The organism is Sphingomonas sanguinis NBRC 13937 (assembly GCF_001591005.1).
GTDB classification, from domain to species: Bacteria; Pseudomonadota; Alphaproteobacteria; order Sphingomonadales; family Sphingomonadaceae; genus Sphingomonas; species Sphingomonas sanguinis.
Window position 1 is genome coordinate 1 of record NZ_BCTY01000029.1, and the last position, 47,982, is coordinate 47,982.

Below are 47,982 nucleotides of genomic sequence, written 5' to 3' on the forward strand. Positions count from 1 at the left end.
CATGGCACCTTCGCGCTCGAAGCGGGTCGTATCGTAGAAGATTTCGGCGGCCTTGGCCCCCTTAAGGCAGTTGGTCTTTTTCAGCAGGAAACGGGATTCAAAAGCGTTTGCGCCTAGGCGCTGGCACTGCCTGGAGATGAACCGATAGGGATCGGCGAGGAGAGAAAGGGTTTCGTCCGGGCCTTTCGTGTGTGGTGTCTTAGGCATGACCGGTCCGGTGATTGTTGGGTCTCCTTTGATTAACTCGGAGGAATATCACGGGTTGCAGGCTCACGACAGGTGACGAACGAGGACGATCAGGGCGGAGCAGGCGCGGCCGAGGCGTTCGAGGCCATGCGCGGCGAGCTGGCGCTGCGCCGTGGAGGGCTTGGCGGCCGAGCGCGGCGATCGACATACCCGACCATACCGAGACGCTTGGCGTGCTCCAGCAGAACGTGAACACGGCAGGCGAGAACGTCGCGCGCATCGGCCAATTCCTGAAAGCGGCCCCGGCGCTGGCGATGACGCCGGAACAGATGGCGCAGCGCATCGCCGCGGCGGGCAGCGCCGCCCGGCGCGAGGATCAGGCGGCGCTCGCCAAGGCGGGCGAGGACAAGGCCCGCATCATGGCCGATCTTCGCGCCATCGCCGGGTCCGCATGGACACGCGCCGACCAGAAGAATCGGCAGCTATGGTTTGCCCTGGGTGGGGTGGCGGCCGGCATCCTCGCATGGGCGATCGTGCCGGGCCTGGTCGCGCGCGAGATCGCACCGGCGAGCTGGCAATGGCCCGAGCGCATGGCGGCGCGGACGCTCGACTTGCCCCGCTGGGAAGCCGGGCAGCGTATGATCCAGAGCGCCAGTCCCACCGCGTTCCGCGCCATCGTCGGGGCCGACAGGATCGTGACGGCCAACCGCGCGGCGATCGAGGGGTGCGGCAAAGCCGCAGCGCGAAACGCGTGAAACGGTGCGACGCACGATCACGCTCAAGTGGAGTAAAAGTTAGCCGCGCAAGTTATTCAGCCAAGCGTTCGATGATCGGACAATCAGGCCGATCATCGCCATGACAGGCTTGGGCGAGCCCGGTAAGCGAGCGGCGCATGGCGTCCAAGACGCGGACCTTGCGGCCCAGTTCGGCAGCGCGGGCTTCCGCCAGCGTCTTCACTTCCGCGCTCGACCGATCGCGATCCGACCACAGCCCCAGCAGCGTGCGGATTTCCTCGATCGGGAACCCCAGGTCGCGCGCGTTGGCGATAAATCGCAGCCGATGAACGTCAGCGTCGGCGTAGTCCCGGTAGTTCCCGCGCCGTGGCGGCGCGGGCACCAAACCAATCTTTTCATAGTGGCGGATCATGCGTTGGGAGACGCCGCTGGCGTCCGACGCCGCTCCGATGTTCACAGCTTTACCGCGTTGAGCCGCAGTGCGTTCAGGACCACGGTGAAGGACGAGAGCGCCATCGCTGCACCGGCCAGCATCGGCGACAGCAGGATACCGGCAACCGGGTAAAGCACGCCGGCCGCAACCGGCACGCCGATTCCGTTGAACAAGAACGAGAAGAACAGGTTTTGGCGGATATTTCGCATCGTCGCGCGAGCGAGCTTGCGGGCGCGCACGATCGCCGAGAGATCGCCGCGCGTGAGCGTCATGCCGGCGCTTTCGATCGCCACGTCTGTTCCCGTTCCCATCGCCAAGCCGACATCCGCGGCGGCGAGCGCCGGGGCGTCGTTGATCCCATCGCCCGCCATTGCGACCCTTGCGCCGCTCGCTTTCAGCTCGCCGATGATACGCGCCTTGTCTTCCGGCAGCAGATCGGCGCGCACGTCATCAAGACCGCCCACGGCGCGCGCGACAGCATCGGCCGTCCCACGATTGTCGCCGGTGAGCATGACGACCCGCAGGCCCTCCTTGCGAAGCGCGGCAATAGCGTCGCGCGCCGATGCGCGCACCGGATCGGCGACTGCGAGCAGACCGGCGAGCGCCCCGTCGATCGCGACGAGGATGATGCCCGCGCCTTCGCCACGGTGACGATCGGCCGCGGCGTCGACCGGCTTGAGATCAGCGCCGATCCGGCTCATTTGCACCGCATTGCCAATCACGACCGAGCGGCCGCCCACCGTGGCGCTGACACCCAGCCCGGTTTGCGAGGCAAAGTCCGCGACTGTGCCGAGCTGCAATCCTCGTTCTTTGGCGGCAACGACGATTGCGTGCGCGAGCGGATGTTCGGATTGGCCTTCGACGGCCGCGGCAAGCGCGAGCATGTCGTTCTCTCCGACCGCGCTGACCGTCTCGACCGCGATCAGCTTGGGCTTGCCTTCCGTGAGCGTACCCGTCTTGTCGATGACAAGGGTATCGACCTTTTCCAGCCCCTGTAAGGCTTCCGCGTTCTTCACCAGCACGCCGGCCTGAGCGCCGCGTCCCGTGCCGACCATGATCGACATGGGCGTGGCGAGCCCGAGCGCGCACGGGCAGGCGATCACCAGCACTGCGATGGCGTTAAGCAGGGCATGGCCCATGCGCGGCTCAGGGCCGACCAGCGACCAAGTGATGAAGGTCGCAATCGAGATCAGCACGACGAGCGGCACGAACCATCCTGAAACCCGATCGGCGACCGCCTGTATCGGGGCGCGGCTTCGCTGCGCTTCCGCGACCATGCGGACGATACGCGCGAGCATCGTGTCCGAACCAACCGCGCGGGCTTCCATCACCAGGCTGCCCGTCCCGTTGACGGTGCCCCCGGTAACGATCGCCTCGACTTCCTTGAGGACCGGCGCGGGTTCGCCGGTGAGCATGGCTTCGTCGACCGACGAACGACCCTCGACCACGACGCCATCGACCGGGATGGCTTCACCGGGGCGGACCCGCAGCCGGTCACCGGTTGCCACGTCGGCAAGCCCGACTTCTTCTTCAGAACCGTCAGGCTGCAAGCGTCGCGCCGTCTTGGGGGCGAGATCCATGAGAGCGCGGATCGCGCGCCCTGTCGCCGCCCTAGCGCGCAGTTCGAGCACTTGCCCGAGCAGCACCAGTGTCACCACGACGCCGGCCGCCTCGTAATAGACGGGAACCATGCTCCCATGCGTGCGGAAGGTCGCTGGCAAGATGCCCGGCGCGAGCGTCGCGACCACGCTATAGAGGAAGGCGGCACCTACGCCGATCGCGATCAGTGTGAACATATTGAGATGGCGGGTACGAAGCGATGTCCACCCCCGCTCGAAAAACGGCCAGCCCGCCCACAGCACGATCGGCGCGGTGAGTGCGAGCTGGACCCAAGGCGAGGCCGCAGGGCTAACCACATGCAGGCCTAACATTTCCGCGAACATCGAGACGACGAGCAGCGGGATCGTGAGCGCGCCCGCCACCCACAGTCGGCGCGTGAAGTCGACCAGCTCAGGGTTGGGAGTATCGTCGAGCGACGGTTCTTCGGGTTCGAGCGCCATGCCGCAGATTGGGCAAGTTCCCGGCCCTTCCTGGCGAATTTGCGGGTGCATCGGGCACGTCCACATCGCCCCCGGCGTCGCCATCGGCTCCGGTTTCGGCTTATCGCTCAGATAGGCGTCAGGATTGGCGACAAACTTGCTCCGGCACCCTGCGCTACAGAAATGATAGGCATGACCAGCGTGCTCGGCATGGTGTGTCGTTTTTGCGGGATCGACCGTCATGCCGCACACCGCGTCGATCACTGCTGCTGCGGCATCGTTGTCCTTACTGCCCGAGCAGCAGCCGCCCGCTTCGGTGTGATGATGTTCGTGCTCGATCTTTGCGGGAGCGGCCGAGCCGCCCCCGCAACAGGATGAGGGCGTGGAGACCGATTCAGGCGCAGGCTTCGAACAGCCGCAACCCCCGGCTTGGGAATGGGAATGAGGGTCGTTCATGGCAAGACTCCTTCGACCCGAGAGCATGTAGGGTATGACACCGTGTTAGGGTCAAGGCCCTGTCGGCACCGCTGGCGTGTATGTTGAATCTACGCGCGGGAGCGGCGTTGCCCTCATATTGCGGGGGCCAGCTCTACACCCTCGACGCCATAAGGGCCGCAGCTTAGGTCTATTACTAGCTCGCCAAACGCGGGCCGGGGGCAATCGGGGACATATGGCAGCGCAGATCGACAGTCTTTCTACTGGCACCGACCATGACGGCCTGGTGCGCCGCTTAATTGCCCGCTGGCGTGACGATCAGGGCGCGACCTATCGGAGCTGGTTTCTTTGGGACGAGCGGTTGAAGAACTTCCGATCAATCCGGCGCGGCATCACCCAGGTTGTCGGCGAGATCGAGCGCGGCACGTTCGGCGTCGCCTACCGCGGATCGTCGCTCGAAACCGTCGTCCATTCCGTCGCCGAGCAGCGGCAAATCTTCAAGGGCGCGGACCATGCGTTCCTCTGGAAGCCGAAGCTCCGCATCCCCGACATTTACGAGAGCCCCGACAATCAGCGCGCGTTCGGCCGCTTGCTCGACGCCTGTTCCTGTTGCGACACGGCCGAGGAGATCATCAGCCATATCCACGCGATCGACCGTTTGAAGATCAAGGGGCTGGGTCCGGCGGTCGCCAACCTCCTCTACTTCCTTCACCCGACGCTGGTGCCGCCCTTCAACACCGCAATCGTTAAGGGCTACAACGCGCTGACGGGGGCGAATGTGAAGCTCGGGAGCTGGGAGCATTTTCTGGCGATGCGGACCGGCATCCTCGATCTCAACGACCGCTTCCGCGAGCTGCTATCGAATGATTTAGGCGCGATCGGCGGTCTGTTGTTCGACATCGGCTCCGATCGCTATCCGGCTCCGCCCCTCGACGTGAGCGGCGCGACGCTGGCGAGCTGGGGGCAGCGGCTTGAGGCGGCGCGCGAGGAAGCGCGCACGCTCAGCAAGGCCGCTCAGCGCGAGGGCGAGAACGAGCGCACCCATACCGAAATCCAGGCATGGCTTCGCGATCTAGGGTTGGCGCTCGGCTATGACGTATGGATCGCCGCGAACGACCGCAGCCGCGCCTTCGACGGATCACCCTTGGGCGCAGGATGCCTTGAGCGCCTGCCCGACACGATCGCGACGTCGAAGGGCGCTGACTCGATCCGGCTGATCGACGTGCTGTGGCTTGAGAAGGCCGGCGATCATGTCGCCGCGGCGTTCGAGGTGGAGCATTCGACCTCGATCTATTCGGGCATCGTCAGGATGCTCGACCTGGCCTTGAGCGGTGGCGACCTTCACGCGACCGCGGGGCTGTTCCTTGTCGCGCCCGACGCGCGCGAGACGGACGTTCGCGCGCAGTTGCAGCGGCCCGCGTTCAGCCGCGTAGCCGACCTCGACATATCCTACCTGCCCTATGGCGAGCTGGAGAAGAACCGGGAGGCCATCGCGCGGTTCGGATCGGGACTGAAAGCGATCAAGGCCGTTTCCAGCAAGCTCGCCTAGCCCGCTCCGCGCAAGGGATGATCCGGAGAGCCGCGTATCCTCTAGCATGTAGAGGAGTGCTGCCGTGACGATGCCATCCCCGGCCCCCTGGCTCGACGCCGTGCTGATCGGGTGGTTCGTGCTGACCGCCCTTTCGGTCGCTTACGTCGCGTGGGATGCCTTCACCCGCAACCCCGAGCTGCGCGTGATGAAATGGGGGTGGCTGTTGGTCACGCTCTATGGTGGCCCGATCATGGCCGCGGCCTATGTCCTGTCCTGCCAGGAGCCGGCGAACGAGCGGCACGAGGATTTCGTTCGACCGCTCTGGAAGCAGGCGTTCGGCTCGGCCATCCATTGCATGGCGGGCGATGCAACCGGCGTCATCGCCGCAGCCGCGATCACCACGGCGCTCGGCCTGCCGATGTGGCAGGACGTGATCGCGGAATATGTGTTCGGCTTCGCGTTCGGACTGCTGATTTTCCAGGCGCTTTTCATGCGCGACATGGCGGGCGGTTCCTATTGGGGCGCGCTTCGCATGTCGTTCATCCCCGAATGGCTGTCGATGAATGCCGTCATGGCCGGCATGATCCCGACGATGGTGGTGTTGATGAGCCGCGACATGGCCGCGATGCACGCCAGCTCGCTCCGCTTTTGGGGCGTCATGTCGCTGGCGACACTCGTCGGGTTCGCAGTCGCCTATCCGATCAACCTTTGGCTGGTTGGCGTGCGCTTGAAGCACGGCATGGGCACGGTGCGCGCGCTGGGGCATGGCGGACACGAAGTCGGCGCGGACCGGCAATCGGCCACGCCGATGCCGGACATGGGACACGACGCAATGGCAGGGATGAGCGGCATGGCGGCCGGCGCGCGCGTGACCGGACCTCAGATCGCCGCGATGACAGTGTTGACGCTCATCATGCTTGGCGCGGGCATCATCGTTGCGACGCTGTTCGGTCGGTGGGCCATGTAACTTGCCGCGAACGACGGAGATCGCGGCAAGGGGTGATCGCGCGGCGCGCGTATCTAGGAACAGGCGGGGGCTCATACGGAGATAATGCGATGCACCAGATCGACCCCGGCATGAAGGCGTGCATGGACGCCTGCCACGAATGCCATGTGACCTGTCTTCACATGGCGATGAACCATTGCCTCGAAATGGGCGGCCAGCACGCCGCGCCCGAGCATATGAAGATCATGGCCGACTGCGCGCAAATTTGCGCGGTTGCGATCGACTTCATGGCGCGCAAGTCCGCCCACCATCAGCATATCTGCCGCGAGTGTGCCGAGATCTGCCGGGCTTGCGCAGCGAGCTGCGAGGCCCTGGGCGGCATGGAGGATTGCGTGGCAGCGTGCCGGAAGTGCGCCGATTCCTGCGATCGGATGGCGGCATAGCGGGGCTTGCGCGGGCGGTCGCCCGCCCGCGCAGCTATCTGCATATCAACGGCCCATGCTCGCGATCACAGCGAACAGCTCGGCCGTGAACTTGGTCAGGAGCTCGGTCGCTGCGCTCCCGAAAATCACCAAACATACGCCTAGCGCGATCAGCTTAGGCACGAAGCTCAGCGTCTGTTCGCTAATCGACGTCGCCGCCTGGATGATGCTGATTATCAGCCCGACGATCATCATCGGCACGAGCAGCACCACGCAGATCAGGCCGGCCACGGCCAGCATCCTCCCCGTCTCGTCGAGCAGGATCGACTGATCCATCAGGCGCGGCCCCGTGAACGGCCGGGGACCGCGAGGGCTCCCCGGCCGCGCATCACATCGCCGATGCAGGCGGCGCGAGCGTCCCGAGCCAGGCGATCAGCCCGAGAACCGCGATGACACAGGCGGTTTCGATCGCCAGACTTGTCCGCAGCGCGCCGAGGGCGCCCTTGTGATCGTCCGCTGCGATCGACCGCTCGAATGCCGGCGTGAGCCGGAAGCGGTTGAGCGAGGCGAGCCCTAGCATGGCGACGAACAGCGCCAGCTTTGCGATCAGGAGCTGACCATAGAGCGTCGCAGGAAGCGTGGCGAGGTTGCCGATCCCGACCAGCATCCAGCCGTTGACCAGGCCGGTGACGAGGATCGTGCCGACCACAACCGTCCCGATCGCGCCGAACCCGTGCAGCGCGCGGTGCGTCAGCCCCAGATGCGCCGCGTCTACGCGCGCCGCGGGTCGGGAGACGAGCAGGAGCAGCCCCAGTAGTGCGCCAACCCAAGCGCCCGAGGCGATCAGATGGAGAATGTCGACGATGAGGTGGACCCAGCCCATCACGGCTTCGTCCATCGCGCCGTGTCCGGTCCACGCCAGCGTTGCGAGTGCCACGGCCGAGCAGAGCGCGACGATGCTCAGCCAGATGCCGCGCCCGCCCGCGACCAGCGCTGCCAGCGCCGCGAGGGCCACCATGACCATGCGCAGCTTCCATGCTGCTCCGATCGCAGAGCCGGTGAGCAGCGCGCCGACTGCTTCACGGTCGATCGGCCAGGCCGGCGTTCCGGCCATTGAGGAGGCCATCAGCACGACCCAGGCGCCTGAAAACAACAGGCTCAGGCCAGCGCTGGCGATGAACCAGGGACGCAGCGCGAGCGCGTCGCCGCGCTCGCGCGCCCGCAGCCCATAAAGGCTGAATGCGGCAAGGCCGAACAGCGCAGCCAGCGTCACGTAGAGCGCGAAGCGGACGCCGATAAGCGACCAGTCCCCCATCGCCTCACTTCACCGCGAAGACGTAGGTTCCTGCGACCTTGTGGGTGTCGGTCGAGACGACATTCCACGCGACGCTATACCGACCCGATGGGAGCGGCGATTTCGGGGTGATGACGAGGGTCCGGCCATCGGACGAGAGCGCGGAGGCGCTGGCCATCTTCATGGCTGCCATGCCGGGCATCGCTGCCATCGTGAGATCGGCCTTGGAGAAGGCTGGCATCAGCTTCTCGCTGAAATGAAGTTCGATACGAGCGGGCTTCGCGACCGTCGCATTGGCGGCCGGCGATGCCGACACCAGCTTAGGATGGGCGTTCGCCGTTCCGGCGAACATGACGAGAGCGGCAGCAGCAGTCAGAACGGATAGGCGGCGCATAGGGGGCCTTTCGACAGGAGGGTTCCTGTCCTTCATTACGCGCCCCGATCGACCACCCCTCACGGATGGATTTGAGGGATGGGCGCGTCGCTTGCGTAATCCATGCTAGAGGGGTGGAGTGAACGACATGGACCTCGACGCAGTATTGATGAGGCTGGCGCAAGCACCCGTGCCCGCGAGCCTTGATGGCATGGAAGATCGCGTGCTGGCGCGGGTCGCCGCACGTCCAGCGGCGCGCGCCGGCTTAGGCGTTGGGGCAATGACGATCGCTGCGGCGCTCGTCATGGGCATCTTCGGTGCCGGTGTGCCCGCGAAGGAAGCCAGCGCGGCTTCGCTATCGCCCTTGGGGCCGGTGTCGCCGCTCGCGCCCTCCACGCTGCTCGTCGGCGTGCAATGAGCGGCCGCATCCGCCTTCTGCTTGGCATTGTCGCGTGCTTCATCGCCGCGATCATCGGTGTGTTCGTGGGGCGGGCGCTACTTCCGCCACGTGCCCAGCCCGGCTCGGAGCTGCACGACGTGCTGCATCATAAGCTGGCGCTGGACGCCAACCAGGAAGCGCGACTTGAAGTGCTGGAGCAGCGTTTCGCCGTGCAGCGGCGCGCATTCGAGCTGGAATTGCGGGCGAACAATGCCCGGCTCGCTGAAGCGATCGAGGCCGAGCATGGCAACGGGCCGCGCGTCGCCGCAGCGGTCGACCAGAGCCACGCCGTCATGGGCGAGCTCCAGAAAGCGACGCTGGCGCACATCTTCGCCATGCGCCAGCTCTTGCGGCCCAATCAGACCGGCCAGTTCGATCAGGCCGTGGTGAAGGCGCTCACCGACGACGCACGTTGAGGTTCGGCGCGTGAGCCTCGACTGGACCACGCTTACGGACGGCGAGCTGGCGACCCTCAGCATCGCCGGGCGCGAAGCCGCCTTCGCCGAGATCATGCGCCGCCATCGGCAGTCAATCTTCCGCATGGTGCGCGCGTGCGTCGGCGAGGCCGACGAGGCGCTGGACCTTCTGCAGGAGACCTTCGTCGCGGCGCATCAGGCCCTGCCCCGCTACGACGGCGATCGATCGATGCGCGCGTGGCTATCGACGATCGCGATCAACAAGTGCCGCGATTGGGGGCGCAAGCGCACCGTGCGGCGCTTTCTGGCGTTCGCCGCACCGATCGGCGCGGAAGCCGAAGCCATTGCAGACGACCAGGTGGCGATCGACGACGCGACGGGCGACCGACAGGAACTCGACCGCGTGACGCGCGCCATTGCGGGCTTGCCGACCGCATTGAAGGAATCCTTGGTGCTGCGCACGATCGAGGGGTTGAGCCAGGCTGAAACCGCGGCAGTGTTGTCGATCAGCGAAAAGGCGGTAGAAACCCGCCTCTATCGCGCGCGATCGAAGTTGCTGGAGCGATTGGGCGGGCGCTGAGGGATAGCGCCCTGAGCTGCGTATCAAGGCTAGAGGGACACTCCCGTTCGAGAGCCTTGAGGACCGTATGAGCCGCACTATCGATCGCCGCCAGATGCTTCGCGGCGCCGCCCTTGCTGGCGGTGGCATGGCGCTGACCGCCTATATGCCCGCGTGGGCGCAGCCTGTCTCGGGCGGGATCGTCAAACCGCTGCCGACCGTCTCGGGCACTGACATCGCGCTGACGATCGACAGTTTCAGACTTCCCGTCGACGGCAAGTCGACGCCCGCAATCGGCGTCAACGGCACGGTGCCGGCCCCTCTCATTCGCTTGAAGGAGGGGCAAAAGGTCCGCCTCTCCGTCACCAACAATCTCGACGAGGACAGTTCGATCCACTGGCATGGGCTGCTCGTGCCGTTCGCGATGGACGGCGTGCCCGGCATCAGCTTCCCCGGCATCAAGGCGCGCTCGACCTTCATCTACGAGTTCCCGATCATCCAGTCGGGCACCTACTGGTATCACAGCCATTCCGGCGAGCAGGAGCAGGGCGGACTTTACGGGCCGATCGTGATCGACCCGGCCGGTGCCGATCCGATCGCGTTCGACCGCGAGCATGTGATCGTGCTGTCCGACCACAGCCAGATGACCGGCGAGCAGATTTTCCGGAAGCTGAAGCAGATGGGCGGCGCCTATTTCAACTATCAGCGGCCGACCCTCGCGGGCTTGCTCGCGGGTCGGGAAATGCCGCTCAAGGACCGGATCGAGTGGGGAAAGATGCGAATGGACCCCGCCGACATCGCCGACGTCACCGGCTCGACCTATACCTTCCTGGTCAACGGCTACGGGCCGTATGACAACTGGACGGGGCTGTTCAAGCCGGGCGAGCGGGTCCGCTTGCGGATCATCAACGCCGCGGCGCAGACCAACTTCAACGTCCGCATCCCCGACCTGCCGATGACCGTCGTGCAGGCCGATGGGCAGAATGTCCGTCCGGTGAAGATCGACGAGTTCCAGATCGGCGTTGCCGAGACGTTCGACGTGATCGTGACGCCCGAGGACCGGGCCTACAGCTTCGTCTCCGAGGCTATCGATCGCTCCGGCATGGGCCGGGCGACGCTCGCCCCGCGTGAGGGGATGGTCGCCCCGGTCCCGCCGCTTCGTCCGCGCACGCTGCTGACCATGACCGATATGGGCATGGACATGGGGAGCATGGGCGGGATGCAGGGCATGTCCGGCATGAAGGACGAGAGCCCGGTCGCCACGCGCGGGCCGGACCCCACCTTGATGCAGAACGCCTCGCGCAATCTTTGGAAGCTGACGGGCTGGAAGGGGCCGACCGATCACGGGACGGTCGCGGCAGGCGCAGCGATGGCGGGCATGTCCGGCATGTCGGGCATGGACCACAGCCAGATGGGCGGCGCTGTAATGCCCGGGATGGACCATAGCCAAATGGCAGCGGGCGGTGCTGGCATGGCCGGCATGGACCATAGTGCCATGTCGGGCGGATCGGGCCAGGCTGGCGGCATGGCCGGGATGGACCACGGGTCGGGTGGCGGCATGAACATGAACATGCGCGACCCGAAGAATGCGCCGGGCGTGAAGATGGGGCCGGGCGTGCAGACCATCTCCCCGATGCCGAAGGACCGTAGCGGTGAACCGCCCCAGGGTCTGGAGGGCCTGGATCACCGCGTCCTCACCTATCGCGACCTCGTTTCGCTCGCGCCCAACCCCGACGTGCGCGCGCCGTCGCGTCAGTTCGAGATCCATCTGACCGGTAACATGGAGCGCTACATGTGGGGCTTCGACGGGCAGAAGCTGAGCGATCCCGCCGACCCCATCCCGTTCCGCAAAGGCGAGCGGGCGCGGGTGACGTTGGTCAACGATACGATGATGCCGCACCCCATCCATCTCCACGGCCATTTCTTCGAGCTGGTGACGGGGCACGGCAATCATGCGCCGCGCAAGCACACCGTCAACGTGCCGCCTGGAGGCAAGATGACCTTTGATCTGACCGCCGATGCACCCGGCGATTGGGCGTTCCACTGTCACAATCTCTACCACATGACCGCAGGCATGATGCGCGTCGTCACCGTTCGCCCGTTCGCGGGAGAGGCGGCATGAACCGGCTGACCGCGGCGCTCGCCGCCACCACCATGCTCGGCATCGCCGGTCCTGTCGCCGCTCAGTCGATGCAGGGCATGGATCATTCGGCAATGCCGGGCATGACCATGCCGATGCCTGCGAAAAAGAAGCCGGTGGTGAAGCCCACGGCCAAAGGCAAGCCGGCCAAGACTAGGTCAGCTCCTGCGAGGCGACCATCAGCTTCGACGACGAAACGCCGCGCCGCGCCAACGGCCGGCATGAATGGTATGGATCACGGGACCATGCCGGGCATGGATCACTCGTCTATGCCCGGCATGGACCATGCGGCTCCGCAGGGCTCACAGCAGGGCATGGAAGCCATGCCGGGGATGCAGATGCCCGGAAACGGCCAAACGGTCCCTCAGGGCTCCCAGCAGCCGATGCAGGGCATGGACCATTCGGCGATGCCGGGGATGACCATGCCAGCCGACCAGCACAGCGGCCACGACATGCAGGGCATGTCGGGAATGGCCGGAATGCCAGGCATGGCGGCCGATGGGGTGCAGCAGACTGGCACCGCGCTTCCCGCAGGAAACGCCCCCGCCCCGCCCCTGCCGACCGACCATGCGGCCGACAGCGTTTACGGCGCGGACGCGATGGCGATGGGTCGCCATCACCTTCAGCAGCATCACGGCGGTCAAAACTTCAGCCAGGTGCTATTGAACCTCGCTGAGTATCAATTCCGCAACGGTCGTGACGGCTATCGCTGGGATGGCGAGGCGTGGTTCGGGGGTGACATCAACCGCCTCTTCATCAAGTCTGAGGGCGAGGGAGCCTTCCGCGAGGGCATCGAGAGCGCCGAGGTGCAGGCGCTCTATAGCCGGACCATTGGCCCTTATTTCAATCTACAAGCGGGTGTCCGCCAGGATTTGGGGCCGTCCCCGAAACGCACCTATGCGACCGTCGGGCTGGAGGGGCTGGCACCGGGCTTCTTCGAGCTAGAGGGCGCGGTATTCCTGTCCAACAAGGGCGACCTGCTAGGGCGGCTTGAGGGCTATTACGACCAGCGCATCACCCAGCGGCTGATCCTGCAACCGCGCGCCGAGCTCAATTTCGCTGCGCAGGACGTGCCGGAAAACCGGATCGGATCGGGCCTATCCAACGCCGAGCTTGGATTGCGGCTGCGTTATGAGATCCGGCGCGAGTTCGCCCCCTATGTCGGCGTGTCATGGGATCGCCGCTTCGGCGACACCGCCCGCTACGCGCGCGCCGATGGGGATCGCGCAACGTCCAAGAGCATCGTCGCCGGCGTTCGTGTCTGGTTCTGATCGATGGAGGAACAGATGGCTCAAGACGGCAGGCGCTCGATAAGGCAGCACTTCCCGAGCCTGCCGTTCGTAGGCGCCCTGGCGATCGTCCTGGCGCTGGGCGCAGCCGCGTTTATCTACCTTGGCGTGTATAACATCGCGGCCGACGAACCGCACACGCCGGCGGTCTATTCAATGCTCGAACGCCTGCGCGATCGGTCGATTGAGGCACGCGCGCGCGGCATAACACCCCCGGCCGATCTGGCATCGGCGCAGCGCGTGTCAGTCGGCGCGGGCCTTTACGGAGAAATGTGTTCCGGTTGCCATCTCGGCCCCGGCGTCGAGAAATCCGAGATGAGCCAGGGCCTCTATCCACAGGCGCCGGAACTCGCGCGCGCTCAAGATCTCACCCCCGCCCAGCAATTCTGGATCATCAAGCACGGGGTGAAGCTCAGCGCCATGCCGGCATGGGGCAAGACGCATCCCGACCCCCTAATTTGGAATATGGTCGCGTTCGTCCGCAAGCTCCCCGGCATGACGCCCGAACAGTATAAGGCACTGGTCGCGAGCGCCCCGGCCGATCACGACGAGATGATGAAGGACATGCCGGGTATGAAGTGACCCCGGCGACGAGGTTGAGGGAGGAGTGGTTCTGAAAAGCGCGAAACTGAGGCTGCATCTACTCGCGAGCCGCACGCACAAATGGCTCGCGATCATCATCGGCGCGCAGCTCCTGCTATGGTTCGCAAGCGGCGCCCTGATGAGCTTCCTGCCGATCGATCGGGTGCATGGCGATCACCTCGTTGACCGCAAAGCCGCGGCGCCCCTTCCCCGCGGCAGCACGTTCGCCCCACCATCGGCGATCGTAGGCGCAGCAGATGCGCCCATCGAGGCCATCACCTATCGCATGTGGCTTGGCCGCCCGGTCGCCGAGGTCGCGACAGCCAAGGGAACGCGCCTGTTCGACGCCGCGACGGGCCAAGCGCTGCCAGCACCAACGGCTCGTGAGGCCGAGGAGATCGCGCGTTTGGCATGGCGTGGCGGTGCTCGACCAGCGGCGAAGGTAGAGCGGATCGAGCGCGCCAGCCCCGAATATCGCGGCACGCTCCCCGCCTGGCGCGTCGCGTTCGCCGACCTCGATTCCACCCGCGTCTTTGTCGCGGCCGACACCGGTCGGATCTCGGCTGTCCGAACCGGCACTTGGCGGCTCTACGACTTCTTCTGGGGCCTTCACATCATGGATTGGACGAATCACGAGAACTTCAACACGCCCTGGCTGCTCGCCTTCGCGATCGGTGGGCTTGCGCTTTGGTTAGGGGGGGCAGTGCTTCTCTACATGCGATGGCCCAAAACGCGGCGTCGCAACATCGTGATCGAGGCATAATATACGCGGCTCAGGAGCGTAGCCCTCGGAAATAAAGTCCTGTTTCCTGACAATTTCTCGCGCGTTCTAGCACCCCGGGTGAGGGATAGCCGCCTCGCACGCGTAGAAGTCTTAGAACCCAGGGAGATCAATAATGCGCTTCGCACCAACATTCGCAGCTTTGGCGCTGCTCGCCACGCCCGCCCTCGCGCAGCAGAGCGGCGGAATGCAGGGCATGAACCACGGTCAGATGGCCGGCATGAACCACGACGACATGGCGGGCATGATGGCCGGCAATCCCTACGGCCAGGCCGAGATGGACATGCATCAGAAGATGATGGCGGCCAAGCAGGGCGACGCGGCCGAAATGTGGACGCGCAAGATGATCGAGCATCACCGAGGCGCCATCGCCATGTCGCGCGTTGCGGTGCGTGACGCGCGCGACGCCGAGACCAAGCGCATGGCGCAGATGACGATCACGAAACAGGAAAAGGATATTGCCGAGCTGCAGGCGTGGCTCAGCAAGCACGGCAAGCGCCCGCAATAAGGGAGCGCTGCCCCGCCCTGTCGATCCCCCTACCCCCCGGCAGGGCGGGGATTTCCTTTTAGGAGCTGATGATGAAGAATGGTGTTCGTGGCGCCGTCGCCGCCTTGCTAATGACCATCCCAGCGGTCGCATCGGCCGCGGCCGACATCGCCATGCACCGCGATCCGGGTTGCGGCTGTTGCGAGAAATGGGCGGCGCAGGTGCGTCAGCAGTTCGGCCGCAAGGTCCAGATCATCGACGATGATCGCCGTGAGGTGCTGCAGCGTAAGATCGGCCTGCCCGCTGACCTCGCGTCCTGCCATACCGCGATCATCGACGGCATGGCGTTTGAGGGACATGTCCCGATCGCGGACATGAAGCGCGCGCTGGCCCAGCATCCTAAAGGCGTGCGCGGCTTGGCCGTGGCCGGAATGCCGATGGGCTCACCGGGCATGGAGGTGCCCGGCATGAGAACCCAGCCCTATGACGTCATTGCGTTCGGTGCCGCTGGCCGGCGTGTCTTTGCTAGCCACGGCGCCTAAACGACAGGTTGTCTTGTGAGCGGCAAATCTTCCCCGGCGCTTCATGCCGGCACTACGGCACCCGGCAAACCACCCGTATTGACCTCGGCGTTGACAATTGGGATAGTATCCGGGTGTTGAAAGCTCGTCTTTCTCTCTTGCTTCTTGTTGGAGCGTTGCTTGGCCTTTTGGGCCAAGGAATTGCGTATGCGGCCGGCCCATCGCTCTCACCCAAGATGGCGATGAGCCATGTCACCCCATCCCGCATGGATTGCGCGGGTATGGCGACCCCGGATCCGTCATCGGAACACCCATGCAAAGGACTGACGCTGGCGTGTATCGCCCAAATGGGATGCGTTGTTCCCATGACGTTTGAGGAGCCGGCAAGAGTGCTGAAGCGCTCGATCGCATCTCAAATCGTTATCTGGCCTGCCAGCCGGGCACTTGCCGGCCTCAACGTCGCTCCCGAGCCCGAACCGCCTACCGTTTGATCGAGTCAAGCCGTGTCAGGCTGCAGCCGTTCGCCGGTTGCGGCTCTGCCGATTTTAAATCTCGATCAAATTGGAAAGTGACATGAAAACGTTCATCTTGGCGGTATTTGCCGCTAGCCTCGCCGCGTCGGCAGCGACGGCGGCCACATCTGAAAATAAAAGCAATGGTCATTGGGAGTGGCGTTCCAATTACCAGCCGGGCCCGCGGGCGCCGCTTCAAGCCCCACGTCGCGTATGGGTTACGGACGTTCCCCAGTCGAGCGCCTGCGTGTGCCCGATGATGGAACGCGGTCGCGACGCCTGCATGTCAATGAAGGGCGGCCAGTCAACTTAAGCTGGCGAGCCTGAACAGGTGCCGGGCTCCGATCAACCATTTGGAGCCCGGCCATCATTATGACATGAAGGGACTAGAGGGATGCGCGCATCCATGATGCTCGCGGTCGCCGCGCTCACGACGAGCGCCGCGCACGCGCAGACACTTACCTATGACCAAGCGCTGCGCGATGCGGTTGCCAACGCCCCGGGAGCGGTTGCCGGTCGCGCGGGGGTCAGCGCCGCCCAAGCCGATGCACGTGCGGCGGGAAGCCTTCCGGACCCCCGTGTGTCGATCGGAATCGAGAATTATCCTGTCTCTGGGCCACCCGCCTTCTCCCTATCCAGAGACGACATGACGATGGGGCGTGTCGGTTTCCAACAGGACCTACCCAACCTTGCCAAGCGTCATGCCGCGCAAGCGCAGGCACGCGCCGTGATCGCAACGGCAGAAGCATCGCAAGCGACCAAGCTCCGGGAGGTGCGATTGGGAGCGGGGCAGGCATGGATCGACCTTGCTTATGCCGAGCGTCGACTAGCTGCCCTCGACACCGTTCTGCTATTCCTTCGATCTCTCCCTTCCGCTGCGCGGGCCGCCGTGACGACCGGTTCGGTCCGCCCTGGTCAGACACTGACGACCGATCAGGAGATCGCGGCACTCGACGACCGCCGCGACGAGTTGATGGCCGCCGTTGCGCGCGCCCGCGCGATGCTGGCTCGCTGGACCGGCGTATCGGCGCCCGAGATTGCCGGCGATATGCCCGCGATCGATCTGGCTCCGGCGCGGCTGCGGGACGCGCTCAGCCTTCACTCCGACATGGTTCTCGCCGAGGCCGGTATTCAGCGCGCCCAGGCCGACGTGGATGCGGCGCGAGCGGAGAAGCGACCCGATTGGGGGGTAGAGGTAGCTTATCAACGCCGTGACCCCCGGTATGGCGACATGGTGTCGGCGGGAGTTTCGATGAGCCTGCCGCTGTTCGCTCGATCGCGTCAGAACCCGCGCATCGAAGCCCGCAAATCCGCACAGGCGCAGGCCGAGGCCGCGCGCGAAGAAACCCGGCGCACATTGGCAGCCGATCTGGAGGCCGCGCTGGCGGACCACCAAATGCATCACAGCCAATGGCAGCGCGCGCGCGACGTGCTCCTTCCGCTCGCTCGGAAGCGAGCCGATCTGGAGATAGCGAGCTACTCTGCCGGTCGCGCGAGTCTTGCGGATGCCATCGAAGCCAAGACCGCGCTCGCCGACGCCGAGCTGACCGTGCTCGACCGTGAGGCGCTCGTCGCCGCAGACTCTGTCCGCCTCACCATTACCTTCGGGAGCGCCGATCGATGAGCGACACTACCATTACCCGCGCCCGCCTTGTCACCGCGGTAAGCGCGCTGGTGCTGGTCGCAGGGGGCGTGGGCTTCGGGCTCGCGAAACTTGGCACGTCCTCGGCTGCCGATCAAACGGCATCCCCAGCCCCGCAGAAGAAGATCCTCTACTGGTATGATCCGATGATCCCGGGGGAGCGGCACGACGGCCCGGGTCTCTCGTCGATGGGGATGAAACTGATCCCCCGCTATGCCGACGAGGGCGCAGGCGGTAGCGCCGCACCGGGCGTAGCGATCGATCCGGCCAGCCTCCAGCGGCTCGGCGCGCGGATCGTCACGGTCGAACGCGGATCGTTGTCAAACTCGGCCTCGGCAACCGGCAGCATCGAGTTCAATGACCGCAACGTTGCGGTCGTGCAGGCACGCAGCGGCGGCTTCGTTCAGCGCGTCTATGCGCGCGCGCCAGGCGATGTCGTGCCGGCAGGCGCCCCGCTCGCCGATATCCTTGTGCCCGAATGGGCGGGCGCGCAGGCGGAGTATCTCGCCGTGCGCCGCACCGGGGATGCCGGGCTCACGCGGGCGGCACGAGAGCGCCTGTTGCTTCTCGGGATGCCCGCCGGATCGATTGCATCGGCGGAGTGGCGCGGCCGACCGCAAGGTGTGACGACGATCAGCACGCCCGTGGGGGGCGTCATCAAGACGCTCGGCGTCCGACAGGGGATGACGGTCGCGCAAGGACAGACACTGGCGGAGGTGAACGGCCTCGCCACCGTGTGGCTGAACGCGGCTGTCCCTGAGGCCCTCGCAGGAAACCTGCGGATCGGCACGCCCGTCATCGCCACGCTGGCGGCTTTCCCGGGCGAAAGCTTCAGGGGCCGCATCGCTGCGATCCTGCCCCAGGCCGAGGCAGCGAGCCGCACGCTCACAATCCGCGTCGAGCTCCCCAACCGTGCCGGCCGGTTGCGCCCCGGTATGTTCGCCAGCGTGGCGCTCGACCAGGGGAGCCGCGATGCACTCCTTGTTCCGAGTGAGGCCGTGATCCGGACCGGCCGGCGCACACTCGTCATGTTGGCAGGGCCGGGTGGACGCTTTCGACCCGCCGAGGTTCGCACTGGCGCAGAAGGCGGCGGCAAAACCGAGATAGTCGCCGGCCTGACCGAGGGTGAGAAGGTTGTCGCGTCGGGCCAGTTCCTGATCGACTCCGAAGCGAGCCTCGCTGGCCTCGATGCGCGTCCGATTGGTGTCGAAGCGTCACCCGCAACAAAGCCGGCCGTGAAACCCACCGCGTCGATCTACGAGACGGTCGGCAGCATCGAGGCGATCGATCGCAGTTCCGTCACCCTGTCCCATCAGCCCGTTCCGGCGATCGGCTGGCCGGCCATGACAATGACGTTCCGCGTCGCCGATCCCGCGTTGGTGCGTGGGTATCGCAAGGGTGAGCGGGTGCGGTTCGGCTTTGATCAACCCGCCGATGGTCCAACGCTGCGCCGCATGACGCGCGAGGCTGGGCGATGATTGCCGCGATCATCCGCTGGTCGGTCGCGAACCGCTTCCTCGTCGTCCTGGCGGCCATCGCGCTCGCCATGGCCGGGGTGTTCGCAATGCGTGCCACCCCCGTCGATGCGCTCCCCGACCTGTCCGACACGCAGGTCATCATCCGCACGAGCTGGCCGGGCCAAGCCCCGCAGATCGTCGAGAACCAGGTGACGTATCCGCTCACCACGACGATGCTGTCCGTGCCTGGCGCGAAAACCGTGCGCGGCTATTCGTTCTTCGGCGACAGCTACGTCTATGTCCTCTTCGAGGATGGGACCGACCTCTATTGGGCGCGCTCACGCGTGCTGGAGTATCTGAGCCAGGTGCAGGGACGGCTTCCCCAAGGCGCGCAGGCCGCGCTGGGTCCTGATGCGACGGGGGTCGGCTGGGTCTATGAATACACGCTGTTGGACCGCACCGGCCGCCGTGACCTGTCGCAGCTCCGATCCTTGCAGGACTGGTTCCTACGTTATGAACTGAAAACGCTGCCCGGCGTTGCGGAGGTGGCGAGCATCGGCGGAATGGTGAAGCAATATCAGGTGCTGCTCGACCCGACGCGGCTCGCCGCATTCGGTGTCACGCACACTCAGGCCGTCGATGCCATTCGCCGCGCCAATCAGGAGGCCGGCGGGTCCGTCCTCGAGCTGGGCGAAGCCGAATATATGGTGCGCGCGTCAGGTTACTTGCGCACCGTCGACGATTTCCGCGCGATCCCGCTCAAGGTCGCCGGTGCCGGCGTCCCCGTTACCTTGGGCGACGTCGCGTCGATCCAGATCGGCCCCGAGATGCGCCGCGGCATCGCCGAGCTGAACGGCGAAGGCGAGGTCGCGGGCGGAGTCGTCATCCTGCGTCAGGGCAAGAATGCACGGCAGACGATCGAAGCCGTCAAGGCCAAGCTCGCGGAACTGAAAGCGAGCCTTCCCCCCGGCGTCGAGATCGTCACCACCTATGACCGCTCGCAATTGATCGACCGCGCGGTGGAGAATTTGACGGGCAAGCTGATCGAGGAGTTCGTCGTCGTCGCGATCATCTGCGGGTTGTTTCTGTGGCATGTCCGGTCTGCGCTGGTCGCGATCGTCACCTTGCCTCTGGGGGTGCTCGCGGCCTTGCTCGTCATGCGTGTGCAGGGGGTGAACGCCAACATCATGTCTTTGGGCGGTATCGCCATCGCGATCGGCGCGATGGTCGATGCCGCGATCGTGATGATCGAGAACGCGCACAAGCGGATCGAGCGATGGGAACACGACCATCCGGGCGTGGCGCTGGCGGGCGAGGAACGCTGGCGCGTCATCACCGAGGCCGCGGCCGAGGTCGGGCCGGCGCTGTTCTTCAGCCTCGTCATCATCACGCTGTCGTTCGTGCCGGTGTTCACGCTCGAAGCGCAGGAGGGACGGCTGTTCGCCCCGCTCGCCTTCACCAAGAGCTATGCGATGGCGGCAGCGGCGATCCTGTCGGTAACGCTCGTGCCGGTCCTGATGGGATGGCTGATCCGGGGACGCATTCCGGCCGAGAACGACAACATTATCAACCGCGTGCTCACCCGTGCCTATCGCCCGGCGCTCGACCGCGTGTTGGCGCGGCCTTGGGCGGCGATCGGCATCGCCGCCCTGGTACTGGCGACGACGGCATGGCCGCTGACCCGATTGGGTGGCGAGTTCATCCCGACGATGGATGAGGGCGATCTGCTCTACATGCCGTCCGCGCTTCCCGGCCTTTCGGCCGCGAGCGCCTCGGCCCTGCTCCAGCGCACAGACCGGCTGATAAAAACCGTTCCCGAGGTCAAAACCGTGTTCGGCAAAGCCGGACGCGCCGAGACCGCGACCGACCCGGCACCGCTCGAGATGTTCGAGACGACCATCCAATTCAAGCCGCGCGATCAATGGCGCGCGGGGATGACGCCGGCAAAGCTGGTGGAGGAGCTGGACCGCACAGTGCGCGTGCCCGGCCTCACGAACGTATGGGTGCCTCCGATCCGCAATCGGATCGATATGCTCGCGACCGGCATCAAGAGTCCCATCGGGGTGAAAGTGTCGGGGTCCAACCTCTCCGAGCTGGACCGCATCGCCGGCAGCATCGAACGTGTCGCCAGGACCGTGCCGGGCGTCAGCTCGGCATTGGCAGAACGGTTGACCGGAGGCCGCTATGTCGATGTCGATATCGATCGGGTGACCGCGGGGCGCTACGGTCTCAACATCGCCGATGTGCAGGAGATTGTGTCCGGCGCGATCGGCGGCGAGACGATCGGCCAGACGGTGGAGGGCCTTGCCCGCTACCCGATCAGCGTCCGCTACCCCCGCGAGCTGCGTGACAGTCTGGAGGGACTGCGAACTCTCCCAATCGTCACCGCATCGGGTCAGCAGATCACACTCGGCACCGTCGCATCCGTGTCGATCGCGGAAGGTCCACCGATGCTCAAGACGGAAAATGGTCGACTCTCGACATGGGTCTATGTCGACGTGCGCGGGCGCGACCTGGCCTCCACGGTCGCCGATCTGCGCCGTGCTGTTGGCAAAGATGTTCGGCTCAGCCCCGGCGTCTCGATCGCCTATTCCGGACAATTCGAGTATCTGCAGCGTGCCGAGGCTCGGTTGATGCTCGTCGTGCCGGCGACACTCGCGATCATCTTCCTTCTCCTCTACCTTACCTTCGGTCGCCTCGACGAGGCGGCGCTTATCATGGGCACACTGCCCTTCGCGCTGACCGGCGGCATCTGGACATTATGGCTGCTCGGCTATGCGCAATCGGTCGCCACAGGTGTCGGGTTCATCGCGCTCGCCGGCGTGTCGGCGGAGTTCGGCGTCGTCATGCTGATCTACCTGAAACACGCATTGGCCGAGCGCGGGCCGTCACCGTCGGGCGAGCAAGTATCGGAAGCGATCAGGGAGGGCGCGCTGTTGCGGGTACGTCCCAAGGCGATGACCGTCGCTGTCATCGTCGCCGGGCTGTTCCCCGTGCTGATCGGGCATGGCGCCGGATCGGAGGTGATGAGCCGGATCGCCGCGCCGATGATCGGTGGAATGCTGACCGCCCCTTTCCTCTCCATGTTCATCCTGCCAGCCGCCTACTTGCTCTTGCGGCGGCGAGCTTCAACCCGCCCCGAAAGGAAGATCTGATGAAAGCCACTTTCTCCATGCGCGCCGCATTCATGCTACTAGTCACGCCGATCGCAGCGAGCGCTCTTGCTCAAGGCAGCAGGCCGGCTGCATCGGCTGTAAAATCCGGCAGCGGATCGGGGACGATCACTGCCGTCGACGCGAAAGGTGGAACCGTAACCATCAAGCACGGCCCGATCCCGACGATCGGCTGGCCCGCAATGACGATGACCTTCCGGGCATCCCCCCCGACCCTGCTCAAGGGACTGCGGTCGGGGCAGCGGGTCGCATTCACCGCCAAGGCGAAGGGTATGACGGCAGAAGTTACGGCGATCAGCCCGCATTGACGACGCGTGCCGACCTTCGCGTCAGTGCGCCATCGCCAGCACGGGCGGCGCAGCGATCATCCACAGCGCCATCGCGACCATCATCAGGTTTTCGGTGAGCGAGATGAAGCCGAGCGGCACGTTGCTGTCCCCGCCCACGCACGCGCATTTCAGCTCACGCTTGTCGATGTAGACGGCCTTGAACACCGACACCGCGCCGATCGTACCGATAACGAGCGCGACGGGCACCGACAGCCAGGTCAACGCGCCGGCTGCCATCAGGACGCCCGCCGCTCCTTCCGCGTAGGGATAGACATAGGAATAGGGCACCCAGCGCTTCGCGAGCAGATCGTAGTTGAGGAACATGCTCGAGAAGCTCTCGACGTTCTGGAGCTTGAGCATCGCCAGAGCGCACATCGAGAACGCGATGAACCATTCACCCGCCCGCACCGTGAAGGGCGTGCCGAGTACCGCATAGCTGGCGGCGAGCGCCATCAGCGCCGTCATCGCGAACACGGCAATCACCGGGCGATAGGTGACGGCCTTGGGGTCGCGGACCATCTTGCCGAAGAAGCGGCGCAGATCGTCATAGCCGCCGACCCGCTCCCCGGCGATAAAGATCTGCGGGGTCGTCTTGACGCCGTGCTTCGCCTTGAAAGCGTCGGTTTCTTCCCGCGTCATCAGCCAATGGTCATCGACCGCATAGCCTTCCCGGCGCAGAAGATCCTTCGCCTTCAGCCCGAAAGGGCAGGTATGTTCCGGCATCACCATCCGGTAGATCGTCGCCTGTTTGGCGGGGGCGCTCGCCATGCCGCTTCTCCAATATCCTCGCCCCGCCTATATAGGGTCCGTACCATAGTACGGAGTCAAGGCATGACCGGCATGACGATCGCGGCGCTCGCGCGCGAGGGCGGCGTCGGCGTCGAAACGGTGCGCTACTATCAGCGTCGCGGTTTGCTGGACGAGCCAGACCGGCCGACCGGGGCTGGCGCCGGAGGCGGCATCCGGCGCTACGGCACCGATGACGCCCGCCGCCTTCGCTTCATCCGCTCGGCGCAGGCAGCCGGTTTCACGCTCGAGCAGATCGGTGAGCTTCTGGCGCTGGATGCGACCGACGATCGCGCGCGTGCGCGCCAGCTCGCCCATGAGCAGATGGCGGCGCTGGATGCGAAGATCGCCGAGCTTGAACAGGCGCGTGCTTCGCTGCGTCGGCTTGCCAGCGAGTGCGGCTCGGGATCGGCAGGGCCGTGCCCAATCCTGACAGCGTTCGATTCACCGACTGAGTGATCTTTGATTAGCTCCCAGGCGGTCAGCAGGAGATTTCGGATCAGGCAAATAGATCGCCGATCGCACGCATACGGAAGGCGTTGATCCACCGACGTCGGCGATGCTCGCTGGCGTCGTGGCGCATGTGGCACCGCTGGCAGAGTGCAGCGAGGTTGCGTGGTCGGTTATCGCTCGGATCATGGTTCAGATGCGCGCTAGCAAGAACCACGCGCGTGATCCGCACTTGTGAAGGTGGATCAATGCCGACGAAGCCAGGTTGCGCGCATAAGAGGGCGTCGGGCGGCGGCAGGCGGCGAACGCACCTGCCCTGCCCGTTGCGCCACCTGCTTATGTCCTCATCCCACCAAACACCATCGCCCAGATGCAGCACATGACGACCATGCGGGCGCTGACAATGTTCGCAGCGTCCTTTGGCGCGGCCAAACCGGATGAAGGCAGATAGTTCACGCCAGTCAATCGGGTAGAGCCAGCGATGTTCACGCGCGATTGGCATAACAATTCTATGATTCAGTATCGTGGAGAACGAAAGCAGAAAACAGCAGTGACTCAACTTATCCATTACGGCTAGGTCACTAAGCGATTAGCTGACTTGGCTACTCAAGGAATGGTGTCAAAACCGTTCGGTTGTGACACTGGTTAGGAAGCCGAGCGATCAGCTGCCAAGCATTTTTCCGTCAATCTCCTGACCATAATAGTCCCCTTTGGGGTGAAACTGCTTACGTGCGCTCTCGACAGTCCCGGTCTGCCGCGGATCGCGGGGTCGCTCGCGACTATCGACATAGGCGGCGACATCCCACGCCTGCTGATCCGTCAGCGTGTTGCCCTCACCATAAGGCATGTTGGCCTTGATGAACCCGGCAGCCGACGCCAGCCCGGTCATGCCCGCACCCCAATTGTAGGAGCGCGCTCCCCACAGCGGCGGGATAGTATAGCTGCCGTCCGGGTTCGCCTGCCCTTGGCCGTTCGCACCGTGGCATGATGCGCACTGGCCGGCGAACACAATCGCGCCGCGAACCGGATCGTGCCCGATCGGGGTTGTGGCGAGCTTTATGAACCCGCGACCGGGCAGCGGCTTGCCGGATGGCGCGCCGGTCGCGAGCCAGGCGAAATAGCTCTGGAGATCGCGGTAGATATCGTCGCCATAGGGCGGCGGGGCGCCGGCTTTCGAGGCGGGCGCGTTCATCGAGTAGAGGAAGCAGTCGCGGATGCGATCCTCCATCGTGTTCACCCGGCCGTTCTTCGCGCGATAAGCTGGGTAGCTGACCCAGGCCGCCCACATCGGGGACGCATCGGCCTTCCGCCCGGCATCGAGGTGACAGTTGCTGCACGTCAGGCCGTTGCCGACGTACTGGCCGGCATGAGCCGCGCTCGCGGTGAAGATCAGTCGACCGCGCCGGATCGCGTCGCCGTCCGGCCCGGCGGGGATGGTGCTTTCCGCCGGTGGCGAAAAGGCGGCGTCCGCTGCTACCTCGACGGGTGCCTGCACGGGCGCGTCAGACTGCCCTACCTTGTAGGTGACGACGAGGACGAGCAGCGCGGCGGTAATGGCGAAGATGATACGCTGGGCATCGCCATCATCACCGGGCGTTGGCGGCGTTGGTTCGGTCATTTGCCCGCGCCGAAGTGGTTGAGCGGCACCTTGAGGAACGCTGTGCCGCACGCCTCCGGCTCCGGCAGGCGACCGCCGCGGATGTTCACCTGGAGCGCGGCAAGCATCAGGTCCGGCAGCGGCAGGGTTGCGTCGCGCTTCTCGCGGGTGGCGACGAACTCGGCCTCACCGATGCCGTTGTGCACATGGATGTTGTCACGACGCTGGTCCGCCACGGTCGATCGTCCAAAGACTTCGCGCCCGTCCTTGCCGTAGTCGTGGCCGACATAGGTCGCGGTGCTGGGCGGCAGTTCGAGGATCGCCCGGATCGAGCGCCACAGCGCGCGCGCGTTGCCGCCTGGAAAGTCAGCCCGACTGGTGCCGCTGTCGGGCACCATCAGCGTGTCGTGGACGAACGCCGCGTCGCCGACGACGTAGGTGATCGAGGCGAGCGTGTGGCCGGGCGACAGCATGACGTGCGCGTCGAGCGAGCCGATCCTGAACTGCTCGCCATCGGCGAACAGGCGATCCCACTGGCTACCATCGACGGGCAGGTCGGGCAGGCAGTAGATGTCCTGCCAGAGCTTCTGCACCTCCACGACCTTGGTGCCGATCGCGGTTTTGCCCCCTGTCTTTTCCGCGAGATACGGCGCGGCCGAGAAGTGATCGGCATGGGGATGGGTATCGAGCACCCATTCCACAGTAAGTCCCTTGGCGCGGACATATTCGAGGATCATATCGGCATTGTCGGTTGCGGTCGCACCGGCACGGGGATCGAAGTCGAGGACCGGATCGATAATCGCGGCGGTCTTCGTGGCTTCGTCGACCACGACATACTGGAAGCTGCCGGTGCGCTCGTCATGGAGCGACGCAACCGTCATGCCCTTGTGATTATACTCGATCATGTTTCGTATCCTCTCGCATCGTCAGCTTTCTTCCCGCGCACGCGCGAACAGCCGTTGGAAATCGCTGGCGTCGATCGCGCCCATCACCAGCATGGGACCGGCAAGATAACCCGGGGTGCCCGCCAGTCCGATCGAATAGGCTTCCTGTCCGTTCGCCCGCAGGCGGGCTGCGACAGCGTCCGCGTGGGCGGCAAGCCAGGTCATCGCGCGCAGCCAATCGCCGCCAGCGCGCATCACGACGTCCCGCAACACGTCGTCGTCGATCGTGCGGCTGTCCGTCATCAACGCACGATGGACGGTCGGGTAAACTCCCTGTTCGGCGCACGCGAGCGCCACGCTTGCGGCACGTTCGGATGGCGGACCGAAGATGGGCCAATCCTTGTAGATGACCCGCACCTTGCCGTCGCGTTGCACAGCCTCTTCCAGGGCGGAAAATCCATGACGGCAGGCCGGGCAACGATAGTCGGTGAACACGGCAAGCCGGAGCGTAGCATCGGCAGGTCCGTCCTCGGGCGAGCCGTTACCGGCAAGGATCAGGTCGGCGGTCGGCCCGACGTCGCGCCCGATCGGGGCGGTACGCCGTAGAACCTGCCCGACTGCCCAACCACCCACGACCACCGCGCCCAAGCCGGCAAGCTGTCTCCGATTGAGCGGCCCGGGCATGGTCAGCGCGCCGCTGGTTTTTTGCGCGCTTCCGCGACGAGACGACGCAACGTCGGGAGATCGACAGCACCGGCGACGACCTGCGAGCCGACGATCAGCGCTGGTGTTCCGTTGAAACCGATCGCCTGGGCGATGCTATCGGTGCGCGTAAGCAGCGCGTCGATTTCGGCGCCACGGTTCTTCAAATCGCGTTGCAGACGGGGCCAGTCGACCTTGGCTTTGGCAGCCGCTGCCTTGACGCCCGCGCTGTCGAGCCGCGCCGGCGAGGTCATCAGGGCCTCGTGAAAGGCGGCATGCCTGCCCTGCCATTGGCTCGCGACAGCCGCGCGTGACGCCTCACGCGAGGCAGGTCCGAAGATCGGCCAGTCCCGGTACACGACCCGTACCTTCGGGTCGGAGCGAAGCAGGGCGTTCAGCACCGGCTCCATGCGACGGCAATAGGGGCAGTTATAGTCGAAAAACTCGACAACCGTGACGTCGTAGGTCCTGCCGGCGCGCTTGGGAGCCACGGGATCGTCAACGACCGCCTTGCGCGACAGATCGGGCTGCTGGGCCATGAGAGGCGTGATCGGCGCGGCGAAGGCAAGCGCGGCCAGGAGGCCCCGAGACAACAGGTTGCGACGATTCATCGGTGTTTCCTTGCTAATTCGATTCCATCGGCGAGCGCAGCGCGTGACAATTCACCGAGCTGGAGCTGTACGATCGTGCCGTCGCCCGCAACGAAGGCCGTTGCGGGATACCCCGCCACCTTCAGGGCTTGAGAAAGGCCACGATCGGGGTCGAGCGCGACATGGCGCGCTCCGATATTTTCACGGCCGAGAAAACCGCTGACGATCGCTTGCGCCTCGCCCTGATCGGCAAGAAGGATCGGGACCTCGCCAGGGCGCGACGCAACCGCATCGAGCATCGGCAGCTCACGCCGACACGGACCGCACCATGTCGCCCACAGGTTGACCACGAAGGGCCTGCCACGGAAGCGATCGAGTGGAAGCGGCGCGCCGGACGGGGTTGTCAGGTTGAGATGATAGGGGAACGGGCCGTAGGTCACGGGAGGGATCAGCGCCTGAAGCGAGAACCAGAGGCCACCCGCAACAGCCAACGCTCCCCAGCCTGCCGCCAGCGCGCTTGAGCGGCCAAGCCGGATCGCCAGCATCGCCGCAGCGCCCAGAAGCCCTGCAACGGGGGAAAAGCCACCCTGCCACACGGCAAGGATGGACAGCGGAGCGCCGGTGTAGCTCGACCAATGCGCTGCGACGTAACCGATCCGTGCCGTGACCAGTCCAGCGACGATGGCGCTGGTGGAGACCGTCGATACGCGAGGGAAGCGGAACCGACCGGCCAGTGTCGTGAGGCCAAGGAACACGACGATGCACAGCACGGCAAGCCCGCGATCGACGGCCAGCATCAGCGGCCCGATGGCAATCGCACCCGCCATCAGAGAAACGCGGCCGCGCTTTTCCAGAGCATGTAGGCCGCCACCACGAAGATCAGGACGGCGAAGACCGTGGTGAGCGTGCCGCCCGTACCGAGGCGCTTCGCGATGCGCGTGCCGATCAAGCCGCCGACAACTCCACCGGCGATGAACACGAAAGCCAGCGGCCAGTCCACCAGACCCGAAAATGCGTAATTGGCGGCCGTCGTCAGCCCGAACGCGGTGACGGCGATCAATGACGTGCCGACGGCGTTCAGGATCGGCATGCCCGTCGATCCGATCAGGCCGGGGACGATCAGAAAGCCCCCGCCGATGCCGAAGAAGCCCGAGAACAGACCGGTGCCGAGGCCGTAGCCCAGCACCTTCGGCGCCTTTTCCCGGTTGCACTCCGCCCCCGGGTTGCCCGTGTCACCGCGCCCGCGCAGCATCAGGACGCCGACGACGACCATGACCAGTGCGAACAGGAACAGGAGCTTGCCGCCGTCGACGGCCTTGCCCGCGGTAGAGCCGAACAGGGCGCCGATGACGCCGGCGGTCGCATACATGCCGCCACAGCGCCATTTAACGGTGTGCGCCCTTGCATGACCGATCAGCCCGGTTGCAGCGTTAGCGGCGACCGCGAACGCGCTCGTGCCGATGGCGAGGTGGGCGTTGGGCACGCGCACCAGATAGACCATGAGCGGGACAGCGAGGATCGAGCCTCCCCCGCCGACCAGACCGAGGGTGAAGCCCACCAGGCTGCCCGACAGCGCGCCCAGCAGATACTGGATCGGTTCGAGGGTCATGCCGCCTTGCCGATCTCATGCGGAGCCGCCATCCACTCATGGCCTTTCAGCATGCCCTGCCAATAGATCGGGGGCAGCATCCGCTCCTTCAGGAACCAGGCCGCGCGCGTCGGGCGCGTGCCGTTCAGCAGCCACGACGGAAAGCTGGGGAGGAGTTTTCCACCATAGCCGAACTCGGCAAGGACGATCTTGCCGCGCTCGACGGTAAGCGGGCACGATCCATAACCGTCATAGTCGGCGACTGGGGCTTTACCATCGAGTGCGGCGAGCGCGTTGACCGCCACCACGGGTGCCTGCTTGCGGGCTGCCGCGGCCGTCTTCGCATTGCTCGTCCCGGCAGCATCGCCCAAGGCAAAGACGTTGTCGTATCGCTTGTGGCGCAGCGTCGCCTCATCGACCTCGACGAAGCCGTTTGCCGCCGCGAGCGAACTTTTGGCAACGACGTCATGCGACACCTGCGGCGGCACGACGTGGAGCATGTCGAACCCGCGCTCGATCCGCTCGCTGACACCGTTCTGCTTGCGCTCGAAGGTGGCAATACGCCGATCGGCGTCGACCGCGACGAGGTTGGATTCGAGCTTGAGGTTGATCCTATACTTCTCGACATATTCCATCAGCGCAGGGACATAGGTCGCGACGCCGAACAGCGCCGCACCGGCGTTGTGAAATTCGACGTCGATCGCGGGGAGAACACCGCGTTCGCGCCAGATGTCGCAGGACAGGTACATCGCCTTTTGAGGCGCGCCGGCGCACTTGATCGGCATCGGCGGTTGCGAGAACAGCGCGCGTCCCCGCTGCAATTCCTGGACAAGCTGGTAGGTGTAGGGCGCCAGATCGTAGCGGTAGTTGGACGTGACCCCGTTGCGGCCCAACGCTTCGGTAAGCCCCGCGATCTTCTCCCACGCCAAACGCAGGCCGGGGGCGACGATCAGGACACGATAGGCGATCGTATCCCCGTCGCCCAGGGTGATCGCCTGACGCTCGGGGTCGATGGTGATCGCCGGCAGCCGGATCCATTCGACGCCCTTGGGCATGACATCGGCTTCCGCCTTGCGGGTCTGTTCGGGGGTGAAAACGCCCGCCCCGACCAACGTCCAACCGGGCTGATAATAGTGATCTTGGGCCGGATCGACGACCGCGATCGACACTTGGGCGTTGCGCTTCAGAATGCTGGCGGCCGTTGCGATACCCGCGGCTCCGCCTCCAATGATGACGATGTCGTAGGTCATTTGCCGGCCTTTCCGGAACGGCGGGCGAGCGCCGACTTCAGATCGGCCAGATCGTATCCGGCTGCCTTGGCCTGACCGATGATCGTCGCCGGATCGGCGTGATCCGCCTCCGCCAGCGCCCATAGGGTGGCCGCCCGCGTGCCGCTTCGGCAGAAGCCGAGCGTCGGCCCCGGCAGCGAGGCCAGCGCTTCCTTCATCCGGTCCGCATCGGCATCGGTCGCCTTGCCCGGCACGATCGGGACATGGGCGAACCCAAGGCCATGTTCTTCGGCGATCCGGGCCATTTCGTGCGCGCTCGGCTGCCCTGGCTCCTCGCCATCGGGCCGGCTCGAAATGATCGAGTGGTATCCTGCCTGTGCGGCAGCAGCGACGTCATTTCGGGTAAGTTGGGGAGCAGCCGAGAAGGACGATGTGATCTTCTTGAAGGCCATGTGACGTCTCCTATCCGGTCACGCCGAACGGCGTGGGGTGAGTGCGAAGCAGTGGATGGCTGCGCCGAGCGCCATTGCAGCGATGAAGAGCAGCGCGGGGGCAGGCTGGATCGCGAGTGCGGCGATGGCAGGGCCCGGGCACAGGCCGACAAGGCCCCAGCCTATGCCGAACAGGGCGGCACCGCCGATGAGGCGCGCGTCGATCGGCGACGTGGCGGGCGTATGGAATTGCTCGGCGACGATCGGCGTGGAGCGCCGACGCACGATGAGCCAGGCCAGCGCCATCGGCAGGATCGCTCCGGCCATGACGAAGGCGAGGGTCGGGTCCCAGGCACCGGCGACGTCGAGGAACGCCCGCACCCGCGCAGGATCGATCATGCCGGACACGGCGAGGCCGGCGCCGAACAGCGTGCCGCTCATGAGCGAAAGGAGGCTCTGGCGCATCACGATACCACTCCCGCCAGACGCATGAGGGTCACGGTGGCGATACCGGTCGCCATGAACGTACCCGTCGCAACGATGGACCGCGGCGACAGGCGCGACAGGCCGCAGACGCCGTGACCGCTGGTGCACCCCGCGCCGAGCCGCGTACCGATCCCGACGATCAGCCCGGCGACGGCGATCAGCCCAAGGGATGTCGGGAAGCGGGCTTCCACATCCACATCGGCCGCGGCCAGCGCCGCACCCAGCGGCAGCCCTGCCGTGAAAAGCAGTGCTGTCATCCAGGGAGCGCCCCCTTCGGAGAGGCCGAGGACACGCGCGAACATCCCGCTGACCCCGGCGATCCGACCGTTGCCCAGCAACATGATCGCCGCAGCGACACCGATCATCAGGCCACCGATGAAGCCGGCAAGCGGCATGGCATGGGGAAAAAATTCGGGCATCACAGCGCATCCAGTGGAATCTTGAGGTAGCGGGTGCCGTTGGCTTCCGGCGCCGGCAGATGGCCGCCGCGCATGTTCACCTGCACCGACGGCAGGATGAGCTTGGGCATCGCCAAGGTGGCGTCCCGACTGGTGCGCATCGCGACGAAGTCGTCTTCGTTCACCCCTTCGTGGACATGGACGTTGCCGACGCGCTGCGCGCCCACGGTCGTTTCCCAGACATACCGGTCGCGACCCGCAGCCTTGTAGTCGTGGCACAGGAACAGTCGCGTCTCGTCAGGCAACTGCATCAGCCGGCGGATCGAGCGGAATAGCTGGCGCGCATCACCACCGGGGAAATCCGCGCGTGCGGTGCCGTAATCCGGCATGAAGAGGGTATCGCCGGTGAAGACCGCGTCGCCGATGACATAGGCCATGTCGGCGGGGGTGTGCCCCGGCACATGCAGCGCGATGGCCTCGATGTCGCCGATCGCAAAACGGTCGCCATCGTCGAACAGGCGGTCGAACTCGGAGCCGTCGCGTTCGAAGTCGGTTCCGGCGTTGAAAATCTTGCCGAAGACGTTCTGCACGCGAATGATCTCGCGGCCGATCGCGAGCTGACCACCCAGCACCTTTTGCAGATAGGGCGCCGCAGACAGGTGATCGGCATGGGCATGGGTTTCGAGCAGCCATTCGATCGAGAGGCCGTGCTCCCGCACATATGCGATGACCGCGTCCGCTGATGTCGTCCCGGTGCGGCCTGCCGCGGCGTCGAAGTCCAGGACGCTGTCGACGATCGCCGCCTTCCGCGTGGCAGGGTCCCAGACGACGTAGGTCGCGGTGTTGGTCGGCTCATCGAAGAAGGAATGGACAATCGGCGCTCCTGCCGCCTTCGCACGTTCAATCTGCGCAACTGCCTTGTTTAACGCCGACTCCACGATCGTCTCCATTTATTGATTTCATGGTTTATGTAGTTGTATAATCTGCTTGCGTCAACGGGCTGCCCGTGCCATCTGAAAAGCATGGAAACGATGGATGCAGACGTACCGCGCTCGTTGCGCATCGGGGACGCGGCCCCGAATTTCATTGCCCGCACGACGCAGGGCGAGATGTCGCTCGATCAGTATCGTGGTCGTTGGGTCGTGTTCTTTTCGCACCCGGCTGATTTCACGCCGGTCTGCACCAGCGAGTTCGTGGCCTTGGCGAAGGCCGCACCGCAATTCGAGGAGCTGGATTGCGTCCTGCTCGGGTTGTCGGTCGACAGCCTGTATTCGCACGTCGCCTGGTTGCGCGCGATCAAGGATGTCTTCGGTGTAGAGGTGCCGTTCCCGGTCGTCGAAGACCCGTCGATGGCGGTGGGTTACGCCTACGGCATGCTCGACGAACAGGCCGGCGACGCCTCAGCCGTCCGCGCGACTTATTTCATCGATCCCGAAGGCATTATCCGTGCGCTCAACTGGTATCCGATGAACGTCGGGCGATCCGTCGACGAGATGCTCCGCACAGTCAGGGCATTGCAGCGTTCGGCCGATGGGCAAGCCTATACGCCGGCCGACTGGCAGCCGGGTGATGATGTCCTGCTGCCGCCTGCCTTGCCGGGTAGCGCCGGTGACGACTGGTTTCATCAGTTAAAGGCCGATCGATGACAGCGATCCATCAATCCCGCGCGATCGCCGATGCGGCGGTCGAAAAGCTGCGCGTGTTCGCCCAGCCTCAGCGCCTCATGATCCTGTCCTATCTGCTCGGCGGTGAGCGTCAGGTTGCGGACATAGAGGCTGCTACCGGCGTGACCCAACCGGCCCTCAGCCAGCAGCTTGCCGAGCTGCGCCGCGCCGATCTGGTGAAGACAAGACGTGAAGCCAAGCAGGTTCACTACCGGCTTGCCGATGACGCAGCTGCACTGTGCGTGCGCACGCTGGAAGCGATGTTCGGCGCTGACGATACAGCCGTGGAGGAAGCAGCTCCCGCTCCCCGTCCGGCGCGAGCGCGCGGGGCGTCGGTTGCCGCGCGGCCGCGAAACATGGGCGCGGCCGTGTTTGCGAGGGTCGGATGATCATTCCGGTTGTGGAAGGAAAAATGAGATGCGGCTTCCCGTTATCGCAGTTGCAGGATGCCTTGCCGTCATGAGCAGTGCCGGGTCAGCGGGAGGCACCGCTCAACAGCCCGTGATTGCCGGCTATGGCAAGATCACGCCGGTAGAAGGCGCGGTTGAGCGGCCGGACCGCTCCCTGCGCTATCGGGTACTGTTCAGCGTGACGAAGGCGGCGTCATCCCCCGACAAGGTCAATCCCTCGCTGGAGAAGGTCGCGCGCTTTCTGAATCTGCTCGGCGCGGACAACGTGCGGCCAGCACAGGGAGATGTGGTCGTGATCGTCCACGGCCCGGCGACACCGATTATTGCTGAAAATGGGGCGTATGCGACGAAAACCGGCGCTGCCACGAACCCTAATCTTGCCCTGATAGCGGCGTTGAAACGAGCAGGCGTGTCCGTTCGGGTGTGCAGCCAGGCTCTGGTCGGGAACGGGATTGCCCCTGCTGAGGTCGACAAGGTCGTCGAAGTCGATGTGTCGGCGCTTACGACGATGGCGACGTTGCAGATACGCGGTTGGGCATTGATCCCGGACTGATCGCTTTCACACTGTCCCGAAGCGCGATCGATTCCGAGAACGTCCCCTCGTCTCGTTGGCCGTTCCTTGGTGGGACGAGCGATAAGACCTCGGATACCGATCGGATGTCGACCGCCTGTTTGATGATAGCGGCCGCTGCAGCTCTCATGGGCCTGCTTGGATCGTTTCAATTGTACGATGGGCTCACGGCACGACATGACGTTGCCCTGATGATGTGACGATGCGATAGCTCTCCCCGGGTGTTCGCCGCCATATTCGGAGGTGGGCAGGTTCTTACGCTGGTCGGGCCGCCAGCGTCCGAATTCTCACGTCCGGATACCCTGTTGATGAGCCATGCCCAATCGCACCCCAGTGCGATCCGCCGTTTTCTCGAAGCACAGTCATCAGCCGGACTGGTTCTCATGGCCGCCGCGGTGGTTGCGCTCATCATCGCCAACTCGCCTCTCGGACCGGGTTATGCAGCGATGCTGCACGCCTATGTCGGGCCGCTGTCGCTCGAACACTGGATCAATGACGGTCTGATGGCGGTGTTCTTCCTGCTCGTCGGGCTGGAGATCAAGCGCGAGGTAGTAGACGGCCAGCTCTCGACATGGCCGCGGCGCGTCCTGCCGGGCATCGCAGCCGCCGGCGGCATGATCGTGCCCGCTCTTATCTATCTCGCATTCAATGCCGGACCGACCGCGGCCGGATGGGCGATCCCCGCGGCGACCGATATCGCCTTCGCGCTGGGCGTCATCGCACTGCTCGGTAATCGCGTGCCTGCATCGTTGCGCGTGTTTCTCGCGGCGCTGGCGATCATCGACGATCTCGGCGCGGTGCTCATCATCGCGCTGTTCTACACGGCCGACCTCTCGTTGCCTGCACTAGCGGGGGCGGGAGCGGCGCTCGCGGTTTTGATCGGGTTCAACCTGTTCAAGGTACGACGCCTGTCGCCCTATCTTCTCGTGGGCATCGTTCTTTGGGTACTGGTTCTGCGCTCGGGCATCCACGCGACGCTCGCCGGTGTCATGCTGGCCTTCACCATACCGATGGAGCGCACTCCCGGTCGATCCGACCATGCCTGCGTCAGCCCGCTGCATCGACTGGAACATGCCCTGCATCTGCCGGTGAGCTTTCTGATCGTTCCCGTCTTCGGGCTGGCGAATGCCGCGGTGCCGGTGCTGGGGCTCCCGCCGAGCGCGCTGGTCGCGCCCGTCACGCTCGGCGTCGCGGCAGGATTGCTGCTCGGCAAGGTCGGAGGCGTCTTCGGCTTTGCGTCGATCGCGGTCAGGCTGGGGCTGGCCGACAGGCCCGCACATGCGGGGCGGCTTCAGATGCTCGGGGTAGCGCTCCTGTGCGGCATCGGGTTCACGATGAGCATCTTCATCACGCTGCTCGCCTTTCCGAGCAGTCCCCTCCTCCAGGCGGAGGCCAAGATCGGTGTTCTTGCCGGCTCGCTGATTTCCGGTCTGCTCGGCTATTTCACACTGCGATGGGCCAAGCGTGATTCCGGGGGCAACGTCAGGTGAGCGCCAGTTTCCCGGCTGCGATCAGAAGGACAGCGCCGAGCGCCTGAAGCAGGCGCCGGGAATCGAGCTTCGACACACCGAGCCGGGTGCCGATCAGCGCGCCGAGAAAGACGGCCACGACAAAGATCGGCAACTCGCGCGGCAACCGGCCGACCGACGTGAGGTTGTCAAGCAACCCGGCGATCGAGACGCACAGGATGAAGGCGGCCGACAGTCCCGACGTGCGGCGCGGCGTCTCCCAGCCCAGGAGCAGCACGAGCGGACTGAGGAATATGCCGCCCCCTGTCCCGGTCAGCCCAGACAGCGCGCCGATGCCCGCTCCGGAGAGGATCGCGATTCCATGGCGAGGCGGCACCGGTTCCGGCGCTTCATGCTTCGACGGCCACAACAGGCGGATCGCGGCAAGCAGCAGCACGGCCGCGACGATCGGGCGGTAGATGTACCCCGGCAGATGGACTTGCCCTGCCAGATAGGCGGCCGGGATCGCGCCGATCACGAACGGCAGCAGCAGCCTTGCATTGAATTGCCCGGCGCGCACGAAGCGCCAGGTCGTGAAACTTGCGACGAGAATGTTGAGGATCAGCGCGGTCGGGCGCATCGTCTCGGCGGGCAGCGAGAACAGCGCCATGATCGCCAGATAGGCCGATGCGCCGGCATGGCCGACCGAGGTGTAGAGTGCCGCACCCGCCATCATCAGAAGGGCGAGCAGCAGTACGGTGGAGGCATCCATCGCACGGACTTTCGGATAAGCAGTGACGGGATACGGCTATTGCGCCGATCCCCTATTGTCAGCCCATGACGATCATCTGCACCGCGATCAGTGCGAGCAGGACCATCACGAATTGGCGAAAGCGGTCGACGGGCAGTCGCTTGATAAGCGAGCGCCCGGCCCAGGTGCCGGCGATCATCGCGAGGCCCATCGCAATCGCAAGGGGCCAGAAAGCCGGTCCAAGATCGATCGTCGCGCCATAAACGATGGTCTTGGCACCGTGCATGGCAATGGCCGCAGTCGCATCGCTCGCAACATAGGCGAGCGGGGGCAGGCCGAGGCTGAGGAAGACCGCGGCGCCGAGCGGTCCGGCACTGCCCACAAGGCCGGATAGCAGGCCGGTAATGCCACCCCCGACGACCAGAACCCGGCGCGATGGCTTGAACGCGATCATACCCGTCGCCTTGAGAACGACGAGCAACAGGATCGCTCCACCGACCAGGCGAGTGACGAGGCTGGTCGGAAGTGATGCGAAGGACAATGCCCCCAGCATCGACAGCGGAATGGCCGCCGCGAGAAACAGCAAGACCGGGCGCCAGCGTATCTGCTGCCAGTTCATGACGGCACGGGCACCGTTACCGATGATCTGGACGATCGTCAGCAGCGGCACTGCTTCGGTCACGCCGACGACTTGGTTGAGGAGCGGCAGGAGCAACAATGCGCCTCCGAAGCCCGCAGACCCCGAGATTGCGGCTGCAACGAACGCACCCAGGACGAGTAGCAAATAGTCAGTCATGCGGCGCCCGGCCTGCCGGCGCGAGCGCCGGGCATGGTCAGTCGTTGTCCTCGCGCTCGCGCGAGATGATCTTGTAGTCCGCTGACAGCTTCAGATCGTACACGCCGTCCTTGCAACGGGCGTTGTCCACCTCGAATCCACCGTCGTCACGCTCGACCTTCGTCGGATTGGTGCAGCCAGCGGCGCGGATTGCCTTCATCACCGATGCGCGCTGCGCCTTGGTGGGCATGTCATTATCGGCAAAAGCAGGCGTCGCCAACGCGATCGCGACCGTTGCCGCAAGCAGCATCTTCATGAAAATTCTCCCGTTGCAGTTCCGGGCAAACGTCATTCTTTCGAGAGCGTTCCTGATCGATATCAGTATCGGTCAACACCGTGCGTTGGTGCAGCTGTTCGCATCATCCCCAGCGCCGCGCGGCGAGAAGGGCGATTGCCAGGACCGTCAACGACAGCACGATGCTGGCAGCGGCATAAGCAATGGCAGAGCCGATCTCGCCGCGTTCCCATAACGTCACGATATCCAGCGAGAAGGTCGACCATGTCGTAAAGCCGCCGATCAGTCCGGTCGTCACGAACAGCCGCAGTTCGGGATCGTTGATGCTCCTTGCCGCGAACAGGCCGATCATCAGGCCCATCAACGCCGAGCCGACGACGTTGATGACGAGCGTACCCCAGGGAAAGTTCGCACCCGTGAAACGCAGGGCAAGCAGACCAACCCCGTGGCGCAGCATTCCGCCGATGCCCGAGCCAAGGAACACGACCAGGAAACCTGTCCAAAGAGGCATTGTCATTCCGTTGCTTGCAGAGTGGCAAAGAAGCCGACGGAAGGCAGCGCGTCGGTCAGCCCGAGGCGAGCAACCCGGCGACCACGAAGCCGAAGACGATCCGATACCACCCGAACGGCTCGAAACCGTGCCGACCGACGTAGCGGACGAGCCATCTTACGACCGCCATCGCGACGACGAACGACACCACCAGCCCGACACCGATCGCCATCACGTCATCGACCCCGATGATGTCGCGGTTCTTATAGAGATCGAGCGTAGCGGCGCCGAACATGGTCGGGATCGCCAGGAAGAACGAGAATTCCGTGGCCGCTCGACGCTCGACACCCAACGCAACGCCGCCCATGATGGTCGCGCCGGAGCGAGACACGCCGGGGATGAGCGAGAGAAGCTGGCAAAGCCCGATCCCGAGCGCGAGCGATGGCGACAGGTGTTCGACGTCGCCGGCAACGACCGCACGGCGCTTGGCCCACCGTTCGATCACGATGATCGCAATCCCGCCTGCAACAAGGCTGACGACCACGACATAGGGCGAAAACAGCACCTGTTTGATGAAGTCGTGTGCCAGTCCGCCGACGATGACGGACGGAATGAAGGCGATGAGGACGTTGCGCGAAAAGCGTCGTGCGCCGGCATCGCCCTTCAATCCGGTCACCACCAACCACAGCTTTGCGCGATAGAGCCAGCAGACTGCCAGAATCGCGCCGACTTGGATGACGACATCGACGATGCCCGCTTGCCGTCCCTCATAGCCGATCAGACGCTCGGTGAGGATGAGGTGGCCCGTCGAGGAGACGGGAATGAACTCGGTCAGGCCCTCGACAATGCCGAGGACGACGGGTGCGACCAATGCGGTAGGATCGATCATGCCCGCCTCTCGACGTAACGGGCAAACGGAGCCGCCATGCGGGCACGATCGCCCAGCTCCGCCTCGATCGCGATGAGGCGGTTATATTTGGCAAGCCGCTCGCCGCGACACGGGGCGCCCGACTTAATCTGGCCTGCACCCATCGCGACCGCAAAGTCGGCGATGAAGTCGTCTGCGGTTTCACCGGAGCGATGCGACACCATCGTCCCCCATCCCGCTTGCTGGCAGATGCGGACGGCCTCGATCGTCTCCGTCACCGTTCCGATCTGGTTCGGCTTGATGAGGGCGGCATTGGCAGCGTGTCGGGCGATGCCTTCACGGATGATGCGGGGGTTGGTGACGAACAGGTCGTCCCCGACGATCTGTATCCGATCGCCCTGGTCGGCGGTCTGATCGATGAACCCGGCCCAGTCTTCCTCGCCAAAGCCGTCTTCGATCGAGACGATCGGATAGGCATCGATCCAGCGCCCGTAGAGTGCGAGCAGTGCCGCCCGATCGAGCCGTCCGGTGCGCGACCGCGACAGGTGATAGCTCTCACCCTCGGCAAAGGACGATGCGGCGGGATCGAGCGCAATCGCGATATCGACCCCGGGGCGATACCCTGCACGTTCGATGGCTGCGACGATCAGCTCGCAGGCGGCCTCGTTGCTGTCGAGCCGAGGCGCGAAGCCACCCTCGTCACCCACCGAGGTCGCAAGCCCGCGGTCGTGCAACAGGCTACGCAGGGCGGCATAGGTTTCCGCACCGTAGCGCACGGCTTCCGCGAAACCCGGCGCACCGTGCGGCACGATCATGAATTCCTGGAAGTCCAGGCTGCTGTCGGCATGTTTGCCGCCGTTCAGGACGTTCATGCAGGGCACCGGCAGGAGATAGTCATCGGCGTCGTTCAGGCTCCGGTAGAGTGGTCGCCCTTGTGCCAGCGCGGAGGCGCGCGCGACGGCAATGGAAACGCCCAGGATGGCGTTGCCACCGAGCCGGCCCTTGGTGTCGGTGCCGTCGAGTGCGATCATCACATGATCGATGTCGGATTGCGCGCGGGCATCCAACCCCATGAGTGCATCTGCAATCTCGCCTTCGACATGAGCGGCAGCGCGCCGCACGCCCTTGCCGCCGTAACGGTTACGGTCGTCGTCGCGAAGTTCGACGGCTTCGTGCAGGCCGGTCGAAGCCCCGGACGGGACCGAGGCGGTTGCCGAGTTTCCGTCCGTCAGCGTCACCGTGACGTACAGGGTCGGATTGCCCCGGGAATCCAGGATTTCCAGGGCTTGGAGACGGGCGATCTGGCTGTCGATGGACATGGGAAATTTCCTGTCAGGAGATGATCGCGCGATCGAGGATCGCGGTCGTTGCGGCGAATTCGTAGAGGATGGCACCGGCGGTCGGGATGTCGAACGTCTCGACCCCGAGCGCATCGATGCCGTCGAGCGCCATGGCGAGTGCGCGCAGGCTGTTGCCGTGCGCCACGACCAGCGTGGCGCCGCCTTGCATAATGGCAGGCAGCATGACGTGGATGTGGTAGGCGAGCACGCGCGCTGCCGTATCGCGCAGGCTCTCCCCGTCGGGCGGTGCATCGGCATAGGAGCGGCGCCAGCGCAGCACCTGTTCGACGCCGTACCGATCTGCGGCTTCCGCCTTGTTCAGCCCTGTCAGCGCGCCGTAATCGCGTTCGTTGAGAGCCAGGTTTGCGATGACGGGAACGTCCTGACTGCCGGTCACGGCCGTGACGATGGCAGTGGTGTCGGCGCACCTGCGTAGCGTCGACCGGAAGATGCGGGCGGGCCGAATGCCGCGGTCCAGCAACTGACGGGCAACGGCGTCGGCCTGTCCGCGCCCGTTTGCCGTCAATGCGGGATCGGCCGATCCGGTAAAGCGATTGGCGGCGTTGGCTTCGCTTTCTCCATGTCGAAGCAGGATCAGGCGCGCATGGGCAGCTCCGTTCATCGTTCAAGGGCCATCAGCAACGGGATTTCGGCTGCGGCGAGCAGATGCCGCGTGGTGCCGCCCATGAACCATTCGACGAGCTGGTTGTGCCGGTAGGCGCCGGTCACCAGTAGATCGGCTCCGACAGCCTTGGCTTCCGCGACGAGCTGCGCACCCAGATTGTCACCCTGTCGGGGGACGACATGAAGTTCGTGCGTCACGCACAGTTCGTCGAGCAGCGCCTCGAGCTTCAGCGCCGGATCGCCATCCTCGCCGATGCGGATCGCGGTGACCCGGCTTGCCACCCGCAACCATGGTGCCGCCTCCCTGATCGCATGGCGGGCCGTATCGCTGTCGCTGAGACCGACAGCCATATGGCTGAATGCGGTGACGGCACCGGGCTGCCAGTGCGGTGGTACGATCAGGACCGGTTTGTCGGTGGAAAAGAGGGCTGCGTGAATGGCATCGCCACTGTCCATGCTCTGTTCGCGCGCGACCACGATCAGCGCATCGACGTTCGCGGCCTCGCTCGTAACGACGGCTTCTTCCGTGCCGACGACCGACCGCCAGAATACCCGTGGCGTGTCCTCGCCTGCCCCGGCGTTCCACGCGACGAAGGCGGCATGGGCCGCATCGGCACGCTCCTGCGCGGTCCCTTCATCACGTTCGCGCATGCGCTGGAACTGGATTTCCTCATCGCTGGAGGCGTGAATCCTATCGGGATCGACGACGACGTTGAGTGCTTCGATCGAAGCGTCGCCCAATGCTTTTGCGGCAAGAACCGCCGCATCCAGACAGGCAGGCGCGCTGTCCGCGCCCACGATGACAGCAAGCAGCTTCATGACATGATCTCCTGTGGCGAGGGATGAACGACTTTTGGATCAGCTATGCGCCCGGCCCGCGTCCGTGTGCCCAGCAGATAGTTGCGGAGCCACGGGTCCTGGCTGTGCTCCAGCTCACGGACGGGGGCGACGGCAAGGATCGTGCGATCCGACAGAACCGCGACACGGTCGCAGATGGTGTAGAGGGTATCGAGGTCGTGGGTCACGACCACCACGCTCAGGCCTAGTTCGCTTGCCAGACCACCGATCAGGGCATCGATCTGTGCTGCCATGATCGGATCGAGACCGGCAGTCGGTTCGTCGAGGAGGATGAGATCCGGGTCGCGCACGATCGCCCGCGCCACCCCCACACGCTTTTGCAACCCGCCGGAAAGCTCGGACGGGAACTTCCACAGCGCATCCTCGGGAAGTCCCGATGCGAGCGCCTTCATTCTTGCGACCGACAGGATCAGCTCTTCCGGCAAACCGTGATGTTCGCGCAGCGGCATCGCGATGTTGTCCAGAACGCTGAAATCGGAAAACAGTGCGTTGGCTTGAAAGAGCACGCCCCAGCGCTGTTTGATCGCGGCCAGCGTCCGGTCGTCAGCCTGGTACAGATCGTCTCCGAACAGCCTGACGGTGCCCGCTTTCGGTGGCAGCAGGCCGATAATGCATCGAAGCAGAACCGATTTTCCCGATCCCGACGCGCCGACCAAGCCAAGAACCTCGCCACGCTTCATGACGAGGTCCACACCGTCGTGGATGATCCGGCCGCTCAGTTCGGTCACAACGCCCTCAAGAATGAGCGGAGAGGCATCGTCATGCGTGTTCGTCATGACCGGCCCACCCACCAACCGAACAGGCCGGTGACCGTCAGGAGGACGACCGTCGCCACCGCCCCGCTTCGCAGGGCCTCACGGGCTGCCCGCCCCTTGGGAAGCCGGTGCTGGCTATATTCGGCGTAAGTGATGATGCCGGCGCTGATCCCGCCCAGCGGTGCGAAGATGCCCCCTATCGCCCATGCGAGGAGGGCAGTCCGGTTCATGCCAGATTCCATCCGCGAATGACCCGCTCGGCATCATTGTGCTCGTAACCGAGAATGCTGATGCTGGCGGTGTCGAGGATGAAGAGCGCACCGGCCGCGGCGGGAAGCCCCAGCCAGCGCGCAGCCAGCACCCGCAGGATATGGGCGCTGGAAAAGATCAGGATGTCGGACGTGGAGGCCCGCAGGCGTTCGACGACGCGATCCGCCCGCGCCGTGATGTCGTCAGGTGTTTCACCTTGCGGGCAGCCATCGCGAAACAGCATCCAATCCGGGCGATCGGCCAGAATCTCTTTCGTGGTTCGACCTTCGTAGGCACCATAATCCCACTCCGCGAGGTCATCGACGATTGCGATCTTCCGGGAGAAGCCTGCCAGTTCGCCGGTTCGACGCGCGCGCTGCGACGGGCTGGACCATATTTGCGAAAAGGGACGTGTCGGCAGGCGCTCGCTCAGGCGTTGGGCAGCTTCCTCCCCGCCCTTCGTCAAGGGAATGTCGCTTCGACCCGTATGCTGACGTGTCAGGCTCCAGGCCGTCTCACCATGACGGACAAGCCAGAATTGCGGCAGCCCCGTCATCGACGCGCTCCCCGGCCAGCGGCTTCAGGTGCTGCCACATCAGCCAGGCCGAGAGTGCGGCCCGCAAAACCCCCGGCGTCGAGATAACGAATGCCTGCCGCCTCCTGATAGCGCAGCAGGGTGACGAGACCATTCCCGGCGGCAGCGGATCGCTGCTCGCCCCGGACATAGGGGGTCATCCGCCCCCCGGGCATCGCTTCGCTCAATACCCGGCCGGTCAGCGCACCATGCGGCGTCGGGGAGAGGCGTAGCAAGGCCATCATCGTGTGTCCGATATCCGCGTTGCTGACCGGTGCCGGATCGACGAAACGCCGTTTGAAATCGGGGCCGATCGCCGCTGTGAAGTTGAGGGTGTCGCCGCGGCCGAAGCTGCCGTGCATGCCCTGGCCTTGCTGCAGCGTCGTATCCGCCACCTCCACCTGACAGTTCGTCGGTATTGCGCAGCCGGTCGTTGCCGAGCGGAAGATGACGACGATCGACGGTACGGGGGGCAGCGCTGCCCCTTTGAGGTTGATCGACGATAATGGCAGCGTGCCGGCGATCGAGCCGAGCCGATCATCGACGAAGATTCCGCTGATATAATCCTGGTCAAGCAGCGCGGTGACGATACGGCGCGCGAGCGTCGGATCGCGTCCAGGCAGGTACAACAGGTCCGACCCGCCATTGGCGGCAACCACGATGTCGGGATGAGAGGGATCGGCCCCCAGCAGTGCGTTGCCGCGACTGGGATGAGCACCCGTTGTCACCGGCGCGTTGCCGGCCTCGGGATCGAATGCCGGCATATTCAGCGCCGACGCCAGATCAAGCGCGAGAAAGCCGGGCGGGAGGAAGCCTTCAGGAACATCGGCATACCGCGTCCGTGCTGCACGGCTCGTGTCGCTTTGCTTCGAGATCGTGGAAAAGCCGTGGTCCGACGTGACGATGATATCGGTCGTCCGATCTAGGCCAAGCCGCTTGAGCGCCGTTCGCAGCTTTGCGAGATCTCCATCCGCGTTGCGGATCGCAGCAAAGGTCGTCGGACCATTAATTCCGGGCGTCAGGCGGTTGAGACTGTCGCCCTGATTGTGCTGGGTCCCATCGGGATCGCGTGACCAGAAGACCATCGCGAAAGGCCGGTGACGTGCCTTGAATGACGGCAGCGCCACGCGGGTGGCGACATCGATGAAATAGTCCTGCTGCGCACGATTGGCCTCGCGCGTGCCGGGTGTGCGAGCGTCCCCCGAACGGCCGTTGGCACCCCTGTCCGGTGCGACGAGCGGCAGCCCCGCCCTGGTCATTCCTGTGACAGTGTCGGGCGAAAGCGCGATGCCGCCCGGCCGTCCGGTGGAGTCGTCGACGATGATCGTCGTCATACCGTCGCGAGCGAGGTGATCCTGGATAAGCGCTGGGCCGAGCTTGCCGATCGCAGCGGTGCCGTATCCCGCTTTGCGTGCGGCTTCGAGAACAGTCGTTTCGTTGAGGTAATTGCCGCCGAAGTGCGTATCGACCTCGCCGAGCACGGCATCGTTTTCGAGGAACGGGGTGACGCTGCCCGCCGCGCTTGCGATCGGGGCGGCCGTCCAGATCGTGTTGCTGAAATCGCCGGTATCGCCAAGCTGATGGCCGGTCGCGAGACTGGAGGCATTGGCGGTCGTGAACGTCGGGAATACCGAATGGCTGTTGGGAAAGTAGGTCCCGGCATCCCGTAGCCGGACCAGTTCAGGCGCGGTTTGAGGGGTGACGATCTTGCCTCTCAACCCGTCGATGACGACCAGAATGACGTTGTGCGGAGTGCGGGCGCGCTTTGCGGTGCGAGCTTCGAGTGCCGGTGTAGCGGCAATGGCGACGGCAGCGGCGACGATCGGGAGATAGCGCATCGTTGGTTTCCGTTCGAAAGGCATCAGGCAAGCGCGACGAGCACGGCGCCGGCACCGATCAAACCGATGCCGAACCAGCCCCGCAGGGAGAGGTGTTCACCAAGAAGCGTCACGCCGATGACGGCGACAAAAACGACGCTCAGCTTGTCGATGGGAGCGACCCGCGCTGCGTCGCCGATCTTCAGGGCGCGGAAATAGCAGAGCCATGACGCGCCGGTCGCCAGGCCGGACAGCCCGAGAAACAGCCAGGTACGTGGCGCGATGGTCCCGAGGGGCTGAAATTTGCCGGTAAGCGCGAGCAGGGCGGTCAGCACCACGACAATCACGAGCGTGCGGAAAAGGGTCGCCAGGTCGGAGTTGATTCCTTCGACCCCGATCTTGGCGAAGATCGCGGTCAGCGCGGCAAATCCGGCGGAACCCAGCGCCCAGACGAGCCACGAGGAGGAGCTGACGCTTCCCACTCTCACGCCTGCCCCGTTTCATCGGCCAGCTCGGCGGGCACCGCATCTTCATGCCGGACGCCGCCCGGACCGATGCTCCAATGCTCCAGATGCTTGTAGACGATCACTTTGCCCGCGAGCAGATCGCCATGCCCCTCGCAGAAGCGTTCGAGTTCGCCGCGCTGGCCGATCAGCTCGACACACATGGTCAGGTGCGGATCGGAAATCTCGGAGCCATTTTCCCGAATCGGGCCATGATTGCTGTAGCCGTAATGGGTGTGATGGGCGACGGCGTTCATAATGCCGTCGCGCTTCGCCTGCGCGACCAGCTCGCGGTACAGCGGTTTGCGCGACCAGAAGCTACGCGCGCCCGCAGCCTTGTCGGACGGCTTCATGTAGATGCGGATCATCCCGATCTCGCTGGGCGTGACCTTGTGGGGCATCAGTTATGCTCCTTGACGGTGTTGGAAGGACGCCGGCTACGGCGGGATGCGCGGGCGTCGCGCAGCGTTAAGGTGCCGGTATGAGCGCGGGCGGGACGCTTGGGCACGGCGATCCGCTGCGACAGGTAAATGCCGTTATGGCCCGAGCAGATGTAGGCGACGAAACAGGCCACCGCGATCGGCACGGCATGGGTGGCGCCGAACAGCTCGATCCCCATGATCGTACAGGCCAGCGGCGTGTTGGCCGCCCCGGCGAACACGGCGACGAAACCGAGCGCTGCGAACAGGTCGAGCGGTGCACCGAGCAGCCACCCCAGCGCGTTGCCGAGCGCGGCACCGATGAAGAACAGCGGCGTCACCTCGCCGCCCTTGAAGCCTGCGCTCAGCGTCACGACGGTGAACAGCATCTTGAGCGCCCAACTCCACCGATCGACCGGGCCGCTGAAGAAGCCCGCGATCGTAGGATCACCGGGGATGGCGGACCATACGCCCAGACCCAGATAGGCGCGGGTGCCGACGATCCAGACGAGCGCGATGACCAGGACGCCGCCCAGAGCGGCACGGGCCGGTCCGTAAGGTATGCGGCGCTTGAGGAAGCCGCCGAATGCGTGGTTCGCTTCGGCGAAGACGAGGCCGGCGAACCCGAAGGCGACGCCCGCGATCGTCGCCTTGAGGAGCATCAGCGGCTCGACCAGCAGCGCGCCCGTGGCGGGGGCGGCATAGGCGATGTGATAAGGCGTGTGGTGGATGCCCCAGGCATGACACGTCCAGTCCCCGACCAGCGCGGCGAGCAAGCACGGAATGATCCCGCCATATTCGACGCGGCCAAGCGCCAGCACTTCAAGAGCAAACACCGCGCCTGCCAAGGGCGTGCCGAACACCGCGCCGAAGCCCGCCGCGACGCCGGCCATCAGCAGGATGCGAATACCGGATGCATCGAGACGGAACAGGCCGGCGATGGCACTGGCGAGACTGCCGCCGAGCTGCACGGCGGTTCCCTCGCGTCCCGCCGAGCCGCCGAACAGATGCGTCGCGATCGTGCCAAGGAACACCAGCGGTGCCATGCGGAGCGGTACGCCACCCCCGGGCTCATGGATCTGCTCGACAATCAGATTGTTGCCGGCTTCGACCGAGCGCCCGGTGTGATGATAGAGAAACGCGACGGCTGCCCCGCCCACGGGCAGGAGATACAGCAGCCACGGATGATCGAAGCGGGCCTGTGTAGCGGCATCGAGGCTCCATAGGAAAGCCGCGCACAACGTCCCGACCAGCGCCGCCATCGGCAGCAGGATCAGCGTCCAGCGAACCACCGACATGGCATGGTCGTGCCGGTCGCAAAAGAACGCCGCCACGTTGAACTCATGGTACAGATTGCGAAACGTCGCGCGCACGATTCCTCCTTTGCTGCCTTGCGGCGCCAAGTAGGAATCATCGGCCCTTGCTAGGGCGGTTCGGTCAGACGACCCGGCGGAAATCCATCGCCTTGAAGAGATATATGTCGCTGCAATGCAGCAACGTCAATTCCCGAAATACCATCCTTGCGGGGAAGCCTTGGCCATGTCGTTGGTCGTTTCCCAACCGGGAACGCCGATCAAGCTCTGGCTCGCTCAGTTTGGCGCGTGATCGTCCAATGCTCCAGTTAGTTGTAGACGATCACCTTGTCGCCGAGCAGATCGCCATGACGGCGACAGAAAAGGTCGAGCTGATCGCGATCACCGACCAGTTCAA

Annotated in this window: 55 protein-coding genes, 1 pseudogene and 1 riboswitch; of the genes and pseudogenes, 22 read left to right on the forward strand and 34 right to left on the reverse strand. The window is 65.0% G+C overall.

Features of this window, described 5'->3' with window-relative positions; genetic code table 11:
* Positions 1–207, reverse strand: a pseudogene (locus SSA01S_RS19970) (cytochrome P450); the annotation flags it as partial.
* Positions 208–419: 212 nt separating this feature from the next.
* Between SSA01S_RS19970 and SSA01S_RS12260 the strand changes: the two are divergent.
* The gene (locus tag SSA01S_RS12260) at positions 420–941 is read left to right on the forward strand and encodes a DUF6118 family protein (RefSeq protein WP_017980796.1); all 522 of its coding nucleotides are present in this window, start codon (positions 420–422) and stop codon (positions 939–941) included.
* Positions 942–993: 52 nt separating this feature from the next.
* Here SSA01S_RS12260 and cueR read toward each other — a convergent pair whose 3' ends face one another.
* Together cueR and SSA01S_RS12270 are read right to left on the reverse strand one after the other, a co-directional pair.
* Positions 994–1,377: a Cu(I)-responsive transcriptional regulator gene (gene cueR, locus SSA01S_RS12265; protein ID WP_017980795.1), complete on the reverse strand. Its 384-nt coding sequence runs from the start codon at positions 1,375–1,377 to the stop codon at positions 994–996.
* Positions 1,374–3,731 carry a heavy metal translocating P-type ATPase gene (locus SSA01S_RS12270; RefSeq protein WP_439951146.1) on the reverse strand — a complete coding sequence of 786 codons (2,358 nt, stop codon included), beginning with the start codon at positions 3,729–3,731 and terminating at the stop codon, positions 1,374–1,376. Before SSA01S_RS12270 ends, cueR begins: the two co-directional genes overlap by 4 nt.
* Positions 3,732–4,062: 331 nt before the next feature.
* On the opposite strand from SSA01S_RS12270, the gene SSA01S_RS12275 reads away from it, so the two are divergent.
* From SSA01S_RS12275 to SSA01S_RS12285, 3 genes are all read left to right on the forward strand, one after another.
* Complete coding sequence (locus SSA01S_RS12275) at positions 4,063–5,376, forward strand: type II restriction enzyme NmeDI-related protein (protein ID WP_017980793.1); 1,314 nt, start codon at positions 4,063–4,065, stop codon at positions 5,374–5,376.
* Between the two features lie 70 nt (positions 5,377–5,446).
* Positions 5,447–6,325 carry a DUF4396 domain-containing protein gene (locus SSA01S_RS12280; protein ID WP_017980792.1) on the forward strand — a complete coding sequence of 293 codons (879 nt, stop codon included), beginning with the start codon at positions 5,447–5,449 and terminating at the stop codon, positions 6,323–6,325.
* An 89-nt stretch (positions 6,326–6,414) separates the two neighbouring features.
* On the forward strand, positions 6,415–6,747 hold the full coding sequence (locus tag SSA01S_RS12285) for a four-helix bundle copper-binding protein (RefSeq protein WP_017980791.1): 333 nt from the start codon (positions 6,415–6,417) through the stop codon (positions 6,745–6,747).
* Between the two features lie 45 nt (positions 6,748–6,792).
* Here SSA01S_RS12285 and SSA01S_RS12290 read toward each other — a convergent pair whose 3' ends face one another.
* Genes SSA01S_RS12290 through copC form a run of 3 tightly spaced genes read right to left on the reverse strand, consistent with a single transcriptional unit; the run spans position 6,793 to position 8,450 of the window.
* Positions 6,793–7,062: a flagellar biosynthetic protein FliQ gene (locus tag SSA01S_RS12290; RefSeq protein WP_017980790.1), complete on the reverse strand. Its 270-nt coding sequence runs from the start codon at positions 7,060–7,062 to the stop codon at positions 6,793–6,795.
* A gap of 52 nt (positions 7,063–7,114) precedes the next feature.
* Positions 7,115–8,041, reverse strand: coding sequence for a copper homeostasis membrane protein CopD (copD, locus tag SSA01S_RS12295; RefSeq protein WP_017980789.1), 927 nt, complete (start codon positions 8,039–8,041; stop codon positions 7,115–7,117).
* Between the two features lie 4 nt (positions 8,042–8,045).
* Entirely contained in the window at positions 8,046–8,450 is a 405-nt protein-coding gene (copC, locus tag SSA01S_RS12300) for a copper homeostasis periplasmic binding protein CopC (protein ID WP_269147107.1), read from the reverse strand.
* A gap of 91 nt (positions 8,451–8,541) precedes the next feature.
* Here copC and SSA01S_RS12305 point away from each other — a divergent pair, with 91 nt between their 5' ends.
* From SSA01S_RS12305 to SSA01S_RS12365, 13 genes are all read left to right on the forward strand, one after another.
* Positions 8,542–8,811: a hypothetical protein gene (locus SSA01S_RS12305; protein ID WP_020486670.1), complete on the forward strand. Its 270-nt coding sequence runs from the start codon at positions 8,542–8,544 to the stop codon at positions 8,809–8,811.
* The gene (locus SSA01S_RS12310) at positions 8,808–9,248 is read left to right on the forward strand and encodes a periplasmic heavy metal sensor (protein WP_017980786.1); all 441 of its coding nucleotides are present in this window, start codon (positions 8,808–8,810) and stop codon (positions 9,246–9,248) included. The genes SSA01S_RS12305 and SSA01S_RS12310 overlap by 4 nt, the downstream gene beginning before the upstream one ends.
* A 10-nt stretch (positions 9,249–9,258) precedes the next feature.
* Positions 9,259–9,828 carry an RNA polymerase sigma factor gene (locus SSA01S_RS12315; protein ID WP_017980785.1) on the forward strand — a complete coding sequence of 190 codons (570 nt, stop codon included), beginning with the start codon at positions 9,259–9,261 and terminating at the stop codon, positions 9,826–9,828.
* Between the two features lie 67 nt (positions 9,829–9,895).
* Positions 9,896–11,929: a copper resistance system multicopper oxidase gene (locus tag SSA01S_RS12320; protein WP_018251213.1), complete on the forward strand. Its 2,034-nt coding sequence runs from the start codon at positions 9,896–9,898 to the stop codon at positions 11,927–11,929.
* The gene (locus SSA01S_RS12325; RefSeq protein ID WP_024310688.1) at positions 11,926–13,218 is read left to right on the forward strand and encodes a copper resistance protein B; all 1,293 of its coding nucleotides are present in this window, start codon (positions 11,926–11,928) and stop codon (positions 13,216–13,218) included. The genes SSA01S_RS12320 and SSA01S_RS12325 overlap by 4 nt, the downstream gene beginning before the upstream one ends.
* 15 nt (positions 13,219–13,233) lie before the next feature.
* Positions 13,234–13,818 (forward strand): c-type cytochrome, encoded by a 585-nt coding sequence (locus tag SSA01S_RS12330; RefSeq protein ID WP_024310687.1) that lies wholly within the window; start codon positions 13,234–13,236, stop codon positions 13,816–13,818.
* 25 nt (positions 13,819–13,843) lie between these two features.
* The gene (locus SSA01S_RS12335) at positions 13,844–14,581 is read left to right on the forward strand and encodes a PepSY domain-containing protein (protein ID WP_017980780.1); all 738 of its coding nucleotides are present in this window, start codon (positions 13,844–13,846) and stop codon (positions 14,579–14,581) included.
* A gap of 133 nt (positions 14,582–14,714) precedes the next feature.
* The gene (locus SSA01S_RS12340; RefSeq protein WP_042469554.1) at positions 14,715–15,107 is read left to right on the forward strand and encodes a DUF305 domain-containing protein; all 393 of its coding nucleotides are present in this window, start codon (positions 14,715–14,717) and stop codon (positions 15,105–15,107) included.
* A gap of 68 nt (positions 15,108–15,175) precedes the next feature.
* On the forward strand, positions 15,176–15,628 hold the full coding sequence (locus SSA01S_RS12345; RefSeq protein WP_017980778.1) for a DUF411 domain-containing protein: 453 nt from the start codon (positions 15,176–15,178) through the stop codon (positions 15,626–15,628).
* 897 nt (positions 15,629–16,525) lie between these two features.
* Positions 16,526–17,743, forward strand: coding sequence for a TolC family protein (locus tag SSA01S_RS12350; protein ID WP_018251210.1), 1,218 nt, complete (start codon positions 16,526–16,528; stop codon positions 17,741–17,743).
* Entirely contained in the window at positions 17,740–19,239 is a 1,500-nt protein-coding gene (locus tag SSA01S_RS12355; RefSeq protein ID WP_061780583.1) for an efflux RND transporter periplasmic adaptor subunit, read from the forward strand. The genes SSA01S_RS12350 and SSA01S_RS12355 overlap by 4 nt, the downstream gene beginning before the upstream one ends.
* On the forward strand, positions 19,236–22,373 hold the full coding sequence (locus SSA01S_RS12360; RefSeq protein ID WP_018251208.1) for an efflux RND transporter permease subunit: 3,138 nt from the start codon (positions 19,236–19,238) through the stop codon (positions 22,371–22,373). Before SSA01S_RS12355 ends, SSA01S_RS12360 begins: the two co-directional genes overlap by 4 nt.
* Positions 22,373–22,699, forward strand: a complete 327-nt coding sequence (locus SSA01S_RS12365; protein WP_017980774.1) for a copper-binding protein — start codon at positions 22,373–22,375, stop codon at positions 22,697–22,699. Before SSA01S_RS12360 ends, SSA01S_RS12365 begins: the two co-directional genes overlap by 1 nt.
* A 21-nt stretch (positions 22,700–22,720) precedes the next feature.
* On the opposite strand, the gene SSA01S_RS12370 is transcribed toward SSA01S_RS12365, so the two are convergent.
* A complete protein-coding gene (locus SSA01S_RS12370) occupies positions 22,721–23,488 on the reverse strand; it encodes a glutaredoxin family protein (protein WP_017980773.1) in 768 nt (255 codons plus the stop codon).
* A 72-nt stretch (positions 23,489–23,560) separates the two neighbouring features.
* Between SSA01S_RS12370 and SSA01S_RS12375 the strand changes: the two genes are divergently transcribed.
* A complete protein-coding gene (locus SSA01S_RS12375) occupies positions 23,561–23,965 on the forward strand; it encodes a MerR family DNA-binding protein (RefSeq protein WP_101750172.1) in 405 nt (134 codons plus the stop codon).
* 40 nt (positions 23,966–24,005) lie between these two features.
* On the opposite strand, the gene SSA01S_RS19185 is transcribed toward SSA01S_RS12375, so the two are convergent.
* From SSA01S_RS19185 to SSA01S_RS12430, 12 genes are all read right to left on the reverse strand, one after another.
* Positions 24,006–24,458 (reverse strand): hypothetical protein, encoded by a 453-nt coding sequence (locus SSA01S_RS19185; RefSeq protein WP_043060763.1) that lies wholly within the window; start codon positions 24,456–24,458, stop codon positions 24,006–24,008.
* A gap of 159 nt (positions 24,459–24,617) precedes the next feature.
* Positions 24,618–25,574, reverse strand: a complete 957-nt coding sequence (locus tag SSA01S_RS12380) for a c-type cytochrome (protein ID WP_018251203.1) — start codon at positions 25,572–25,574, stop codon at positions 24,618–24,620.
* Positions 25,571–26,458, reverse strand: a complete 888-nt coding sequence (locus SSA01S_RS12385) for an MBL fold metallo-hydrolase (RefSeq protein WP_018251202.1) — start codon at positions 26,456–26,458, stop codon at positions 25,571–25,573. Before SSA01S_RS12385 ends, SSA01S_RS12380 begins: the two co-directional genes overlap by 4 nt.
* Positions 26,459–26,479: 21 nt before the next feature.
* The gene (locus tag SSA01S_RS12390) at positions 26,480–27,121 is read right to left on the reverse strand and encodes a DsbA family protein (RefSeq protein ID WP_026189135.1); all 642 of its coding nucleotides are present in this window, start codon (positions 27,119–27,121) and stop codon (positions 26,480–26,482) included.
* Between the two features lie 2 nt (positions 27,122–27,123).
* On the reverse strand, positions 27,124–27,750 hold the full coding sequence (locus tag SSA01S_RS12395; RefSeq protein ID WP_056432835.1) for a DsbA family protein: 627 nt from the start codon (positions 27,748–27,750) through the stop codon (positions 27,124–27,126).
* A complete protein-coding gene (locus SSA01S_RS12400) occupies positions 27,747–28,526 on the reverse strand; it encodes a TlpA disulfide reductase family protein (RefSeq protein ID WP_234419289.1) in 780 nt (259 codons plus the stop codon). The genes SSA01S_RS12395 and SSA01S_RS12400 overlap by 4 nt, the downstream gene beginning before the upstream one ends.
* 29 nt (positions 28,527–28,555) lie before the next feature.
* Positions 28,556–29,338, reverse strand: a complete 783-nt coding sequence (locus SSA01S_RS12405; RefSeq protein ID WP_043060759.1) for a sulfite exporter TauE/SafE family protein — start codon at positions 29,336–29,338, stop codon at positions 28,556–28,558.
* Complete coding sequence (locus tag SSA01S_RS12410) at positions 29,335–30,567, reverse strand: NAD(P)/FAD-dependent oxidoreductase (protein ID WP_043060758.1); 1,233 nt, start codon at positions 30,565–30,567, stop codon at positions 29,335–29,337. Before SSA01S_RS12410 ends, SSA01S_RS12405 begins: the two co-directional genes overlap by 4 nt.
* Positions 30,564–30,998 carry a protein tyrosine phosphatase family protein gene (locus tag SSA01S_RS12415; protein WP_043060757.1) on the reverse strand — a complete coding sequence of 145 codons (435 nt, stop codon included), beginning with the start codon at positions 30,996–30,998 and terminating at the stop codon, positions 30,564–30,566. Before SSA01S_RS12415 ends, SSA01S_RS12410 begins: the two co-directional genes overlap by 4 nt.
* Before the next feature lie 18 nt (positions 30,999–31,016).
* Positions 31,017–31,442, reverse strand: a complete 426-nt coding sequence (locus tag SSA01S_RS12420; RefSeq protein WP_043060756.1) for a DUF6691 family protein — start codon at positions 31,440–31,442, stop codon at positions 31,017–31,019.
* On the reverse strand, positions 31,442–31,882 hold the full coding sequence (locus SSA01S_RS12425) for a YeeE/YedE family protein (RefSeq protein WP_043060755.1): 441 nt from the start codon (positions 31,880–31,882) through the stop codon (positions 31,442–31,444). Before SSA01S_RS12425 ends, SSA01S_RS12420 begins: the two co-directional genes overlap by 1 nt.
* Entirely contained in the window at positions 31,882–32,811 is a 930-nt protein-coding gene (locus tag SSA01S_RS12430) for an MBL fold metallo-hydrolase (RefSeq protein WP_174521626.1), read from the reverse strand. Before SSA01S_RS12430 ends, SSA01S_RS12425 begins: the two co-directional genes overlap by 1 nt.
* Before the next feature lie 72 nt (positions 32,812–32,883).
* On the opposite strand from SSA01S_RS12430, the gene SSA01S_RS12435 reads away from it, so the two are divergent.
* From SSA01S_RS12435 to nhaA, 4 genes are all read left to right on the forward strand, one after another.
* The gene (locus SSA01S_RS12435) at positions 32,884–33,507 is read left to right on the forward strand and encodes a peroxiredoxin (RefSeq protein WP_043060754.1); all 624 of its coding nucleotides are present in this window, start codon (positions 32,884–32,886) and stop codon (positions 33,505–33,507) included.
* Positions 33,504–33,914 (forward strand): ArsR/SmtB family transcription factor, encoded by a 411-nt coding sequence (locus tag SSA01S_RS12440; protein WP_043060753.1) that lies wholly within the window; start codon positions 33,504–33,506, stop codon positions 33,912–33,914. The genes SSA01S_RS12435 and SSA01S_RS12440 overlap by 4 nt, the downstream gene beginning before the upstream one ends.
* Positions 33,915–33,942: 28 nt before the next feature.
* Complete coding sequence (locus SSA01S_RS12445) at positions 33,943–34,488, forward strand: DsrE family protein (protein ID WP_373284538.1); 546 nt, start codon at positions 33,943–33,945, stop codon at positions 34,486–34,488.
* A 326-nt stretch (positions 34,489–34,814) separates the two neighbouring features.
* A complete protein-coding gene (gene nhaA / locus SSA01S_RS12450; RefSeq protein ID WP_043060751.1) occupies positions 34,815–35,996 on the forward strand; it encodes a Na+/H+ antiporter NhaA in 1,182 nt (393 codons plus the stop codon).
* Here nhaA and SSA01S_RS12455 read toward each other — a convergent pair.
* The 15 genes from SSA01S_RS12455 to SSA01S_RS12525 form a co-directional block, all read right to left on the reverse strand.
* Positions 35,989–36,726, reverse strand: coding sequence for a sulfite exporter TauE/SafE family protein (locus SSA01S_RS12455; protein ID WP_061780584.1), 738 nt, complete (start codon positions 36,724–36,726; stop codon positions 35,989–35,991). The two genes, nhaA and SSA01S_RS12455, sit on opposite strands and share 8 nt — an antisense overlap.
* A gap of 58 nt (positions 36,727–36,784) precedes the next feature.
* A complete protein-coding gene (locus SSA01S_RS12460; RefSeq protein ID WP_043060750.1) occupies positions 36,785–37,501 on the reverse strand; it encodes a sulfite exporter TauE/SafE family protein in 717 nt (238 codons plus the stop codon).
* Between the two features lie 37 nt (positions 37,502–37,538).
* A complete protein-coding gene (locus SSA01S_RS12465) occupies positions 37,539–37,796 on the reverse strand; it encodes a PepSY domain-containing protein (RefSeq protein ID WP_052814241.1) in 258 nt (85 codons plus the stop codon).
* Positions 37,797–37,899: 103 nt separating this feature from the next.
* A complete protein-coding gene (crcB, locus tag SSA01S_RS12470) occupies positions 37,900–38,286 on the reverse strand; it encodes a fluoride efflux transporter CrcB (RefSeq protein WP_061780585.1) in 387 nt (128 codons plus the stop codon).
* Between the two features lie 55 nt (positions 38,287–38,341).
* Positions 38,342–39,154 (reverse strand): undecaprenyl-diphosphate phosphatase, encoded by an 813-nt coding sequence (locus SSA01S_RS12475; protein ID WP_043060748.1) that lies wholly within the window; start codon positions 39,152–39,154, stop codon positions 38,342–38,344.
* A complete protein-coding gene (eno, locus tag SSA01S_RS12480) occupies positions 39,151–40,452 on the reverse strand; it encodes a phosphopyruvate hydratase (RefSeq protein WP_217996059.1) in 1,302 nt (433 codons plus the stop codon). Before eno ends, SSA01S_RS12475 begins: the two co-directional genes overlap by 4 nt.
* A gap of 13 nt (positions 40,453–40,465) precedes the next feature.
* Positions 40,466–41,095 (reverse strand): 2,3-bisphosphoglycerate-dependent phosphoglycerate mutase, encoded by a 630-nt coding sequence (locus SSA01S_RS12485; protein ID WP_043060747.1) that lies wholly within the window; start codon positions 41,093–41,095, stop codon positions 40,466–40,468.
* Positions 41,092–41,916 carry a universal stress protein gene (locus SSA01S_RS12490; RefSeq protein WP_244885680.1) on the reverse strand — a complete coding sequence of 275 codons (825 nt, stop codon included), beginning with the start codon at positions 41,914–41,916 and terminating at the stop codon, positions 41,092–41,094. Before SSA01S_RS12490 ends, SSA01S_RS12485 begins: the two co-directional genes overlap by 4 nt.
* Positions 41,913–42,731 carry an ABC transporter ATP-binding protein gene (locus tag SSA01S_RS12495; RefSeq protein ID WP_043060746.1) on the reverse strand — a complete coding sequence of 273 codons (819 nt, stop codon included), beginning with the start codon at positions 42,729–42,731 and terminating at the stop codon, positions 41,913–41,915. Before SSA01S_RS12495 ends, SSA01S_RS12490 begins: the two co-directional genes overlap by 4 nt.
* Positions 42,728–42,940 (reverse strand): hypothetical protein, encoded by a 213-nt coding sequence (locus SSA01S_RS12500; RefSeq protein WP_043060745.1) that lies wholly within the window; start codon positions 42,938–42,940, stop codon positions 42,728–42,730. Before SSA01S_RS12500 ends, SSA01S_RS12495 begins: the two co-directional genes overlap by 4 nt.
* On the reverse strand, positions 42,937–43,515 hold the full coding sequence (locus SSA01S_RS12505; protein ID WP_061780586.1) for a histidine phosphatase family protein: 579 nt from the start codon (positions 43,513–43,515) through the stop codon (positions 42,937–42,939). The genes SSA01S_RS12500 and SSA01S_RS12505 overlap by 4 nt, the downstream gene beginning before the upstream one ends.
* The gene (locus tag SSA01S_RS12510; protein WP_061780587.1) at positions 43,512–45,371 is read right to left on the reverse strand and encodes an alkaline phosphatase family protein; all 1,860 of its coding nucleotides are present in this window, start codon (positions 45,369–45,371) and stop codon (positions 43,512–43,514) included. The genes SSA01S_RS12505 and SSA01S_RS12510 overlap by 4 nt, the downstream gene beginning before the upstream one ends.
* Before the next feature lie 23 nt (positions 45,372–45,394).
* Positions 45,395–45,832 (reverse strand): EamA family transporter, encoded by a 438-nt coding sequence (locus SSA01S_RS12515; protein WP_043060744.1) that lies wholly within the window; start codon positions 45,830–45,832, stop codon positions 45,395–45,397.
* A gap of 2 nt (positions 45,833–45,834) precedes the next feature.
* The gene (locus SSA01S_RS12520; RefSeq protein ID WP_043060743.1) at positions 45,835–46,254 is read right to left on the reverse strand and encodes a DUF190 domain-containing protein; all 420 of its coding nucleotides are present in this window, start codon (positions 46,252–46,254) and stop codon (positions 45,835–45,837) included.
* Complete coding sequence (locus SSA01S_RS12525) at positions 46,254–47,645, reverse strand: voltage-gated chloride channel family protein (RefSeq protein ID WP_043060742.1); 1,392 nt, start codon at positions 47,643–47,645, stop codon at positions 46,254–46,256. The genes SSA01S_RS12520 and SSA01S_RS12525 overlap by 1 nt, the downstream gene beginning before the upstream one ends.
* 24 nt (positions 47,646–47,669) lie before the next feature.
* A riboswitch (Fluoride riboswitch) is annotated at positions 47,670–47,746 on the reverse strand.
* Positions 47,747–47,982 lie beyond the last annotated feature (236 nt).

Excerpts from the sequence above, each read along its gene's own strand:
- copD (WP_017980789.1), bottom strand. The coding sequence starts at position 8,041 with ATGGGGGACTGGTCGCTTATCGGCGTCCGCTTCGCGCTCTACGTGACG.
- nhaA (WP_043060751.1), top strand. The coding sequence starts at position 34,815 with ATGAGCCATGCCCAATCGCACCCCAGTGCGATCCGCCGTTTTCTCGAA.
- SSA01S_RS12390 (WP_026189135.1), bottom strand. The coding sequence starts at position 27,121 with ATGCCCGGGCCGCTCAATCGGAGACAGCTTGCCGGCTTGGGCGCGGTG.
- SSA01S_RS12365 (WP_017980774.1), top strand. The coding sequence starts at position 22,373 with ATGAAAGCCACTTTCTCCATGCGCGCCGCATTCATGCTACTAGTCACG.
- SSA01S_RS19185 (WP_043060763.1), bottom strand. The coding sequence starts at position 24,458 with ATGCCAATCGCGCGTGAACATCGCTGGCTCTACCCGATTGACTGGCGT.
- SSA01S_RS12340 (WP_042469554.1), top strand. The coding sequence starts at position 14,715 with ATGCGCTTCGCACCAACATTCGCAGCTTTGGCGCTGCTCGCCACGCCC.
- SSA01S_RS12360 (WP_018251208.1), top strand. The coding sequence starts at position 19,236 with ATGATTGCCGCGATCATCCGCTGGTCGGTCGCGAACCGCTTCCTCGTC.
- SSA01S_RS12305 (WP_020486670.1), top strand. The coding sequence starts at position 8,542 with ATGGACCTCGACGCAGTATTGATGAGGCTGGCGCAAGCACCCGTGCCC.
- SSA01S_RS12280 (WP_017980792.1), top strand. The coding sequence starts at position 5,447 with ATGCCATCCCCGGCCCCCTGGCTCGACGCCGTGCTGATCGGGTGGTTC.
- SSA01S_RS12440 (WP_043060753.1), top strand. The coding sequence starts at position 33,504 with ATGACAGCGATCCATCAATCCCGCGCGATCGCCGATGCGGCGGTCGAA.
- SSA01S_RS12425 (WP_043060755.1), bottom strand. The coding sequence starts at position 31,882 with ATGCCCGAATTTTTTCCCCATGCCATGCCGCTTGCCGGCTTCATCGGT.
- SSA01S_RS12310 (WP_017980786.1), top strand. The coding sequence starts at position 8,808 with ATGAGCGGCCGCATCCGCCTTCTGCTTGGCATTGTCGCGTGCTTCATC.
- SSA01S_RS12505 (WP_061780586.1), bottom strand. The coding sequence starts at position 43,515 with ATGACGGGGCTGCCGCAATTCTGGCTTGTCCGTCATGGTGAGACGGCC.
- SSA01S_RS12395 (WP_056432835.1), bottom strand. The coding sequence starts at position 27,750 with ATGAATCGTCGCAACCTGTTGTCTCGGGGCCTCCTGGCCGCGCTTGCC.
- SSA01S_RS12495 (WP_043060746.1), bottom strand. The coding sequence starts at position 42,731 with ATGACGAACACGCATGACGATGCCTCTCCGCTCATTCTTGAGGGCGTT.
- SSA01S_RS12460 (WP_043060750.1), bottom strand. The coding sequence starts at position 37,501 with ATGACTGACTATTTGCTACTCGTCCTGGGTGCGTTCGTTGCAGCCGCA.
- SSA01S_RS12420 (WP_043060756.1), bottom strand. The coding sequence starts at position 31,442 with ATGCGCCAGAGCCTCCTTTCGCTCATGAGCGGCACGCTGTTCGGCGCC.
- SSA01S_RS12350 (WP_018251210.1), top strand. The coding sequence starts at position 16,526 with ATGATGCTCGCGGTCGCCGCGCTCACGACGAGCGCCGCGCACGCGCAG.
- eno (WP_217996059.1), bottom strand. The coding sequence starts at position 40,452 with ATGTCCATCGACAGCCAGATCGCCCGTCTCCAAGCCCTGGAAATCCTG.
- SSA01S_RS12510 (WP_061780587.1), bottom strand. The coding sequence starts at position 45,371 with ATGCGCTATCTCCCGATCGTCGCCGCTGCCGTCGCCATTGCCGCTACA.
- SSA01S_RS12380 (WP_018251203.1), bottom strand. The coding sequence starts at position 25,574 with ATGACCGAACCAACGCCGCCAACGCCCGGTGATGATGGCGATGCCCAG.
- SSA01S_RS12275 (WP_017980793.1), top strand. The coding sequence starts at position 4,063 with ATGGCAGCGCAGATCGACAGTCTTTCTACTGGCACCGACCATGACGGC.
- copC (WP_269147107.1), bottom strand. The coding sequence starts at position 8,450 with ATGAAGGACAGGAACCCTCCTGTCGAAAGGCCCCCTATGCGCCGCCTA.
- SSA01S_RS12370 (WP_017980773.1), bottom strand. The coding sequence starts at position 23,488 with ATGGCGAGCGCCCCCGCCAAACAGGCGACGATCTACCGGATGGTGATG.
- SSA01S_RS12415 (WP_043060757.1), bottom strand. The coding sequence starts at position 30,998 with ATGGCCTTCAAGAAGATCACATCGTCCTTCTCGGCTGCTCCCCAACTT.
- SSA01S_RS12455 (WP_061780584.1), bottom strand. The coding sequence starts at position 36,726 with ATGGATGCCTCCACCGTACTGCTGCTCGCCCTTCTGATGATGGCGGGT.
- SSA01S_RS12490 (WP_244885680.1), bottom strand. The coding sequence starts at position 41,916 with ATGAAGCTGCTTGCTGTCATCGTGGGCGCGGACAGCGCGCCTGCCTGT.
- SSA01S_RS12325 (WP_024310688.1), top strand. The coding sequence starts at position 11,926 with ATGAACCGGCTGACCGCGGCGCTCGCCGCCACCACCATGCTCGGCATC.
- SSA01S_RS12355 (WP_061780583.1), top strand. The coding sequence starts at position 17,740 with ATGAGCGACACTACCATTACCCGCGCCCGCCTTGTCACCGCGGTAAGC.
- SSA01S_RS12290 (WP_017980790.1), bottom strand. The coding sequence starts at position 7,062 with ATGGATCAGTCGATCCTGCTCGACGAGACGGGGAGGATGCTGGCCGTG.
- SSA01S_RS12345 (WP_017980778.1), top strand. The coding sequence starts at position 15,176 with ATGATGAAGAATGGTGTTCGTGGCGCCGTCGCCGCCTTGCTAATGACC.
- SSA01S_RS12405 (WP_043060759.1), bottom strand. The coding sequence starts at position 29,338 with ATGACCCTCGAACCGATCCAGTATCTGCTGGGCGCGCTGTCGGGCAGC.
- SSA01S_RS12430 (WP_174521626.1), bottom strand. The coding sequence starts at position 32,811 with ATGGAGACGATCGTGGAGTCGGCGTTAAACAAGGCAGTTGCGCAGATT.
- SSA01S_RS12375 (WP_101750172.1), top strand. The coding sequence starts at position 23,561 with ATGACGATCGCGGCGCTCGCGCGCGAGGGCGGCGTCGGCGTCGAAACG.
- SSA01S_RS12500 (WP_043060745.1), bottom strand. The coding sequence starts at position 42,940 with ATGAACCGGACTGCCCTCCTCGCATGGGCGATAGGGGGCATCTTCGCA.
- SSA01S_RS12410 (WP_043060758.1), bottom strand. The coding sequence starts at position 30,567 with ATGACCTACGACATCGTCATCATTGGAGGCGGAGCCGCGGGTATCGCA.
- SSA01S_RS12385 (WP_018251202.1), bottom strand. The coding sequence starts at position 26,458 with ATGATCGAGTATAATCACAAGGGCATGACGGTTGCGTCGCTCCATGAC.
- SSA01S_RS12465 (WP_052814241.1), bottom strand. The coding sequence starts at position 37,796 with ATGAAGATGCTGCTTGCGGCAACGGTCGCGATCGCGTTGGCGACGCCT.
- SSA01S_RS12400 (WP_234419289.1), bottom strand. The coding sequence starts at position 28,526 with ATGCTGGCCGTCGATCGCGGGCTTGCCGTGCTGTGCATCGTCGTGTTC.
- SSA01S_RS12445 (WP_373284538.1), top strand. The coding sequence starts at position 33,943 with ATGCGGCTTCCCGTTATCGCAGTTGCAGGATGCCTTGCCGTCATGAGC.
- SSA01S_RS12285 (WP_017980791.1), top strand. The coding sequence starts at position 6,415 with ATGCACCAGATCGACCCCGGCATGAAGGCGTGCATGGACGCCTGCCAC.
- SSA01S_RS12435 (WP_043060754.1), top strand. The coding sequence starts at position 32,884 with ATGGAAACGATGGATGCAGACGTACCGCGCTCGTTGCGCATCGGGGAC.
- crcB (WP_061780585.1), bottom strand. The coding sequence starts at position 38,286 with ATGCCTCTTTGGACAGGTTTCCTGGTCGTGTTCCTTGGCTCGGGCATC.
- SSA01S_RS12485 (WP_043060747.1), bottom strand. The coding sequence starts at position 41,095 with ATGAACGGAGCTGCCCATGCGCGCCTGATCCTGCTTCGACATGGAGAA.
- SSA01S_RS12475 (WP_043060748.1), bottom strand. The coding sequence starts at position 39,154 with ATGATCGATCCTACCGCATTGGTCGCACCCGTCGTCCTCGGCATTGTC.
- SSA01S_RS12330 (WP_024310687.1), top strand. The coding sequence starts at position 13,234 with ATGGCTCAAGACGGCAGGCGCTCGATAAGGCAGCACTTCCCGAGCCTG.
- SSA01S_RS12320 (WP_018251213.1), top strand. The coding sequence starts at position 9,896 with ATGAGCCGCACTATCGATCGCCGCCAGATGCTTCGCGGCGCCGCCCTT.
- SSA01S_RS12520 (WP_043060743.1), bottom strand. The coding sequence starts at position 46,254 with ATGCCCCACAAGGTCACGCCCAGCGAGATCGGGATGATCCGCATCTAC.